We start from the raw sequence: 57671 nt of genomic DNA, 5'->3' as shown, positions 1-57671 counted from the left end.
ATTTCTTGTTTTAATACTAATGGATTTAATTACAGCCAAAGTTTTAGATTTGTCATTAACTTTGAGGTAGATACTCAAGGTGATATTCAAAATATTTACATTGATACCAGCTTTGATAATGAAGATTTTGTGAAAATGATTGTAAAATGTGTAGTTCCTAGAAAAATAAAATTTAAACCCGCTACTTATCATGGTTCACCGATTACTTCTAGATTTAGACTACCAATTACGATAAATGTAGACTAATCTTCCTGCCATTCTGTCACAATTTTTCCTTATCTTTGCACTCAAAATATTTGAAAAGTGCAAGAAAAATATATAGACGAAACTAAACAAGGCGAAGCTTTTGCTATTGCTGAAAAACCAGAAAATTCTAAAAAATTGTTTTTAGAAAGTTACGGTTGCCAAATGAATTTCTCAGACTCAGAAATCGTAGCCTCTATTCTTAACGAACAAGGTTATAATACCACCATGAAAGTAGAAGAAGCAGATTTAATTTTGCTTAATACATGTTCTATCAGAGAAAGAGCAGAACAAACGGTGAGAATGCGACTTTCACAATTCAAAAATTTGAAGAAAGAAAGGCCTAACCTTACTGTTGGTGTTCTTGGTTGTATGGCTGAACGTCTTAAAACTAAATTTTTAGAAGAAGAACAATTGGTAGACTTAGTAGTTGGTCCAGATGCGTATAGAGATTTGCCAAATCTTTTGAAAGAAACAGAAGACGGAAGAGATGCCATCAATGTTATTTTGTCTAAAGAAGAAACGTACGCAGATATTAATCCTGTTCGTTTGGGTGGAAACGGTGTTACAGCATTCGTAACCATAACCAGAGGTTGCGATAATATGTGTACTTTCTGCGTAGTTCCTTTTACCAGAGGTAGAGAAAGAAGCCGTGATCCGCACTCAATTATTGAAGAATGCAAAGCTTTAGCTGAAAATAATTACAAAGAAATCACACTTCTTGGGCAAAACGTAGATTCTTATCTTTGGTATGGAGGTGGTCCTAAAAAAGATTTTGATAAAGCTTCGGAAATGCAAAAAGCTACGGCTGTAAATTTTGCTCAATTGTTAGAAATGGTAGCAAAAGCAGTTCCTGCAATGAGAATTCGTTTTTCTACTTCTAATCCGCACGAAATGACGGAAGAAGTTTTCCGTGTGATTGCAAAATACGATAACGTTTGTAAATACATTCACCTTCCTGTACAAAGTGGAAGTGACAGAATTTTGCAGAAAATGAATCGTCAACATACACGTCAGGAATATTTAGATTTGATTAAAAAAGCGAAGGAAATAGTTCCCGAAATTGCTTTTTCTCAAGATATGATTGCTGGTTTCTGTGGCGAAACCGAAGAAGATCATCAATTAACTCTTGATTTAATGAGACAAGTAGAATACGATTACGGTTATATGTTTGCGTATTCTGAAAGACCAGGAACTCCAGCTCATAAGAAAATGGAAGATGATGTTCCTGCAGATGTGAAGCAAAGAAGATTAGCAGAAATCATTGCTTTGCAAGGAGAATTATCCAGAAAAAGAATGAAATCTTACGTTGGCAAAAACTACGAAGTTCTAATCGAAGGAGAGTCTAAAAAAGATAAAAATCAATGGAAAGGAAGAACTTCTCAGAATGCAGTAGTGGTTTTTGACAAAGTAGAAGGACAGAATATTGGTGACTTTGTGACTGTTTTTGTTCACGACAGCACTCAAGGCACACTTTTGGGGAAAGCGATTTAAGGAAATCGTAAAGTTTTCTGAAATTTTAAAAACACTAAACCTCAAATCTCAAATCATGACAGAACTACAATCCATAAAAAATCGTTTCGGAATTATAGGGAATTTTCCCGCACTTAACCGTGCCATAGAAAAAGCAATTCAGGTGGCGCCTACAGATATTTCCGTTTTGGTTATCGGAGAATCTGGAGTTGGTAAAGAACATATCCCGAAAATTATTCATAGCGAATCTCGCAGAAAACACCAACCCTATATTGTGGTAAACTGTGGTGCAATCCCGGAAGGAACTATAGATTCAGAGCTTTTTGGGCACGAAAAAGGAGCTTTTACAGGCGCTACTTCTACCAGAAAAGGGTATTTCGAAGTAGCAGATGGTGGAACGATTTTCTTAGATGAAGTTGGGGAATTGCCTTTGCAAACTCAAGTAAGACTTCTTAGAGTTTTAGAAAGTGGAGAATTTATGAAAGTGGGTTCTTCTCAGGTTCAAAAAACCAATGTGAGAATCGTAGCTGCGACTAATGTGAACATGATGAAAGCGATTGAAGACGGCAGATTCAGAGAAGATTTGTATTATCGTCTCAATACGGTTCAGATTGATATGCCGCCTTTGCGAGAAAGAAAAGGAGATATTCATTTGCTTTTTAGAAAATTCGCCATTGATTTTGCCGAAAAATACAGAATGCCAGAATTGCAATTGACAGATGACGGCGTTAAATATTTAGAAAATTATACTTTCCCAGGAAATATTCGTCAGCTGAGAAATTTAGTGGAGCAAATGACGGTGGTAGAACAAAACAGAAGCGTAAATTCTACTAAATTATCAGAATATATTCCGATGAATGCTCAGCTTCCTGCTGTGGTTTCCAGAGGTGGAAATTCAGGGAATTCAGGAGCGGATTTCGGTTCAGAAAGAGAAATCATGTACAAAATTCTTTTTGACATGAGAAATGATTTAAATGATTTAAAATCCTTAACTTCGGAACTGATTAAGAATAGAGGAAATCAAAGTTTTTCGCATCATGAGCAAGATTTAATTGGTAGAGTTTTTAAAACTGAAACCCAACCGGTTAATACAAGTTCTATTTTGTATTACGAAGATCAACCAACTGCGCCAACTCCTAATTTTTACAATGATACCGAGGAGTACGAAAATGGGGTAGAAGACATAGATTTAGAAGAAGAACCAAAAGAAGAGTCTCTTTCTTTAATCAATAATGAGAGAGATTTAATTGTAAAAGCGCTCGAAAAACACAAAGGCAGAAGAAATAAAGCTGCTGATGAATTGGGGATTTCTCAGAGAACACTTTACAGAAAAATAAAACAATATAATTTAGAAGATTAATGAAAAGATTTCAGATTTTAAATTTCAGATTTCAAGCCAAAAATTTTAAAATTTTTGGAGTTTTATTCTTGGGTTTCTTTTCCTTGGCTTTTTTGTCTTCTTGCTATAGTTTTACAGGAAATTCTCTGAATCACGACGAAAAAACCATTCAGATTAAAAATTTTCCTAATAATGCAGCTTTGGTGAATGCCAATTTAAGTCAAGAATTTTCTATTGCCCTTCAAAATAGATTTTTACAAAGGTCTGGTTTAAAGGGAACTACGGAAAACCCTGATGTTCTTATAGAAGGTGAAATTACAGATTACAGCATTTCGCCTACTACTATTTCTACGCCAGTTACTACTGATGGTGGAAATATTCAAGCGGCACAGAATAAACTCACCATTACGGTAAAAGTTCATTACGAAAACAGTAAGTTTCCAGAAGCGAGTTTTGATAGAACGTATTCAGATGAAGCGGTTTTCAGTAGTGATTTAGATATTAATGCCATAGAAACTTCTCAAGTGAAATTGGTAAACGAAAGGATTATCAATAAAATTTTTAACGATATTGTAGCCAATTGGTAAAAGATGAATGCACGAGTTTTAGAATTGCTTCAGCGCCCAGAAAATATTTCTAAAGAAGACATTTCGCTTCTTCAGAATGAAATTTCTAAATTCCCTTATATGCAGAGTATCAGAACTTTGCATCTTTCGGCGATTTTTAATTTCGATGCTGAAAATTACCAAAAAGAACTAACCAAAACCGCAGCGTATACTACGGATAAAAAAATTCTCTACACTTTCATCAATAAAAAGAAGGAAGAAGAGAAAAAAGAATTGACGAAATTCAAGAAAATTGTCCTTGCTAAAACTGAACATGAAGTTGAAAAAACCATTGAAGAACCTGTAAATATCGTTGAGGTTCCAGAGCAAAATATCACTGAGAATTCTTCTAAAAATTTAACCGAAACGGTAGAAAAAATAGAGGCGGAAAACCCTGTAGTTACACATCCGAAAAGTGTAGTAGGTGATACCGAATTAGAAGCACCGATTCTTGACAAAAAAGAAAATGAGTTCGATGTTCTGAAAGAATTGGAGATTTTAGAAATTGAAAATCAATTGCTTGAGCAAGAAATAACGGAAGAAGAAAATGCAGAAATTGCGTTCAAAACGAGAGAAGAAGACCTTAATTTCAGTAAAGAAAAGGTTTTAGAGCATATTGATCAATCAGATGATAAGGAAATTACGTCTGTAAAACCTTCGGATATTAGTTTTAATGGTTTCGAAAGTTTCTTGCCAAACATAAAATTCACCGTTCCTTCTACTCCAAAAGAAGAACCGAAATCTGAACCAAAAGCAGAAATTTCTGCAACAATTATTGAAGAAAAACCAACTGAAGAAGAAATAAAATCTGCAGAAGTTCCATCTGAAAAAACTCCAGAATTGAACATTTCAGTACCAGAAAAAACAGAGATTATAGAGGAAAATACGGAAATGACGATTGAAAAAGAAGCGCCTCAAGAAATTAATACTCCTATTTTGAAGGAAGAAAAAGAAGAAATTGCAGAAGAAACTCATGCCGATTGGAAACCGATGAATTTTGTGATGAATCCACTTGATTCTATGATTCAAAAACCAGCAGTTTCTCAACCGAAAGCTACCGAAAAACCAGTTGAGGTAAAACCAGAAATTGCAATCACAGAAGAGAAGAAAATGGTAGAAGAAGTTGCACCAATCGAATTGAAAAAAGAGGTTTTAGAAGAAGTTATAATTGAAGAAAAACCTATTGAAAAATCTATTCTAAATACTTCTTTCTTAAAAGCTAATGTTCAAGAAAATCCCGTTCAAATTATTGAAAATCAAGTAGAAAAAGTTTCGGCGGAAGAAAATAATAGCAATGTTCCAGGTTTTGTAAATACTTGGCAAAGTTGGCTTAAAATTGATCGTTCCGGAATTAAAACTCCTGAAAATATTCCGGTAAAAGTCATCGAGAAAAAAGCAGAAATCATCGATAAATTCATTGAAGAAAATCCTAAAATTTCTCAGTTAAAAGAAGAAGTGAATTTTGTGGTGAAAGAAAAAAATGACGACATCTCACACTTGATGACCGAAACTTTGGCAAAACTTTATACCGAACAAAGATTGTACACGAAGGCAATTAAAGCTTACGAAATTCTACAAAATAAGCATCCAGAAAGAGCCGAAGATTTCAAGGCTAAAATTCAAGAAATCAAAGATTTAAAACAAGGTAAATAAAACAAAAACTCCAAGAATTTCTTGGAGTTTTTTTATTGAATTAGACTAATGATTAGATCATAAAGTTTCTTCAGATTTCAGATTTCCTCTTAATTTATTCCAGATTTTTCTTCCTAAAATAAAGACTACAATAACAAGGGCAATCGCTACCAAAAACGCAATTACGGGAGCTGCTAAAGCTAAAAAACTCATAATTCCTGCTCCTGCTGTTTCGGTGGTGGCAACTACAGAATTTCCAAGACCACCAGTTGTAGCAGTAGAAGCGGCACGTGTTCCTGCAAATCCTGAACTAATTGCGGCAGCAGTTCCGCCACCTGCAATTAATGCAAGTGCCCAAGTTGGAAACGTTCCTAAATCTGTAAATTGCGCAGCAAACATGATAGAACCTGCAATTGTAGCTAATGGAACAGAAGCGGTGTCTAATAAATGGTCAACGTACGGAATATAATAGGCTAAAATTTCTACCACAGTGGCAATTCCTGTAGTGATGAGCGTAGGTAAACCAGCCAACCAATGAAAATTTTCGTTCATGGGAATCCAACCCATGTAAGAAGCGAGACTTACAGCAAACATAGGCAAGAAAACTCTAAAACCAGAAGCTGCAGCTAAACCAATGCCGATAAATGCACTGATGAAGTAAGGAAGATAAGGAATGTTGTCTAACATTTTGTGTAATAGTTTATTATTTGTGCAAACTAAATTACAAAAAACGTGCTATTGATTTTTATTTTTTGAGAAGTTTTAAAAATTCTTCTTCTATTTCTTGATAATTTTTCGGAAGAGTAGGCGAAACGTAGAACAACATGGTTAAGGAATTTTCGCCAAATTTTTCTAAAAACTGAGCTTTATTGAGTCTGTAAACTTCGCGTAAAAGTCTTTTGATTCTATTTCTGTGAACTGCTTTTTTAAAATATCTCTTAGAAACAGAAACGCCAACTTTATGTTGAGTTGTCATGCTGAGCGAAGTCGAAGCATCTATTTGGTAAGAAATCACTCTCAAATTTCCACAAGTTTTCCATTTTCCTTTCTCAAAAAGTAAGGAAATGTCATTTTTTTGCTTGAGTTTTTCTTCTCTGGGATATTTGTAGTTCAAAATATTAAGTATAAAATTAATTTTACTCTTGATTCTTTTTACTTGGCTCTTTCAATAAATAATTAATCACTTCTGCGGCAGCATTTAAGCCAAAAAGTGCAGGCATAAAACTGATGGTTCCGTAAAAAGATTTTTTAAAATTGCTTCCATCGGTGAGTTTTAGACTTTCTTCTTTTTGAATTTCAGTAGAAAAGACACATCTGAAACCTTTGGTAATCCCTTCTTTTTTCAATCTTTTTCTGATTTGCTTGGCAAGGTAACAATTATTGGTTTTGCTTAAATCTCTTACCAAAACTTTACTTGGATCGGTTTTTCCACCAGCTCCCATTGATGAAACCAATTTTATTTTTCTTCTTCTACAAGCTTTAATCAAGGCTAATTTCGGCGAAACACTGTCTATGCAATCTAATACGTAATCAAATTGATGTTCTTCTAGAATTTCGTCCATTCTTTCTGGCGAAAGAAATTCATTAATTTTAACCAAATTAATTTCAGGATTGATGTCTAAAATTCTTTCGGCAACGATTTCTACTTTATCTTTTCCTACAGTGGAATGTAAAGCGGGTAACTGTCTGTTAATGTTGGTGATATCTACAATGTCTCCGTCTACAATCGTCATGTTTCCTACTCCTGCTCTTGTCAAAAATTCTGCTGCAAAAGAACCCACTCCACCTAAACCTACCACTAAAACTTTAGCATTTTTCAAAGTTTCTAAGCCTTCTTTTTTTACGAGCAGTTCCGAACGTTGTAACCAATCTTTCATTTTCTAATTTTATTTTTTCACGCAAAAAGCGCAAAGATTTTCTTAATCACTTAATTAAAACTGAATGTTTAAAATTTCTAAATTTTTAGAAATCTGTTCTTGTAATTTTTCTACAGAAATTTCCTTGATTTCAGCTACTTTTTGATACAATTCCGTAAGGTTAAAATCTGCATCATCTTTTTCTAAAAATATTTTTTCTAAAGGAATTTCTTTCAAAGAAGTTTGCAAAGATAAGTTGTGAAGTACAGATTTTCCAAAACTTAGATAAAAACCATGTTTCAACATTTCATCAGCAATTGCTTTTTTCTTATTAAAACCATGAATAATCATTGGAACTTTTGCAATTTTTTGAAAAGGAATTAATTCTTGAAATCTCTTTACACAATGAATGATAACCGGTTTTTGAATTTGATTTGCCCAAATAATTTGCGCTTCGAAAACTTTTTTCTGAAGATTTTCATCGATGTTTACTAATGCATCCAAACCACATTCGCCAATGGCTAAACATTTTGGATTTTGAGAAATGATTTTTAGGTTTTCTAAATCATTTTCCCATTGTTCATGGATGTTTTGCGGATGGATTCCTACCGAAAAATAATGCTCAGGAATTTTTTCTTCTGGTGTAGAATTATAAATTCCGTAAGCGATTTGTGGGTTATGATGATGGAAGTTGAAAAAATTCATATTCAAAGATATGAAATCGGTTAAAAATTTAAACAAAGTATTAAACATTTGTTTGTTTGAGAAAAAGTTTTTTATATCTTTACTTTTCAACAAATTAGAGAATGAAGAAAAAATTTACCGAAAAGCAAATTCATATTCTAGACATCGCGGAAGAGCTTATTGCGCAGAAAGGTTTTGAAGGGACTTCCGTTCGTGATATCTCTGCTAAAGCGAATATTAACGTGGCGATGATTTCTTATTACTTCGGCTCTAAAGAGAAAATGATGGTAAATCTTTACCAATATAGAGTACAGAAAACCAGAGAAACATTTGCTGAATTTACCCAAACCATAAAAGACGGAAAACCAGAGATGCAACTCAAAGAAATTATTAATTTCGTAACTAAACAGTTATTTAAATTCAATTATTTTCATGGTTTTGTAACTCAAGAACTCAGACATCAAGATAGAGTGAAAGATACGTTGCTAGAATTCTACCAAACGTTTACCAAAGTTCTGGAAGATGTAGTGCAAAAAGGTATTGTAAGTGGCGTTTTTAAAAGAGCTGCAAAATCAGAAGATATTGTTTCTACCATCATTGGAACCATCGTATTTACCATTAGAAATAAAAATTATTACGAAATTTATCTAAAAGGTAACGACGAAGATTACCTAGCTAATGCCGAAAAAAAACTGAAAAACCATCTCAATCTTTGTGTTTTCTCGCTTTTAGGATATCAAATTTAACCTTATTTGCGTTAAAGTATCTTAAAATAAATCTTTTGACAAAAAAAGTTTTATTTTTGCAAACTGATAAAGGGAACATTATAGAAAGATTTCCTTACTTTTATTTATGAAAAAAATATTCTCATTATTCGCAATCGCTTTTTTGCTTTTGTCTTGTAACAAACAATATGATTTGGCAATGAAATCTGCTGATAAAGATTTTATCATGAAAGTTGCCAATGAAAAATACGAAAAAAAGAAATGGACAGACGCTCTTGCGCTTTACGAAAGATTAACCAATCTCGTTGCAGGAACGGATGATGCTCCAGAAGTAGTTTATAAATCTGCGTATGCTAATTACTACGACAAAAACTATAAACTAGCAGCGCATCAATTCAAGAATTTTTCGGTTACATTTACCAATGATCCTAGAAAAGAAGAAGCAGCTTATATGTCTGCATTGTGTTACTACGAAGGTTCTATGGATTATAACTTAGACCAGAGTAATACAACTTCGGCGATTAATGAATTACAAGAATTTTTAAATAATTATCCAAATTCAGAAAAAGCAAAAAACATCAATGATTTAATTGATGAACTGAACTATAAATTAGAGTTCAAAGCTTATGAAAATGCAAGACAATATTTTAAAATGGCAGATTACAAAGCAGCTACCATTGCTTTTGAAAACGTTTTAAATGATTTTCCTGCAACTAAACTGAAATCAAAAATCTACGCTTATATTTTAAAATCTAAATCAGAATTGGGTATCAATTCTATTTATGACCTTAAAAAAGAAAGATTAGAAAGCGCTATCGCATTTACCAGACAAGTAGAAAGAGAATATCCAAACTCAGATTTAAGCAAAGAAGCTCTTGATATCAGAGCAAAATTGGAAAAAGAAGTTGTAGAATTTGCGAAATTTCAAAAAGAAGTAGAAGCTAGAAAAGCTGAATTTACAGAAAAACAAAAAGCAGCTGAAGCTAAAGAAGACGCTAAAAAACAGGTTAAAGACCAGCAAGAAGCGAATAAAATTAAAATTGATAGTGCGAAAATTAGCACACCAGAACCAGGTGCTACTTTCAAGATTAGAAGAAATTAATTATCTTTGCAAACTAAAATAAAAATAAATCACTCAAAATGAGCGTAAAAGATACAAAAGCAGAAGTAAATACCATTACTTACGATAGAGATAAAATCGAAGAAAAAGTAGGTTCTATCTACGAAGCTATCGTAATTATGGGAAAAAGAGCAGAACAAATTAATGCTGAAATTAGAACAGAACTTCACCAAAAATTAGACGAATTTGCGGTGCACAATTCTACTCTGGAAGAAGTTTTCGAAAACAGAGAGCAAATTGAAATTTCTAAAAACTACGAAAGATTACCGAAGCCTACATCTATTGCCATTAGAGAATGGTTAGATGACGAAATTTATTTCCGTAGAACCGAAGAAAAATAAACGATATTCGTTAGGATAAAAACAAAGTCACAGAATTTCTGTGGCTTTTTTTGATGAGTTTATGTTTGAAAATCTTTAGATTTTCAACTTTGCAAGCTTTGTTAATTAAAATGCCTTTAATAATGGTAAATGATACAGATTCTTTGTGTTTAAAATAACCAATAAAAATTCAAAAAAAAACCATAAATTCGTTCAGTTAAAATTCTAATCATATGGCTCTAAAAGGTAAAAAAATTCTATTGGCAATTTCTGGCGGAATTGCAGCCTACAAAATGAATTACCTTGTAAGAGATTTTGTAAAAAAAGGCGCAGAAGTAAAAGTTATTTTAACACCTTCTGCTGAAAATTTCGTTACAAAAGTCACCCTTTCTACGCTTTCTAAAAATGCAGTGTATTCTGATTTTTATGACCAAAACGGAACATGGAATTCTCATGTAGAACTCGCACTTTGGGCCGATGTATTATTGGTAGCACCTTGTACTGCAAATACTTTGGCTAAAATGGTTCATGGGATTTGTGATAATTTGGTAATTGCTACTTATATGTCTGCAAAATGCCCCGTTTTCATAGCTCCAGCAATGGATTTGGATATGTATGCACATCCTTCCACCAAAGAAAATTTAGAAAAAGCAGAAAGATTTGGTCATCATATTATTCCAGCAGAATTTGGCGAATTGGCTTCTGGTTTAGAAGGTCAAGGAAGATTAGCAGAGCCAGAAACTATTTTACAAAAAATAGAAGATTTTTTTACTCAACCTTTGCCTCAGTCTCATTCTTTAAATGGAAAAACCGTTCTCATCACAGCAGGACCTACGTATGAAGCAATTGACCCTGTTCGTTTTATTGGCAATCATTCTTCGGGGAAAATGGGATTTTCGCTTGCTGAAGAAGCGGTAAAACGTGGCGCAAAAGTGATTTTAATTTCAGGGCCTACTTCACAGAAAACAGACTATAAAAATATTGAAATTCATAGAGTAACCTCGGCGAAAGAAATGTACGATGAGGTCTTTAAATACTATGAAAAGGTAGATGTTGCAATCGCAAGTGCTGCTGTTGCAGATTATGCGCCAAAAATCGTAGCTAAAGAAAAAATAAAAAAATCTGAAGAAGAATTTACCATAGAATTGGTTAAAAATCCAGATATTTTGAAAACGATGGGCGAGAAAAAAACGCATCAGTTTTTGGTAGGTTTTGCCCTTGAAACTCAGAATGAAGAAGAAAATGCCAAAATCAAATTGCAGAAAAAAAATCTGGATATGATTGTGCTTAATTCACTTCGTGATGAAGGTGCTGGTTTCCAAAAAGACACCAATAAGGTTAAAATTTTAACGCATTCAGAACAAAAAGAATTTTCTCTGAAATCTAAAGACGAAGTGGCAAAAGACATTTTAGATTTTGTAGAAACTCAACTTAAGAAATAAATTTTTTAAAAATTCGTTTAGAATTCAATGAAAAAACTACTTTACATATTTGCACTTTTACTGCTTTCTCAATTTAGTTTTGCGCAAGAGCTGAATGCTCAAGTTCAGATTAATTACCAACAAATTGGCGGAAGTAACGTGCAACTATTCAGAACAATGGAGAAAAGTCTGAAAGACTTCATTAATAAAACCAGTTGGACTGGCAAAAAATTTCAGAACTACGAAAAAATAAAATGTAATTTTTCAATCATTCTTGCCGAAAAAAGTGGGAATAATTATAAAGGAACTTTGGTGGTTCAGTCGGTGCGTCCTGTTTATGGAACGCAATATGAAACGCCGATTCTTAATGTTAATGACACCAATTTTTCTTTTGAATATTTAGAAAATCAGAATATGGTTTTTAACGAAAGACAATTTTCGGGGAAAAATTTGATTGACGTGATGAGTTTTTATGTCTACCTTATTTTAGGTTACGATGCAGATACGTATCAAATGAAAGGCGGAACTCCATGGTTTGATAAAGCGATGCAGATTACTCAAAATTCTCAAAATCAGAACTATATGGGTTGGTCTCAATTAGAAAGTCCAAGAAATAGAGGAGCGCTGATTTCTACGATTTTGTCTGAACAAAATTCTACGCTTAGAAATTTCTACTATAATTATCACAGAATGGGCTTAGATAATTTAGGAAAACAAGACCAATTTTCTACGAAACAAACCATTGCAAATGAGATTTTGAGACTTAAATTCTACGAAAGCAATTTCCAGATGAATTATCCTTTTAATCTCTTTGTAGAAAGCAAAAAAGACGAAATTTATAACATTTTCGATTCCAATAATAATGGAGGTGTAGACATGAATCAGCTAAAAAATTTGATGAGTTTATTCTCTCCAAAAGATATCGACACGAAGTGGAATAAATGGAAGTAAAATGAATCTTAGAGCTACGCTTTTGTGGTTTGAATTTTCTGAAATTTACACTATTTTTACAGGCTGGAAAACGCAACTCAAAATAAGTATTCTTTAAATAATGTTATCAAGAATTTATATCCAAAATTTTGCATTGATAGACCAACTTGAAATCAATTTTAAGAAAGGTTTACAAGTGATTACCGGCGAAACTGGCGCTGGTAAATCTATTATTTTGGGTGCTTTGAGACTTATTTTAGGAGAGAGAGCAGATTCTAAAAGCATTTCTGACTTCTCAACGAAAAGTGTAGTTGAAGCGGAATTTAAAATTTCTGAATCTTTGAAAATTTTCTTTGAGGAAAATGATTTAGATTTCGAAGAAGATACCATTATCAGAAGAGAAATTTTACCTTCTGGGAAATCTAGAGCTTTTGTGAATGATGTTCCAGTAACTTTAGATGTTTTGAAAGAACTTTCTGAGAGATTGATTGATATTCATTCTCAGTTTGAAACTTCTCAATTGTTCAGCGAAGAATATCAGTTTAAAATTATCGATGGGCTTTCTGAAAATAAAAATTTGATTGAATCTTATCAAAGTGATTATTTTGAATTTCAAAGAAAGCAAAGAGAACTAGAGAAACTGAAAAATACACTTTCCGAAGGAAATAAAGAGAGCGATTACAAGTTGTTTTTGTTGGAAGAATTAGAAGCAGCGCAATTAGAAACGGTGAATTATGAATTGCTACAGAGCCAGATTTCTTTAGCCGAAAATAAAGGTGCGATTTCTGAATTGCTCGCTCAAATTTTTGCCAGAACAGACCAAGAAGAAGTAGGTTTGTTCGATGGTTTCTATGATGTAAAAAACAAATTGAGCAGAGTTGCAGACTTGTCTTTGCAGTTTTCTGAGCTCAATGCAAGATTAGAAGAAAACTATGTAGAGTTCAAAGATATTCTCTTTCAGTTGCAAAATGAAGCCGAAAAACTAGATGCAAATCCTGAAGATTTATTGGTTTTACAAGAGCAAAATGATAAAATCAATGCACTTTTTCTAAAGCACAAGGTTTCAGATATAGATGATTTGTTGAAAATCAAAGAAGAACTTTCTTTAGAAAAGAATTCTTTTGAAGATATAGAACATAAAATTGCTCAGTTAGAAAAAGAAATTGCTGAAGCTTCTCAGTCTTTGCTTAAAAAAGCTGAAATTTTATCTAAAAATAGAAAACAAACGGCTCCAGTTTTTGTAGAAAAAGTAGAATTACTTTTACATCAATTAGGATTAGAGAAAGCTAAAGTAGAAGTGGAACTCTCTTCAACGAAAGAATTCGGTAAATTCGGAACGGAGAAAATTCAATTGCTATTCCAAGCGAATGCCGGATTTGCCTTGAAACCGATTCAAAATGCTATTTCTGGTGGTGAAAGAAGCAGAGTGATGCTTTCGATTAAAAAACTCATGGCAGAAAATGCAGAACTTCCTACGCTTATTTTAGACGAAATAGACACAGGTGTTTCTGGTAGAATTGCCGATGAAATGGGCAATGTAATGCAAGAAATGGCAGAAAATATGCAGTTGATAGTCATTACTCACCTTGCACAAGTTGCAGCGAAAGGAAATGACAATTATAAAGTGCAAAAATCTGATATTGAAGGAAAAACCCAAACCAGAATTTTCCCACTTAATCAAGAAGAAAAACTTACAGAAATTGCGCAATTGCTTTCTGGAAGCAAGATTACAGATGCCGCTATTCTTCAGGCAAAAGAACTCATGCAATAAATTTTGTAACGAAAATATAGTTTTAGAAACTAATGATTGAAAAACGATTATGTTTCTAAAATTTCTACAACTTGAACTCAAAAGTTTTGTGAGAAGTCCGCAATTTGCTGCGGGAATCTTAATGAAAATAGGAATGCTGTTTATGTACGCATATTTGGCGCTTATTTTTGTAGGCGGAGCTATTGGTGTGTATTTCGGAGCGAAAAAAGTAGCTTATGAACCGATTCAACTTTTCAGCAGAATTTTCTTAGTGTACATTGCCATCGATTTGCTGTTGAAGTATTTTATGCAGCAACTGCCTGCGGAAAACATCAAGCCATTCCTTACTTTGAAAATTTCTAAAAATCAAGTGGCAGGTTACACTTTGGTGAAAATTTTAGTTTCGTTTTTCAGTTGGGCGTTTTTACTTTTTGTGATACCATTTGCAGCGCTTTTAATTTTTAAAGGAAATCTAAATGCAGTAACCGTTTTGCTTTATTTCGCAGCGTGTATTTCCATGGTTTTTATCAATACGTTTGTCAACACCATTATCAATAAAAGTGATAAGTTGATGTACAGCCTTTTCGGATTAATGGCAATTATTGGTGGATTGCACTACTTTGAAATCATAGATGTTTTGGCGATTTCTGAGCGTATTTTCTACGGATTGTATCAAAATATTGGCTTCTTTATTATTCCGATTGTTGTATTGCTGGTTTTGGCGATTTATACTTTCTCTTTCATCAAAAAGAATTTGTATCTAGACAGAGGTTTAGAAATGAAAAAAGCGGCAGGAAAAACCGAAAACATTGCTTTCCTCAATAAATACGGGACATTAGGAACTTTTATTAACAATGATATTCGATTGATTAAAAGAAGTAAAGCTGCGAGAAGTGCTTTAATTGGAGGAGTTTTATTCCTTTTTTACGGGTTACTTTTCTTTAGTAAAGGTTACAATACCAGTTTCATGCAAGTTTTTCTAGGAATTTTTGTAACAGGCGGTTTTAATTTTATGTTCGGACAAAGAGTTCCAGCCTGGGACAGTTCTTATTATCCACTGATGATGACGCAAAATGTTCCTTACAAAGATTTTCTCAAAGCAAAATGGGCGCTTTTTGTAATTGCCATTTCGGTTTCTATGATTTTAGCAGTCGGTTATGCATTCATCAGTTGGGAGTTTTATTTTACCATTTTTGCGGCAGGTTTATATAATTTAGGAGTAAACTCTTACCTCACTTTATTGGCGGGAGCTTACAATAAAAAACCGATTGATTTAAACTCTGCTTCGAAAGGTTTCACCAGCGGACAAAACAATTTCAACATTAAAATTCTTGTTCTTTTGTTGCCACAAATGGTTTTGCCAATGGCTGTTTTCGGAGCGATGAAATATTTCTTCGGAATGACTCCAGCGGTTATGAGTTTAGGAATTCTAGGATTGATAGGGTTTTTACTTCGAGATAAAATTTTCAACCTTATTGTAAAAATCTACAGAACCGAAAAATATTCTACCATCGCGGCTTTTAAAAAATAATGATTAGAATTTGGGCGTGCCTTTTTTCCAAGCTTTCTTACAGAGCCAATGCGAAAAAGTCGGTCTACACTTCCAATCTTTTTTTACAAAAAAGGATTTCCAGTTTCGCCCTCACGCAAAATCACAACCAAAATAAATATACCAATTACCAACTACCAATTACTAAATACCAATTACTATCATGATAAACATTCAAAATATTTCTAAAATTTACGGAACCGCAAAAGTGCTTAACATACAAGAACTTACTATTCCCAAAGGCGAAACTTTCGGTTTGGTAGGAAATAACGGAGCAGGAAAAACCACGCTCTTTAGCTTGCTTTTAGATTTAATTGAACCTAGTTCAGGAAGCATTCAAATTGATGGAATTCAAGTAAATAAGTCAGAAAATTGGAAAAATAAAGTTTCTGCATTTATAGATGACAGTTTCTTAATTGGTTATCTTACTCCAGAAGAATATTTTTACTTTTTAGGTGAGTTGCGCGGACAAAACAAAGCTTCTGTAGATGAATTTCTAAAACAATTCGAAGATTTATTCAATGGCGAAATTCTCAACGCTAGAAAATACATCAGAGATTTATCGAAAGGAAATCAGAAAAAAGTAGGAATTGTAGGCGCTTTAATTGGCAATCCAGAAATCATTGTTTTAGATGAACCTTTCGCTAATTTGGATCCTTCTACACAGATTAAACTAAAAAATTTGATTAAAGTGCTTTCTCAAAATGCAGAAGTTACCTTCTTGATTTCTAGCCATGATTTGGCGCACACTACAGAAGTTTGCAATCGAATTGTAGCCATCAATAAAGGAGTCGTGGTAAAAGATATTTCTACCAATTCTGAGACCTTGAAAGAATTAGAAGAATATTTTGCCAGTCAAGTAAGTTTATAGACTAGCTTTTTTTTAAGAACCAACCCTTTCTGCGTTTTTTGCTTTTGCATAGAACGCAGAAAGGGTTTTTTGTTTTAATACTCGCAATATTATCTTTCCTTTATTTGATTTATTTCGTAAATTTACACTTCAATTTTGAAGATGAAAGAGAAGGTTTTTAGCTTCAAAAATCGTAAATCAAAAATCGTAAATCAAATATAAAATGGACTTTATTTACCAAGATCCGTATCCAATTCTAAAGGATGACACTGTTTATAAAAAACTCACTTCAGATTACGTAAAAGTAGAACAATTAGGTGATAGAGAAATCTTAACCGTTGACCCAAAAGGTTTAGAACTTTTGGCAGAAAAAGCAATGGAAGATGTTTCTTTTATGCTTCGTTCTGAGCATTTGGCAAGTTTACGCAGAATTATAGATGATCCAGAAGCTACTGATAATGATAGATTTGTGGCGTATAATTTATTACAAAATGCAGCGGTTGCCGTGGAAGGAGCATTGCCTTCTTGCCAAGATACAGGAACTGCAATTGTGGTAGCAAAAAAAGGAGAAAATGTTTACACTGGAGTTGATGACGGAGAATTTTTAAGCCGAGGAATTTTTAATACCTATAAAAATAGAAACTTAAGATATTCTCAGATTGTTCCTTTAAGCATGTTCGAAGAGAAAAATTCAGGTTCTAATCTTCCTGCACAAATTGATATTTATGCGAAAAAAGGAAATTATTACGAATTTTTATTCTTAACAAAAGGAGGAGGTTCTGCGAATAAAACTTTCTTGTATCAAAAAACAAAATCTCTTTTGAACGATAAATCTTTAGAAGAATTTATCCGCGAAAAAATTATGGATTTAGGAACAGCAGCTTGTCCACCTTATCACTTAGCTTTGGTTATTGGTGGAACTTCTGCCGAAGCCAATTTAGCAGCGGTGAAAAAAGCTTCTGCGAAATATTATGACAACCTTCCTACAGAAGGAAATATGGCTGGTCAAGCGTTCAGAGATTTAGAATGGGAAAAAAGAGTGCAAGAAATTTGTCAGGAATCTGCAATTGGAGCGCAATTTGGAGGAAAATACTTAACCCACGATGTTAGAGTAATCAGATTACCAAGACACGCCGCTTCTTGCCCAGTTGGAATGGGTGTTTCTTGTTCTGCAGACAGAAATATCAAAGGTAAAATTACCAAAGACGGAATTTTCTTAGAACAATTAGAAACCAATCCAGCGCAATATTTACCAGAAACAGCTCCTCATTTAGAACCAGCTGTGGAAATAGATTTGAACAAGCCAATGCCAGAAATTTTGGCGGAATTGTCTAAATATCCAATCAAAACTCGTTTAAAACTGAACGGAACTCTGATTGTTGCAAGAGATATTGCTCACGCAAAAATCAAAGAATTATTAGATGCTGGAAAACCAATGCCAGAATATTTTAAAAATCACCCAATTTATTACGCAGGTCCTGCTAAAACTCCAGAAGGAATGCCAAGTGGAAGTTTCGGGCCTACAACTGCGGGAAGAATGGATGTTTATGTAGACGAATTCCAGAAAAATGGTGGAAGCATGATTATGCTCGCTAAAGGCAACAGAAGCAAAGATGTAACCAATGCTTGTGCTAAATACGGCGGTTTCTATTTAGGTTCTATTGGTGGTCCTGCTGCAATTTTAGCGAAAGAAAATATTCTTTCTGTGGAAGTAGTAGATTTCCCAGAATTAGGAATGGAAGCGGTAAGAAAAATTGAAGTGAAAGATTTCCCTGCGTTTATCATTACAGATGATAAGGGTAATGATTTCTTTGCAGCTTTGGCTCATTAATGAAGAAAATGTAAATATTCGGTGGAGATTTAACAGTATGCGACAAAATTCAATAAAAAAACTTTTGTCGATTAAAAAAATGTTATATTTTTGCCTAAAATAATAGAAATTATGTTTTTAGCAGGATTTTGGCCAGTTTATCAGTTCCTTTGGACCGTTTATTTTATCGTAATGTTCCTCATAGGATTTTGGTGTATTTTCATGTTCTTTGGAGTAGTGATTCCAATGTGGTTAACTGAAGGTTTAGCTGAATATTTCGGAAAAACTAAGAAATTTAACCCAGAAGACATCAGAAGAAAAACGCTTCTAGAGCAAGAAGGTGTAGAAGTTATCTACAACCAACCAAAAGGAGACGGGCCTTATTTACACGCTGGTCATCATTAATTGAGGTGACATTGCTTTTCTCCCTGAATTTGAGAAAAGTAATATCAAAGCAAAACAAAATATATTTAAAATCTGTTCAGTTTTCTGAGCAGATTTTTTTTATTCCCTTCTTTTAGAGGGGCGTCAAATCTTTGATTTGACGGGGTGTTTCTTTAAGAGCAGGAAAATTTGAATTTTTTTGAAACTTCAGTCCCGATTTCCGCTGCAATCTTTTTTGTTCACATTTCGACTCCGCTCAATGTGACAAAAAAGGATTTTAGCTGCAAACCAAACGAAGTGGTTCGAAGAAATCAATCGGTTCTAATTTTCACTTTCAGTTATTCTTTAGAACAATTAAAATCGAAGAATTATCAGACTTTCAGCTTCCATTTTCTTAATATGTTTTTCATTTTATTACAGGTTCTTCCACTTGATTCTTTTTACTTTTGTCTTGGCTCTTTAAATTCCTTATCTTTGCACCCAAATAATTTTAGACTATGTCAAAAAGTTTAATTCCAAAACTTCAAGCAATTAAGCAACGTTATAACGAGGTTGCTGATTTAATTATACAACCAGATGTGATTACTGACCAAAAAAGATATGGTCAACTCAACAAAGAATACAGCGATTTAGGAAAAATCGTGAAAGTTTTTGATGAGTATATGCAAGCGCTTAACACGATTGAAGAATCAGACGAAATCATTGCAGATGGTTCTGATAAAGATTTTGTAGAATTAGCAAAAATCGAAAAAAACGAAGCCTTAGAAAAAATTCCAGGTTTGGAAGAAGAATTAAAAGTTCTTTTAATTCCGAAAGATCCTGCAGATGATAAAAACATTATCCTAGAAATGCGTGCTGGAACTGGTGGTGACGAAGCTGCGATTTTCGTGGAAGATATGTACAGAATGTACACCATGTATTTCAAAACCAAAGGTTGGAGACACGAAGTTACCGATTCTTCTGAAGCATCTAAAGGTTACAAAGAACTGGTGATGAAAGTAGAAGGAGAAGGCGTTTACGGAATTATGAAATTTGAATCTGGAGTTCACCGTGTTCAGAGAGTTCCAGAGACAGAATCTCAAGGTAGAGTACACACTTCGGCGATTACGATTGCAGTTTTACCAGAAGCGGAAGAAGTAGATGCGGAAATAAATCCTGCAGATATCGAGATGCAAACCTCACGTTCTGGTGGAGCTGGTGGACAAAACGTAAACAAAGTAGAAACAAAAGTGCAGTTAACACACAAACCTTCAGGAATTGTAGTGGTTTGTCAGCAAGCGCGTTCTCAGTTGGCTAACAGAGAGTTAGCGATGGAAATGCTTCGTGCAAAATTGTATGATATTAAATTACAGGAAGTTGTTGGCGATATTGCGGCACAACGTAAGACAATGGTTTCTACGGGTGACCGTTCTGCAAAAATTAAAACCTACAATTATCCTCAAGGTAGAGTTACTGACCACAGAATTAATAAATCTATCTACAATCTAGATGCTTATATGAATGGCGATATCCAAGAAATGATGGATGCTGTGATTATGGCTGAAAATGCAGAGAAAATGAAAGGTCAAGAGGAAATTTAACCTTTATAAACCTAATTTATAGAATAAATAACAAAAAAGTCGAGAGATTCTCTCGACTTTTATTTTTGATTATCTGGTAAAGGCAAATCATATTTCCTAAAAATCTCCACTGCTTTTTTTACGTCTTCCATATCAGCTGGTCTGCAATTTTCTAGAGGATAGGCTCTGCCAATTTCTTTCCATTTGTGTGCGCCCATTTGGTGAAATGGTAAAATATCTACCCGTTCTACATTTTTGAACTGAGAAACATATTTCGCCCAATTTTCTAAATCTTCGGCATCGTCTGTATAATCAGGAACCAAAACGTATCTTAGCCAAGTTGGTTTATTGATTTCAGACAAATATTGCATAAACTGAAGCGTAGGTTCTAGTTCTACTTCCGTTAATTTTAGATATTTTTCTGGGTCTATGTGTTTAATGTCCAGAAGCACCAAATCTGTAATTTCTAGTACGTTTTTAATGTCGTCGTTAAACAAATAACCATTGGTATCTACACAAGTGTGAATTCCGTTTTCTTTACATTTTTTGAATAATTCCAGAACAAAGTTGGCTTGCATCAAAGGTTCGCCACCAGAAACGGTAACGCCACCAGATTTTATAAAACCTTTTACTTTTTCGATTTCATGGAAGGCTTCATCTACGGACATTTTGGTTTTTTCGCCTTTGTTCCAAGTATCAGCGTTATGACAATAGATGCAACGCAAATGACAACCTTGCAGAAAATAAACAAATCTAATTCCTGGGCCGTCTTTGGTGCCGAAAGTTTCGTATGAATGGATAAATCCGTGATTTGACATGTTCAAAGATAAATATTCTTAAAGGGTGTTTAAAGCTTTTTTAATAATAAATTTTTATAATTTTTCTTTTACCCAACCCTAAAAGGGAGTTAAAATTCTAAAAATTTTCATCAAAATTACACCTTTTAGGGACGGCGAAATTAATTTTGATGAAATTCATATTCTTAAAAAAAGAGTTAAGAAATTTCTTAACTCTTCTTCAAGATAATTGATGTTATATATAAATTAGAAACATTCTGTGATGGTTCTGTTGATGACATCTAATTGCTGTTCTTTAGTCAACTTGATGAAATTCACTGCGTAACCAGAAACTCTAATGGTTAATTGAGGATATTTTTCTGGGTGCTGCATTGCATCTTCTAACAATGAACGGTTGAAAACATTTACATTTAAGTGGTGACCTTTTTGGTTGAAATATCCGTCTAAAAGTCCAACTAAATTTCCTTGTTTTTCGTCTAAAGTTTTTCCTAAAGTTTCAGGCGTAATCGCAAAAGTGTAAGAAATACCATCTTGAGCGTGTTCGAAAGGTAATTTAGCAACAGAAGCGAGTGAAGCTACTGCACCTTTTGTGTCTCTTCCGTGCATAGGATTTGCTCCAGGTCCGTAAGGTTCACCTTCTCTTCTTCCGTCTGGTGTATTTCCTGTTTTTTTACCGTAAACTACGTTTGAAGTGATGGTAAGAACAGATTGAGTAGGAATTGCATTTCTGTAAGTTTTTTGTTTTCTTACTTTGTTCATGAAAATTTCTACAATTTCTGCTGCGATTTTATCAGTATTATCATCGTTATTTCCGTAAGGAACGTAAGGTTTTTCTACTACATAGTCTACTGCGATTCCGTTTTCGTCTCTTATTACTCTTACTTTTCCGTATTTCATCGCTGCAAATGAATCGGCAACGATAGAGATTCCTGCAATTCCACAAGCTTGAGTTCTGATAACATTTACATCGTGAAGTGCCATTTCATAAGCTTCGTAAGAATATTTATCGTGCATGTAGTGAATAATGTTCAATGCTTGGATGTAAGTTTCTGCTAACCAATCCATCATTTTATCAAACTTATTCCAAACATCATCGAAATCAAGATATTCGCCTTCTACTTTTGGCATTTCTGGAGTTACTTGAACTTTAGTTAATTCATCAATACCACCATTAATGGCATATAATAAAGCTTTAGGTAAATTAGCTCTTGCTCCGAAATATTGCATTTGTTTTCCTAAAGTCATCGGAGAAACGCAACAAGCAATTCCGTAATCATCATTAAAGCAATCTCTCATTAAATCATCATTTTCGTATTGAAGAGATGAAGTGTCGATAGAAACTTTAGCGCAATATTTTTTCCAGTTTTCTGGTAATTTTTCGCTCCAAAGAACAGTTAAGTTTGGTTCTGGAGATGCACCTAAATTGTATAAAGTGTGTAATAATCTGAAAGAGTTTTTGGTTACATAAGAACCGCCGTCTTTATTTAAACCACCAATTGATTCTGTCACCCAAACTGGATCGCCAGAGAAAAGTGAATCGTATTCTGGAGTTCTCAAGAATCTGATGATTCTTAATTTCATTACGAAATGGTCAATCAATTCCTGAGCTTCAATTTCTGTAAGAACGCCTCTTTTAATATCTCTTTCAATATAAATATCTAAGAAAGTAGAAACTCTACCAATAGACATTGCAGCACCGTTTTGGTCTTTAGTAGCTGCTAAATATGCGAAATATAACCATTGAATAGCTTCTTTAGCATTGGTTGCAGGTTTAGAAATGTCAAAACCATAAGATTCTGCCATTTTTTTAAGTGCTTTTAACGCATTAATTTGCATAGTGATTTCTTCACGAAGTCTTACGATTTCTTCGTTCATACCATCACAATCCATATTTTCGAAATAGTCTTGACGGTCTTTAATTAAGAAGTCCACACCATATAAAGGAACTCTTCTGTAGTCACCAATAATTCTACCTCTTCCGTATGCATCTGGTAAACCAGTTACGATTCCAGAATTTCTAGCTTTTCTAATAGGTGAATTGTAAGCAGAGAAAACACCTTCGTTATGAGTAACTCTATATTTTGTATAAATTTCTTTAGTTGCTTCGTCTAATTCATAACCGTAAGCTTTTAAGCCATCTTCCACCATTCTAATTCCGCCATTTGGGAAAATAGCTCTTTTTAGAGGCTTATCTGTTTGAATTCCTACGATTTTTTCTAAATTTTTATTGATATAACCAGCTCCATAAGCATCAATCTGAGATGGTTTCTTAGTTTCAGCATCATAAATTCCTTTTTCTCTCTCTGCTTTGAACATTTCAGATAGTTCTGCCCAAAGTTGATTGGTTGCTTCAGTAGCAGGAGTTAAGAAGCTTTCGTCTCCAGTATATTCTGTGTAATTGTTTCTAATAAAATCACTTACGTTAATTTCCTTTTGCCAAACTCCGGGTTTAAAACCAATAGTTGCTTCCATAATGTTAATTTTTTGTTTGTTTCTAATTGTAATTTTGGGCTTATTTTCCTTGAAATTTTAGTCATCAATAGGTTAAAAAAGCGAAGCAAAGTTAGGAAGATATTTTGCCCTAGAACAACGATTAATTATGATATAAATTAGGGTTTCATTTGATTTTTTGAATAGAAAAATAGCACTTTGATAGACCAAATAAGTAATGTTAGCGAATTATTTTGATTAGAAGTTAATAAATTTAATTAAAATGAAAATAATTGTCAGTTTTAAATAAAATTAATAAAAATTCAATAAAAATACATTGATATGTTTATCAAAAATTAAATTTTACATTTTTTGCTATCAAGGAGCCCAAATCGCCTAAAATTTCACTTTTTTTTAAAATTAAAAATATCGTAAATTTACTCATCGAAATTTCATGAAATGAGAACGAAAATTCAAAACGTAAATCCCGATTTTAAAAATTTTGGATTTACTTCTAATACAGAAAACTATTCTTTTGAAAAAGATGGACTTCAATTAAAATCTTCTTACACATCTGAAGATTCAGAAGTTTTAAAATCAAAAGGTTACAGCGCAGGAATTGCTCCTTATTTGAGAGGACCTTATTCTACAATGTACGTTCAGAAACCTTGGACGATTCGTCAGTACGCAGGTTTTTCTACCGCAGAAGAATCCAATGCTTTTTACAGAAGAAACCTTGCTGCAGGACAAAAAGGACTTTCTGTAGCCTTCGATTTGGCAACGCACAGAGGTTATGATTCTGACCATCCTAGAGTAGTAGGAGATGTAGGAAAAGCAGGAGTTGCCATCGATTCTGTGGAAGATATGAAGATTTTGTTCAATGAAATTCCATTGGATCAAATTTCGGTTTCCATGACCATGAATGGTGCAGTTTTACCGATTTTGGCATTTTATATTGTTGCTGCAGAAGAACAAGGTGTTTCTCAGGAACAACTTTCGGGAACTATCCAAAATGATATTTTGAAGGAATTTATGGTGAGAAATACTTACATCTATCCACCAGAACCTTCTATGAAAATTATTGCTGATATTTTTGAATATACTTCTCAAAATATCCCGAAATTTAATTCTATTTCTATCTCAGGTTATCACATGCAAGAAGCAGGAGCAACCCCAGTTTTGGAAATGGCTTATACACTTGCCGATGGCTTAGAATATGTGAGAACGGGGATAAAAGCAGGAATGAATGTGGATGATTTCGCGCCAAGATTATCTTTTTTCTGGGCAATCGGAATGAATCATTTTATGGAAATTGCCAAAATGAGAGCTGCTCGTTATATTTGGGCAAATCTTTTGACACAATTTAATCCTCAAAATCAAAAATCTTTAGCACTAAGAACACACTCGCAAACTTCTGGATGGAGTTTAACCGAACAAGAACCGTTCAATAATATCACCAGAACAGCTATTGAAGCGCTTTCTTCCGCTTTAGGAGGAACACAATCTCTTCACACGAATGCTTTAGATGAAGCGATAGCTTTGCCAACAGATTATTCTGCTAAAATTGCAAGAAATACTCAAATTATTCTTCAGCAAGAATCTGGGATTTGTGATGTTGTCGATCCGATGGGTGGAAGTCATTTGGTAGAAGCATTGACTCAACAAATGATTGAAGAAGCTCAGAAATATATAGACGAAGTAGAACAAGAAGGCGGAATGACGAAGGCGATAGAAGCAGGAATTCCGAAGATGAGAATAGAAGAAGCGGCTGCAAGAAAACAAGCGAAAATTGATAGTGGTGAAGAATTTATCATTGGTGTAAATTCTTTTAAAACCAATCAAAAGCAGCCAGAATTTGAAATTCTAGACATTGACAATACGGAAGTTCGAAGAAAACAAATCGAAAGATTAGAAAAAATAAAAGCAGAACGAAACGCAGAAAAAGTAGAAGAAATTTTAACAGAAATTCGTGAAGCTGCTAAAAATAGAGACAAAAATCTTTTGGCGTTAAGTATAGAAGCTGCGAGAAGAAGAGTAACTCTTGGTGAAATTTCAGATGCTTTAGAAAGTAATTTCGGAAGATATAAAGCCAATATCAAAACCATTTCAGGTGTATATGCTATGAATGCTAATAAAAATGAATATTTTGAAAAAGCGGTGGCGCTTACTCAAAAATTTGAGGACCAAGAAGGTCGTAGACCGAGAATTATGGTTGCTAAAATGGGACAAGACGGTCATGATCGTGGTGCAAAAGTAGTAGCAACTGCCTTTGCTGATATGGGATTTGATGTAGATGTGGCTCCGCTTTTCCAAACGCCAGAAGAAGTGGCGAAACAAGCCGTAGAAAATGATATTCATATTTTGGGCGTTTCTTCTTTAGCGGCAGGCCATAAAACATTGGTTCCGCAAGTGGTAGACGAACTAAAAAAACTAGGTGCAGATGATATTACGATTGTAGTAGGTGGCGTAATTCCACAACAAGATTACGATTTCTTGTATGCAAATGGGGCTGATTTTATCTTCGGACCTGGAACGAACTTGCCGAAATCTGCGGTGGAGATTTTGGAGAAGTTTTTGGGATAAAAATTTTGTTGGATGCGTGATGTAGGAAGCAGGAAGTTTTTCTGAAATCTAAAAATTTAAAATAATTTATATAAGGAAATCATTTTTTGGTTTCCTTTTTTTATTTAAAAACCTAACAAAAATCACTGAAATCATTCATATCACTTTATGAGGTGTGTTAAGCGGATTGGCGTACCTTTATACCACCAGAAAAAGCCTAAAAACCCAATTGAAATGGAATTAACCACATTACAAAAAATTAATAATCTGATAAAAGATTTACCAGATTATTTAGCAGAGGAATTATTGGAGTATATAGAATACTTGGTATATAAATTTCACAAAGACGAAGATTTAAGTGACGATCAAAAAAGAGTAATACTTAGAGGTTTAGAAGACATAAAGTATGGCAGAAGTCATTTAGAAATCCCAACAGAGACAGAGTAAAAGTTCTTCATATCAAATCAAATTTTTTCATAAAAGCTTCAGGTTTCTGAAGCCTTTTTCGTTATGACATTTTTCTAAAATTCTATCAGAAAAAGATTGTAGAAATTCTATTTTGATTTTCTTTTAAAGCAATTTTAAATTTTTAGAAAATAGTTTGAAATACTTTCTTAATTTTGTTAAGATGAAATTTTCTACAGAAGAACTTTTACAAGGAATATTAGCCCAAGACAAAAGAATTCTTGGGAAAGCCATTACTTTAATCGAAAGTAAAAAGCCAGTGCATAGAGTTTTGGCTGAAGAACTGCTGAAAAAAATCCTGCCTTATGCCGGAAAATCTGTAAGAATAGGAATTACAGGAGTTCCTGGTGCTGGGAAATCTACATTTATTGAAAGTTTCGGAAAATTTGCAATTTCTCAAGGCAAAAAAGTGGCGGTTTTAGCCATTGACCCAAGTTCTTCGGTGAATAAAGGTTCTATTCTAGGAGATAAAACCAGAATGGAAGAATTGGCAAAAGACGAAAACGCATTTATTCGCCCTAGTCCGAGTTCTGGATTTCTAGGCGGAGTTGCCAATACTACTTTTGAAACTATGCTTATTTGCGAAGCTGCTGGTTACGATTATATTTTGATAGAAACGGTAGGAGTTGGTCAATCAGAAGTTTTGGTTGCGGATATTTCGGATGTGATTTTGTTGCTAAAAGTATTAGGAACTGGTGATGAATTGCAAGGCATCAAAAGAGGTTTGATGGAAATGGTAGATGTTATTTTTATCAATAAAGTACATGAAGAAAATCTAAAAGAGGCCAGAATGCACCGTTCAGAATTGATTCATGCATTGCAGTTTCAGCACCCAAAAGAAAAAGATTGGAAAGTGCCTGTTTTGTTAGGTTCCGCTCTTCATAACGAAGGTTTAGATGAGGTTTACGAGAAAATAAGTGATTTCATTTCTTTAAAAATAAAAATAGGAAGGCTAGAAGAAGTAAGAAAAATTCAAGCCGAAAAACGTTTTGAATATTGGGTTCATCAATATATTTTAAGTGCAACTAAATCTACCCATGAACTTGAAAATCAGTTCGAAAGTCATAAAAAAAATGCTTCAGAATTGAAATCTAATCCAAGTTCTGAAGCCAAAATTTTTGTAGAAAGTTTATTGAATAAAAAACTTTAAATTATTTCTTAGAAATTTCATTTTTCATCAAGTAGCCATTATAAGAAATAGGTTGTCTGTCGTTAGAATCTATAGACACATAGGCATTTCCGTTTTTATAAACTTCTATATAAATTACTCTTACATGATCTACATCTTTAGGCGAAATAGTATAAACTAAGTTGCCTTTCTTATTTAGAATTTTACTCAGAGTAAAATCTTTAGAAGTAAATCTGTAGCTATTTTTAGAATTGTCGTAACTAGGATTATACATTCTTCCAAAGTACGGCAAGGTAACATCTAATTCTTTATCTTTAACTACAATAGTATAGCCGTAGTCTAAATTTAACATTCGAGTAGAAATGCTATTAGGCATAGAATTCATAACATTGATGACATCATAATTGCTTGGATTAGCTCTTTCTGCCATAAAAGTAAACTGATTAGAAGTTGTAATTTCCTCTAAAGTTTTGGGGTCTATATTGATTTGTGAAGAACACGAATATAAAAAAGAGAGTAGTCCAAAGAAACTCAAATAAATTAATTTTTTCATAATAGGATTGGTGTTGAGTTAAACTATTAATTATCAATACAAATTTAATGCAAAATTTATCAGGATTTAATTTCTTTTTTATATAATTTCTATAAAATCATTAATGGAATAAATTTTGTTTTAATTTTGCTTCAAATATTAAATCACATAAAAATGAAAATAAAAACTATTGTCGCAACTGGGGCATTTTCGCTGGCTTTAATTGCTTGTGTTACGAATCCAATAACTGGAAGAAAATCGGTACAAATTGTGGGTAATGATCAACTCTCTGCAATGGGAGTGCAAGAATATCAAACTGCGCTTTCTAAAGCTAAAGTTATCACCAATACTACAGATGCAACTCGAGTAAAAAATGTAGGAATTAGAATAAAAAATGCTGCGACTAATTATTATAAGAGTATTGGTAGAGAAGCAGATTTACAAGGTTATAACTGGGAGTTTAATTTATTGGAAGACAAACAATTAAACGCTTGGTGTATGCCTGGTGGAAAAGTAGCCTTTTACACAGGAATTATGCCTGTTTGTAAAGATGAAACAGGTATAGCTGTAGTAATGGGACACGAAGTTTCTCACGCTCTTGCTGGTCATGGAAATGAAAGAATTTCTCAAGCGATGATTGCACAATATGGTGGTGCGATTGCTGGTGGTGTAATTTCTAATGATAAATTACAACAAGTTTTTAAAGTTGCTTATCCAATTGGAGCACAAGTAGCTCTTCTTAAATATGGAAGAAGTCAAGAGTTAGAAGCAGATCAAATGGGATTATATATCATGGCAATGGCTGGATATGACCCAAGACAATCACTACCTTTCTGGGAAAGAATGGAAGCTCAAGCTGCCAATTCACAAAGACCACCAGAATTTTTGTCAACTCACCCAAGTCCAGATACTAGAAGATCAGACTTAAATAAGCATATGACCAAAGCGCTTGAATATTATAAACAAGCCGGTGGAAAAATGTAAATAATTTAAAATAATAACAAAAACCTTCTTAAATTTTTTTAAATTTGAGAAGGTTTTATTTTAAAATCACATTAAAATGAAAAATTTAACAATTATAGGAATTCTTCTTTTAGGCATTTCTGGATTGCTGTTTTATTTGACCACCAATTTAGAAGTAGAAGAATTTACACTTTCTCATTTTATGGGAATAATGGGAGGCGTAGGAATTGGTTTAATTATAGGGGGAATTGTAGGATATGTAAGTAAAGGCTCTTCTATAAAAGCTGAACAAAAAAGAAAAGAATTACAAAGATTGCAGCAAGAAAAAATAGAAATAGAACAGCAAGCTGCTGAGTTAGCTCAACAAAGTCAAAATCCTAATAATTCTGATAATAGTAATCTATAAAATAAAAAATCTCCGCAGCGAAGCTGCGGAGATTTTTTTACGTTATAAAGAATTTCCTGAATTTTTAGAAATTTAAACCAACTCCGAACATTAATAAACTCGGTCTGTTATCATATCTAATTACTTCGTTAGAAGATACATTCGTGTTAATGTATTCTCTTTGATCATTGCTAAATGCACCTTCATATCTTGCCGAAACTACCAATTTAGAAATGGTAACTTGTGCCCCGAACTGATAACCTAAAGTGAATTCTTTCGTAGCATTTTCCTTAAAATCATTAAACTGATTATCCGTAGAAAGGTTGTAAGAAGCTACGGGTCCTGCATAAACACCCAATGTTTTTCCTAATAAGTTATACCCTACTAAAACAGGTAAATCTGCTCTGTTGTTTTTAACAGTAATTTTAGTAGTAGTCCCATCTACAGTGAATTCTTTACTAAAAGTAGTATAATACAATTCTGGTTGAATAAAAATACCAAGAGGTGTATCAATTTTTAGTGAAATACCTGCGTTATAACCTACGTTATTTTTTCCTTTGTCTTCGTATGCATCTACAGTTCCATTTTTTATATTTTCCCAAGTAGGATCACCGGTTTGGTAGATGATATTTGCTTTCGCTCCGAAAGTTACCTGCGAGAAAGAAAGCAATGATGCTGTTACAAATAATGTACTAAGTATTTTCTTGATCTGTTTCATTTTCTACTGTTGTTATAATGTTTTCTATACTTGTTTTATTGATTTTAATAAGATATTCTCTTAATTCTTTAAATAACTCTGAAGAATAAACGAAATCTATCAGGTAATTATTGTCTGAAGTGATTAAAATATCTTTTGTTCCCTCCCATTCTTTAATTCCTTTTCTCAAGTATACAATTTTCTCACCAATTGTCATTACAGAGTTCATATCGTGAGAATTTATTATCGTAGTCGTATTATATTCATCAGTAATTTCTGCAATTAAATCATCTATAACATTTGCTGTAAAAGGGTCTAGTCCAGAATTGGGCTCGTCACAAAACAAATATCTTGGGTTATTAACAATCGCTCTCGCAATCGCTACTCTTTTTTGCATTCCTCCTGAAATTTCTGAGGGAAATTTTTTCTCTGCATTTTCTAAGTGTACTCTTCCCATTACTTCATTTACTCTTTTTTTCTTTTCGGTGAAAGTAAGATTAGTAAACATATCTAGTGGAAACATAATATTGTCTTGAACCGTCATGGAATCAAACAATGCGCTTCCTTGGAAAACGGTTCCGATTTCTGCTCTTAATGCTTCTTTTTCTTGACGAGACATGCCTACAATATCTCTGCCGTCAAACAAAATATGTCCGCTGGTTGGTTCAAAAACATTCAGTAAACTTTTCAGAAAGACTGTTTTTCCTGAACCCGATTGTCCTATTACTAAGTTTACTTTTCCGGTTTCGAAGGTGGTGGTAATTCCTTTCAGAACTTCTACACCATCAAAACTTTTTCTTAAATCTTTTACTTCTATCATTAGCTTAAGAACATTTGTGTTAATACTAAGTTAGCAATGATGATGGCTACTATTGTCCAAACTACAGCTTGTGTACTTGCTCTACCTACTTCTAAAGAGCCTCCACTTACTTTATAGCCAAAAAAAGCTGGTATAGTTGCAATAAGAAATGCAAATACAGCTGTTTTTAAAAATGCATACCAAATATAAAATGGTGGCATGTACATTTGAACTCCTGCAATATAATCAGCTCTAGACCAATTTCCTGTCGCAATACCTGCAAGATGACCTCCCCATATTCCGAAAACCATACTTATAGCAATTAACAATGGATTGAAAATTACACTTGCTAAAATTTTAGGTAAAATCAAGAAATTTGCAGAATTTACTCCCATAATATCTAAAGCGTCTATTTGCTCTGTAACTCTCATCGTTCCAATACTCGAGGTGATATAAGAACCTACTTTACCGGCTAAAATTACAGAAATAATTGTAGGGGCAAATTCTAGAATTAAGACAACTTTGGTAGCATAACCAATAAAAGGAGCGGGAATGGGTATGGAAGAATTTCTAAAATTATTATACATCTGTATTGCGATTACAGCTCCTACAAATATTGAGGTAAATAAAGTGAGTCCAAAAGAATTTACTCCCAAGTCATTGATTTCTCTCATGAGAAGTTTAAAAAAAACTTGCCTTTTTTGAGGTTTTTGAATTACTTTTCCTAGTAGTAAAAAGTATTGTCCTATTGCGCTTAAAAGTTTTAACATAACCGTGCGAAGTTACATTTTTTAGGATTAATAATTTTATAGAATTTTAATTTATTGTTCTAAATGGCTTTTTGGTCGCCTTTTATCACTAATAAGATGGTTTTAAGAATTATAACTGCATCTAAAATGATGCTCCAATTTTTCACGTAGAATGAATCCGCAATAATTCTTTTTTTCATTTCTACTTCCATTTCGCCAGTGTCACCACGCAAACCGCTTACTTGTGCAAGTCCTGTAATGCCAGGTTTTACCAAGCTTCTCACCGAATATCTTCCAATTTTTGCCTTGTAGAAATCATCAATCAATAGCATGTGAGGTCTAGGTCCTACTACAGACATATCTCCTCTTAAAACATTGATGAATTGTGGCATTTCGTCTAAACTGGTTTTTCTAAGAAATTTGCCAATTTTAGTAATTCTTTTATCGTTTTTGGAAGTAGTTTTAGTTGTCGAGTCATCATTATTTACCATGGTTCTAAATTTTAAGCACTCAAAAATTTCGTCATGGAAACCATACCTTTTTTGTTTAAAAAACACACTTCCATTACTATCTAACTTTATCAATAAAGCAAGGATAGGAAAAAGCCAAGTTGCTATAAAGATTAATACTAATAAAGAAAATAATATATCAAAGCCTCTTTTTATAATAAAATTTGTATAATAATCTAATGGAAATTTAGATGGCGTTAAAATTGGTTGAGTTTCTATGTAGCCCAAATCATATTGGAAAAAATCGTTTTGAATTGCACTTGGAATTAATGAAATTTTTATCTTATCATTTTCTGCTTCTCTATTGATCTCTTCAAGTAGTTTTTTACTTAAATGATTTTGAGTAGGAATAAAAACGGTGTGGATTTCTTTTTCTCTCCAAAAATTTTGAAGCTCCCAAATGTTAATTTCTTCATTGGGGAATTCATAAACTCTGTAACCATAATCTTTACGTTGGGTAACAATATCTTTTAAAATTTCAGAGGATGAATTTTCTGCGATAAACATTACATTTCTGTAGTTTCCACCTTGTGCTCTAATATACTTTAAGGTAAAGAAAATGAATGACTTAACCAAAAATAAAATAATGAAAAGCGTAAACGTAATCCAGAATCTTTCATACTTCAAAAATTCATTATTGCTGACTCTGGCTAAAAGTACAATTCCCAATAGAAAGATGAAAATATGAGTAACAATACGCTCTACATAAAGTGTGTACGTAAGGTTTCTGGGAATAGAATATAATTTTGTTCTTCCACTTAAAAGAATCCAAAAAAGACTTAATAGCAGAAGTGACAAAACGTTTTCTTCAGTTCTAGCTTTTTCTAAAACATATTCGTGTTTCATCAGAAAAAAGAACACAAAAACAGCAGCCACGATTAAAATATCGAGGATGATAATAGCGCTTTTAAAATATCTAGAGTATCTTAATTTCTGCATGTTTTAGAAAATAAAGTCCTTACAAAGTTGCTAAATTTTATGGAATATTAAGATATTTATGTGTTTGTACAGAAGCTTGCCATTTAGGATTTGCCAAAATAAAATCTGTAATCTTTGGATACATTTCGTTTCTTTTGCTCCATTCACTTTGTAGATACAATTTGCAATTTTCTGAAACTTTAGCAGCTTGTTCTTCAGCGAAGAAGAGGTCATGGTTGTTAAATACTATGATTTTCAGTTCATTAGCTACTTTGTAAATTTCTTCTTTTGGTAAGCCTGTTTTCTTAGGAGAAAGCGTAATCCAATCAAGTGTTCCGCTCATTTCATAAGCTCCAGAAGTTTCGATGTGAATTTGGCAACCCAATTCTTTTAATCTTTTGGTTAAAATTTCTAAATTCCACATCAGTGGTTCTCCACCTGTTAGAACAATGGTTTTACAATAACTTGCTGCAATTTCTGCAATTTCTACGGTATCCATCAAAGGATGTAATTCTGGATCCCAACTTTCCTTCACATCACACCAATGACAACCTACATCACAACCGCCTAATCTTATAAAATAAGCGGCTTTTCCGGTGTGGTGACCTTCTCCTTGTAAAGTATAAAAATGCTCCATCACTGGGAGCATTTTTCCTTCTTTTAATAATATTTCTTTTGTTAAATCCAATTCTTAATCTTTATAAATCGTGTGTTTGTATGCTAAAATAGTATTTTTTAATAACATCGCTCTAGTCATTGGTCCCACTCCTCCTGGAACTGGAGTAATCCAACTTGCTTTTTTCTCACAACTTTCGAAATCTACATCTCCTACAATTCTATAACCTTTTGGTGCATTAGCATCTTCTACTCGGGTAATTCCTACGTCTACAATCACTACACCATCTTTAATCATATCTTCTTTTAAAAATTCTGGATCTCCTAATGCAGTAATCACAATGTCTGCATTTTTGGTAAATTCATCAATGTGTGGAGTGTAAGAGTGCGTTACCGTAACTGTAGCATTTCCTGGGAAATCTTTTCTTCCCATTAAGATAGACATGGGTCTTCCTACGATTTTACTTCTACCGATAATGACACAGTTTTTACCTTTGGTTTCGATGTTATAACGTTCTAGTAATGTAAGGATTCCAAAAGGTGTAGCTGGTAAAAACGTACTCATTTCGAGTGCCATTCTTCCAAAATTTTCGGGGTGAAAACCATCTACATCTTTATGAGAATTAATCGCCATGATTACTTTTTCTTGGTCCATTTGTTTTGGTAAAGGCAACTGAACGATGAATCCGTCAACTTCTGGGTCTACATTGAGTTCTGCAATTTTTTCTAAAACTTCTGCTTCAGAAGCGGTGCTCGAAAATCTGTAAAGCGATGAAGTAAATCCTACTTCTTTACAATCTTTTATTTTGCTGGCAACGTAAGTTTCGCTCGCGCCGTTGTTTCCTACTAAAATTGCTGCGAGATGAGGTGCTCTTTTGCCGCTTGCAATAATTTTTTCTACGTCTGCTTTAATTTCAACCTTTATTTCTTTTGAAACTTTTAGACCGTCGAGAATTTGTGCCATGTTTTTTCTTTTTATTTACTTTTTAGATTTATTCCAAATTTACTTATTTTCTTTGAAATAGTTTATTAAACCATTTGTAGAAGAATCATGTGAGTTTACTTTCTCATTATCAGTAAGTTCTGGTAGGATTTTTCCTGCTAACACTTTTCCTAATTCTACACCAAATTGGTCAAAACTAAACACATTCCAAATCACACCTTGTACGAAGATTTTGTGTTCATAAAGTGCGATGAGTTGTCCTAGTGAAAATGGAGTTAGTTCATTGATAAAGAATGAATTAGTAGGTGTATTCCCCATGAAGGTTTTGAATTTTACTAATTTTTCAATTTCTTCTTCAGATTTTCCTTCTTTTACTAATTCTGCTCTTGCTTCGTCTTCGCTTTTTCCGAATGCAAGTGCCTCAGTTTGAGCGAAAAAGTTCGCTAATAATTTTTCTTGATGGTCAGAAACTTCGTTGCAAGATTTTACATAAGCGATAAAATCTGCAGGAATGAGTTCTGTTCCTTGGTGAATCAATTGATAGAACGCATGTTGACCATTCGTTCCTGGTTCTCCCCAAATAATCGGGCCAGTTTGATAGGTTACATATTCACCATTTCTGTCTACTGATTTTCCGTTAGATTCCATATCTCCTTGTTGAAGATACGCTGCAAATCTATCTAAATATTGAGAGTACGGTAAAATAGCATAAGAACTTGCATCAAAGAAATTTCTGTACCAAATTCCCAAAAGCGCCATTAAAACAGGAACGTTTTCTTTGAAATCTGCCGTTTGGAAATGTACATCAGTTTCGTAAGCTCCTTTCAATAAATTTTCAAAATTTTCATAACCTACCGCTAAAACGATGCTTAAACCAATGGCGCTCCAAAGTGAATATCTTCCGCCAACCCAATCCCAGAACTCAAAAATATTTTCTTCTGCAATTCCGAATGCTTTAACCGCTTGAATATTAGTAGATAAAGCTACAAAGTGTTTCGCTACATCTTCTTCTTTTCCAGCTTTTAAGAACCAAGATTTTGCAGAATTTGCATTGGTCATGGTTTCTTGAGTGGTAAACGTTTTAGAAGCTACGATGAAAAGTGTAGTTTCTGGATTTAAGTTTTTCACTACTTCTGCCATGTGATTTCCGTCTACATTCGAAACGAAATGTACATTTAATCTTGTTTTGAAGTGTTTAAGTGCCGAAACTACCATTACAGGTCCTAAATCTGAACCTCCAATTCCGATGTTTACCACATCAGTAATTTCTTTTCCGCTGAAACCTTTGTGAGCTCCAGAAATTACTTTTTCGGAGAAAGCTTTCATGTGGTCAAGAACTTTTTTGATTCCTGGTTTTATGTTTTCGCCGTCTACAAGAATTTCTTTGTCAGAAAAATCTCTCAAAGCAGTGTGAAGAACTGATCTTTTTTCGGTTTCATTTATTTTTTCACCAGAAAACATAGCATTAATGGCAGTTTTCAATTGTGTTTCTTCTGCTAATTGAAGCAATAAACCAAATGCTTTTTGGTCAATTAAATTTTTAGAAAAATCAAAAAGATAATTTTCTTTTTTTACTGAAAACTGTTGGAAACGTTCAGCGTTTTCTTGAAAAAGTGTTCTTAGGTCAAAATCATTTTGTGCAAAATGTTCGTTGAGTGATTTCCAAGCTTGTGTGTTTTCTGGATTTATTTTTGGTAACATAATTCTTTTGGTTTAAGGTTTAACAACTAAAATTTACAGTTTTATTCATCTTCATAAAACGGACAAAGTCCGTGCAAATTTACGCAAAAATAAAAGCCCCAAAAAATTTAAAGGCTTTAAGATTTTATGAATTTTGTTATCTTTGAGAAAAATAATAACGTGATTTTTCAAATACTTTTATCTTTTACAGTAATCTCTTTAGGTTTTAGCTCTTTTTCCTATTTTACAAGGTTAGTTGACTTCAAAAAAAAATATTTCTATCTTTCTCTAGGCTTGCTTTTTTTGACTGTTTTGTGTTTTTTATTTTTTGAAAAATTTAAGCAAGAATTTCCAGCCTTCAAGTTTGCATTGATTTTAATGTTTTCTTTTGCAATTCCCATTTTATTTTTCATGAGAAAAATTATGGAGTTTAGAATGAAAAATTTCACGAAGCGTAATAATCAAAATCAAGGATTACAACACTTCTATACTCATTTTAAAAAACTAAAAGAATATGCTTTCGCCTTCTTTTTAGTGATGATTGTCTTTTATCAAATCTTAATAATTTGGGTTCCTAAAATTACAGAAAACATTTATTAGTATCACTTTTCGACATTCTCAGATTTTGAAATTTTTTTCGGGAAGATAATAGTCGTAAGGTTATACTTTGCAAAATAAATTACGATTAAAATTCCCAAAAATAAAGGCCAGAAATTCAGCAAGAAAACAAAAAATTTTTGCACGAAATAAAATCCGTTAAGTAGAGAAGATTTTGCCTCGTAGAAGAAATTGACTTGGTATTTATTGTCGTAAAATTGGGTGTTGGTAATGGCAATTTCGGCGATTCTTACTTTTGGTTCTTTAATGTAAATGTCTACAGTGCTGTATTTGATGTTGTCTGCAAGGTTCAGATTTTCAATTTGTTGGGTGTTGTTTTCCTCTTCGTTTTCTTCGGTGAGGTTTGCTTTCTTTTCATTGTTTTTCATTTGAGAAATCACTTCGCCCGTTTTATTGATTTTTTTCAATTCAAGTTCCGCAATTTTAGCATTGTTGGTCACATCTTCAGCCGAAATAATTCTGGTGTTCAAGAAAAGTTTTCGGTCATTTACAGAAGTGAGAAACGCACCTAATTTTTCCGAAGGAACTCTTACTTGCATCTTATTGTAAGAATTGAATTTTCTGAGTAAAACCGCATTTTGGTCAGAAGTATTGTAGGTTTCTTCTTCGATAACTTGACTTTGTAATTCACTTTTGGTAACAAATCCGCCGAGATTTTTCAGTGTATTTTCTATGTGAACTGTGGCTTCGTAAACGTCTTTTACTTCCATGCTGACTTCTGCGGTTTTTACAAATTTTTTGTCTGGAATTTGTTGAGAAGCGGCGTAAGAAACTTCATCTTTTTGAATAGTAGTAGAATCTGCGGTCATGGCAGCGCTTTCGTATTCGGCATCTACCCTTTCAGATTTTTGACAAGAAAATAATCCCGCTAAAATAAAGGTTGCGAAAACTAGTTTTTGAAATTTTGTGTTCATTGTTTAAGGTTTTTGTGGTTAGACTTCCTCAAAGTTGAGCACAAGATTCTTGTAAAGTTTGTAAAAGTGGTTTTTTGTTTTTGTAAACTTGGTTTGCAATATAAGTTCTAGAATTTCAGAGTTTTGTAAAAAAGGACAAGACGCAAATTTGCGTCTTGTCCTAAATTTAATATGGATTTGTAAAATTATTTCTCAATCGCTAATTCCACTACTTCTTTCATGGTTTTCACATAATGAACTTTTAGATTTTTAAGATAGTTTTGGTTGATTTCCGAAACATCTTTTCTGTTTTCTTCGCACAGAATCACTTCTTTAATTTCTGCTCTTACTGCAGCCAACAATTTTTCTTTAATTCCGCCAACTGGAAGCACTTTTCCTCTTAAAGTAATTTCCCCAGTCATTGCCAAATGTGGTTTTACTTTTTTATTTAAATAGCTGGAAACCATGCTCGTTAGCATTGCAATTCCTGCACTTGGTCCATCTTTTGGAGTGGCGCCTTCTGGAACGTGAACGTGGATGTTTTTATTTTCAATATCTTCTAAAGAAATACCTAAACTTTCGTGTTTTGCTTTGATGTATTCTAGCGAAATGGTTGCAGATTCTTTCATTACATTTCCTAGATTTCCTGTCATCGTAAGATTACCTTTTCCTTTGCTTAAAATACTCTCTATGAATAAGATATCACCACCAACCGAAGTCCAAGCTAATCCTGTAACTACACCTGGAACATCCATCATTTCTGAGAAATTTTTAGACATCGGAACGCCTAGGATTTCATCAATTTTCTGAATGGAAATTTTCGGGTCGTATTCTTTATTCATCGTAATTTGTAGGGCAACCCAACGAGAAATTTTGGCGATTTGTTTTTCTAAATTTCTTACACCGCTTTCTCTGGTGAAAGCTTCTATTACGTGTGCAATTTCTTTATTTCCTAGTTTATAAGCGTCTTTTTGTAGGCCAGTTTCTTCCATTTGTTTTTTTATCAAATGGCGTTTTGCGATTTCTACCTTTTCTTCAATGGTATAACCCGAAAGTTGAATGATTTCCATTCTATCCAAAAGTGGCGTTTGAATCGTAGAAAGCGAATTGGCTGTAGCAATGAACATCACTTTTGACAAATCATACCCAATTTCTAAGAAATTATCATAAAAACTGTGGTTTTGTTCTGGGTCTAGAACTTCCAAAAGTGCAGAACTAGGGTCGCCGTGAATTCCTTGTCCAAGTTTGTCTATTTCATCTAAAACGATAACTGGATTAGAAGTTCCCGCTTTTTTGATGGCTTGCAATAATCTTCCCGCCATTGCACCGATGTAAGTTTTTCTGTGTCCACGGATTTCTGATTCGTCATGCAGACCTCCTAAACTCATTCTTACATATTTTCTTCCGAGAGCGTCTGCAATAGATTTTCCGAGGGAAGTTTTACCGACTCCAGGAGGACCAACTAAACACAAAATCGGAGATTTCATGTCATTTTTCAATTTCAGAACTGCCATGTGTTCTAAAATTCTTTTTTTGATGTCTTCTAAACCGAAATGGTCTTTATTCAAGATTTTTTCAGCTTTTGGAATATCAAAAATGTCTTTAGAATAAGAATTCCAAGGCAAATCTGTGAAGAAATCTAGATAATTTCTCTGTACATTATAATCTGGCGAATTGGGATTATGGCGCTGAAGTCTTTTCAGTTCTTTCTCGAAATGTTCCTGAATTTCTGGTTTCCAAGAAATTTTTTCTGCTTTTTTCTTCAGTTCATCTACATCGGTTTCCGTTCCGCCGCCTAATTCTTCTTGAATCGTTCTGATTTGTTGGCTCAGGAAATATTCTCTCTGTTGTTTGTCTAAATCGCGAGAAGTTTTTTGATGAATTTGATTTTTCAATTCTAATCTTCTGAAATCATCATGCATCAGTTCATAGCATAATTCTGCACGTTTCATCAATGATTTTTCTTCCAGAAGTTTTTGTTTGTTTTCCGAAGAGAAATTTGCATTTACGCAGATGAAATTCAGTAAATCTTCTTGTCCTTCAATATTTCTGATGGCAAAATTAGCTGCACCAGGAATATTAGGGTCTATTTCTATGATTTTAATTGCTAAATCCTTGATGTTATCAATCAAAGCTTCATATTCTTCTTTCTTTTTGGTAGAAGAATCTTTTAATTTTTCTATTTCTGCGGTGAAATAAGGTTCGGTTTCAATGAAATTTTTCACTTTGAAACGCTGAACTCCTCTCGTGATTGCAGAAATATTTCCATCAGGAAGTTTGATGATTTTAATGATTTTAGCAATAGTTCCTATTTGGTAAAGGTCTTTTTCGGTAGGATTTTCTTGTTGAGAGAGTTTTTGGCTCAAAATTCCGATTAGTTGACCATTTTTTTGTGCTTCTTCTAATAATTTAATAGACTTTTCTCTTCCCGCAGTGATTGGGATAACCACTTTCGGAAACATCACCATATTTCTAACAGGTAGAATCGGAAAAATCTCTTGCGCTTTTTCTTCTTTGGTTTGTTTTTCTTCGTTTGCCACGATACTAAAATTTTCGTCTAAAAAATTTTCAAAAGCGATATCTTCTATTTCAATCATAATCTAAAAATTAGAATGACAAATTGTCATTTTTAAGGTATATAAATCAATTACCAAGACAAGATTCGAAATTTTCTTGCCTAAAATAAAGAGTAATATAATATTCGCAATAGCTATGCCAAGAGTTTTTATGGACAAATTTTCCTTTTTTTATTCTAGAAAACTGAACTGATTTTCAAAGTGGTGGTCGATTGTGAAATATTTACCAAATAGACTTCTGTAAAATCCTTTAAAAAAATAAATATAAACGAATGAAAATGAGTGATAAAATTTCTCTATTATCTTAAAATTATGTATTTTCGCACACTGATTTTAAATACTTATATATAAAATGTCAATTACAGCTTCAATAAGAAAGAGACCTTGGCTATTATTAGGAATGGTTGCGATAGGCTTACTTGCCTTTCTAGTAAATCCTGATAGTTTTGAAAAAATGTTTGGTAAAAATCCAAATATTCTCGGAAAGGTAAATGGTGTAGAAATCACTCGTGATGAATTTAATGACCAATTAAGTTTGTTACAACAACAATCTCAAGGGCAACCACAGCAAGGCTTAGAAGAACAGGCTTGGCAAATTTTGGTACAGTCTAAATTAATCGAACAACAGTTTGATAAAATGGGGTTAAAAATTACAGATGAAATTTTCTGGAATCAATTACAATTTGACCCAATGTTTTCTAAAGAGCAGAATCCACAGAATTTTGACGAAAAAGGAAACTTCAAAGTTGCTGAAATTAAAAAGCAAATCGAAGAACTTAAAAATAGTGGAGACGTAAACCAATATAACGAATGGTTAAAAGCTAAAAAGGCTATCGAATACAGAATGATGGCAAGACAGCTTTTTGCAAACGTTACTACAGGAATTACAGCCAACAAAAAAGAAGCTGCTGAATTAATGAAGCAAAGAGACGAAGTTGCTGATATAGATTTCGTGAAAGTAGATTATGCTGCTTTTGCTGCTAAAAATCCTGTAAAAGTAGCTACTGAAGATTTAGCAAATTATATCAAAAAACATCCAGTGATGTTTAAATCTGAAGCTGCTAGAAACTTAGGAATCGTATATTTTCCTGCAAAACCAAGTGCAGCAGATGATGCTTTAGCTCTTAAAGAAATTAACAAACTTTACAACGAAGGTGTAGATAATGGTAATGGCTTAGAAAGTTTCAAAAACACTCCGAACGATTCTATGTTCGTAGAATTAAACTCTGAAGCACAAATTAAATATTCATTTGTTTCTGACCAAGAAATTCCTCAAGAAGCGCAAGCTTTTGTAAAAGGTGCTTCTGTAGGACAATTTTTTGGACCTTATAAATCTGGTGACAAATATTATGTGACCAAATTAGTAGGAAAGAGCAGCGCTACAATGCCTAAACACATTTTGTTTGCATACAAAGGTGCAATGAGAGCAGATGAAAAGCAAACAAGAACCAAAGAAGAAGCTAAAAAATTAGCAGACAGCATTGGTGCATTAGTAAAAGCTGATCCATTGAAATTCAACGAATATGTACAAATGTCTGATGAGCCAGGTGCTGCGCAAAGAGGAGGTATGCTAAGTTGGATTTTAGATAATGACAATAACTACGCTAAACCTTTCGGAGATTGGGTTAAAGGAAACGCAAAAGGAGCTGTAGGTGTAGTAGAAACTGATTTCGGTTATCATATCATTGTTAACGAAAATAAAATGCCAGTTTACAAAATTGCAAACTTAGCAAAAGACATCAGAGCTTCTAAAGAAACAGAAAACAAAGTGTATACAGAAGCAAATACTTTCATTCAATCAGTTCAAGGGAAATCTTTCAATGATTTTGCAAACGGAGCGAATAAGAAAAATTTCAATTTCCAAAATCCAAAATCTGTAAAAAGATTCCAAGGTCAAATCCAAGGATTAGGTACAGATAAAGACGAAGAAATTTTAGCTTGGGCTTTCAATAAAGAAAGAGAAAAAGGAGAAACCAATATCTTTACTACTGGTAATGGTGACTACATCGTAGTATACTTAAACGGTAAGCAAGAAGCGGGAATTGCAGATCCAGAATCTGTAAGAGAACAAGTAGAACCAATTGTAAGAAATCAATTATTAGCGAAAAAAATTAGCGAAAAAATCACTGCTAGTAAAGCAACAAATTTAGATGCTATCGCTAAATTATTTGGAACCACTAAACAATCTTCGCAAGTAAGTTTATTCTCTCCATTTGTAGGGGGTGCTATGGAAGCTAAAGTTGCTGGAGCTGCATTTGGTGTTAAAAAAGGTAAAATCTCTAAACCAGTAGAAGGTGCAACTGGAGTATTTGTAGTAACACAAAAAGCGGTTAAGCTAAACAAACAACCAGGAGACGCTAAACAAATTATGCAAGCAATGCAACAACAAGGTGCTCAAATGTTTAGCCAATCATTAATGAAGAGTTTACAAGACAATGCTAAGATAGAAGATTACAGAATTGAAGTATGGGATAAAACTTCTCAAGCTCAATAATTCTTCTCAAAAATATTTAAAAGCGACTTTTTCTAGAAAAAGTCGCTTTTTTTATAACAATATGCAGAAATATTGAAACTACCATTACTTCAAAAAGTAGTATATTTGCGCATAAAAATTCATAAAATTGTGAAATACACTAAAGAAATAAAAGCAGGTTTAATAGCACTTTTAGCTATTGTAGGATTCGTTATTCTTTTCCAGTTTATGAAGGGGAAAAGTTTCTTTACATCTGATAATATTTACTACGCAAAATTTGACAATGTAGACGGTTTAGAACAGTCTAATCCAGTTTCTATTAACGGTTTGAAAGTAGGACAGGTAGATAAAATCCTTCCTCAAACAGCTAAAGACGGAACCATTTATTTTGTGGTTAAAGTTTTAGTAGATAAAGGTTTTAATTTTTCAAAAAATTCTACTGTAGAAATCTTTGAACCGGGAATTATGTCTGGTAAACAAGCACGAATTCATTTGGTTTATGATAAAGCACCTTTTGCTAAAGATGGAGACACTTTAAGAGGAACTTTTCAATCTTCTTTGATGGCAAGTTTATCTTCGCAAGTAGGCCCTGTAAAAGATCAAGTGCAAAGTGTTTTAACTAAACTAGATTCTACAATGGCAGCGACTAATAAAATTGTAGACGAACAAAACAGAAGAGAAATTAAAATACTTTTGGCAAGTCTTAACCAGACAGTTGCTTCTTTCAAAAATACTTCTGACCAAACCAATAGATTATTGGTTTCTAGTCAAGGTAGAGTAGAGAATGTACTTGATAATGCTAATAAAACTATGATTTCTGCCAATGCTGCTGTAGAGAAATATGGAAAAGTTGCAGAAAGTATTGATACGAAACAGCTTAATCAAACAGTAGAAAGACTTTCGGAAGTTTCTAATAAACTCAATCAGGTAATTTCTGGGATTAATAATGGAGAAGGAAGTCTTGGTAAACTAGCTAAAGATGAAGAATTATACAATAACCTCAATAAAACTTCTCAGAACCTTAATAGTCTAATTTTAGACCTTAAAGAAAATCCTAAGCGATACATAAATATTTCTGTTTTTGGTAAGAAATAATTAACGTATTTTTGAAAAAGAGAAAAAAATAACTATGCAATATTTAGACAATATTTTATTCCTTGTTTTACTGATTGCTGGTTTCGGTCTGTTTTTTAAAAGTTTAAAAGAAATTTACCGAAATATAAAACTAGGAAGAGAAATCAATCGTTCTGATAACCCATCAGAAAGATGGAAAACAATGGCGACTGTTGCTCTTGGGCAAAGCAAAATGAAAAAACGCCCAGTTGCAGCATTCTTGCACATGATTGTTTATGTAGGCTTCGTGATTATCAACATTGAATTGATTGAAATCATTGTAGATGGAATTTTCGGAACACACCGTTTCTTAGCTTCAATTTTTGGAGATACACTTTACGGAATTTTCACTGCTACATTAGAAATTTTAGCTGCGCTAGTAGTGATTGCTGTAGTAGCATTCTTCATCAGAAGAAATGGTCTTAAAATTCCTAGATTATCTTCTATCGACCTAAAAGGTTGGCCAAAAAATGATGCCAATTGGATTTTGGTAATAGAATTCTGCTTAATGATGGCGTTTTTCAAAATGAATGCAGCGGATTGGTTGCTTCAGCAAAATGGCGTTTTAGCAGCACACGGAAGTTTCCCTGTTTCATCAAATCTCATTGCACCGATTTTTCAATCTTTCGGTTTAAATGATGGGTTTTTACATTTCATAGAAAGAGGAGCTTGGTGGTTCCACTTTGTAGGAATTTTGTTCTTCATGAACTATTTATATTATTCTAAACACCTTCACATCATTTTTGCATTCCCGAATACTTGGTATGCTAATTTGGAGAAAAAAGGTAAATTCAATAATTTAGAATCTGTAACTCAAGAAATCAAATTAATGATGGATCCAAATGCAGATCCTTATGCAGCGCAACCAGAAGGAGCAGAACCTCCAGCTAAATTTGGCGCTGAAGATATTTTTGATTTGAATCAAGTTCAGTTATTAAATGCCTATTCTTGTACAGAATGTGGAAGATGTACTGCGGTTTGTCCGGCAAATATTACAGGCAAAAAACTTTCGCCACGTAAAATTATGATGTCTACCAGAGACAGAGTAGAAGAGGTGGGCAAAAATATCAACAAAAACGGAAAATTCGTAGATGATGGTAAAAAGCTCTTAAACGATTATATTACCAAAGAAGAATTATGGGCTTGTACAAGTTGTAATGCTTGTGTAGAAGCTTGTCCGGTATTGATTGATCCGCTTTCAATTATTGTAGAAATGCGTAGATTCCTGGTTATGGAACAATCTGCTGCTCCACAAGAATTGAATATGATGATGACTAATATCGAAAACAATGCTGCACCTTGGCAATACAACCAAGCAGACAGATTAAATTGGGCAAACGAAAATTAATGTGACAATGAGATGATGTGTTGATGCGAAAATTAGCACGTCAGCAAATTAACAAATTAGCATATTTACAATATGGATTTCACTATAAAAACAATGGCAGAATATGCTGCCGAAGGAAAATCTCCAGAAGTTCTTTTTTGGGTAGGTTGTGCAGGAAGTTTTGACGATAGAGCCAAAAAAATTACCAAAGCATTTGCTAAAATTTTAAATAAAGTAGGAGTAGAATTTGCAGTTCTTGGGCAAGAAGAATCTTGTACTGGAGACCCTGCAAAACGTGCCGGAAATGAATTCATTTTCCAGATGATGGCATTAACGAACATAGAAGTTTTAAACGCTTACGAAGTAAAGAAAATCGTAACGGCTTGTCCACATTGCTTCAATACTTTAAAAAACGAATATCCTAGTTTAGGTGGAAATTACGAAGTAATACACCATACACAATTGCTTCAGCAATTGATGGAACAAGGAAGACTAAAAATAGAAGGTGGCACTTTCAAAGGTAAAAAAATCACTTTCCACGATCCTTGTTATTTAGGAAGAGCGAATGATGAATACGAAGCTCCAAGAGTTCTTTTAGAAAAATTAGATGCAGAATTGGTAGAAATGAAGCGTTGTAAAACCAACGGATTATGTTGTGGAGCTGGAGGTGCACAAATGTTTAAAGAACCAGAAAAAGGCAATAAAGACATCAATATTGAAAGAACAGAAGAAGCTCTTGCGCTTAATCCAAAAGTAGTAGCAACAGGTTGCCCATTCTGTAATACAATGATGACCGATGGTGTAAAACACTTCAACAAAAATGAAGAAGTAGAAGTAAAAGACATCGTAGAATTAATTGCTGAAGCAGATGATCTTTAAAACTAAAAAGTGGTTTTTAATAGACATTTTATATATATTAATTGCTTTAAGCTTTAGTATATATAATTTTCAAAATAGAGAGTATGATTGGGATTTACCTGGATATGTTGGAGCTTTATTGGTAAGCGAAAATGATGGATATACTAAACAAACTCATAATCTAGTTTATAGTGAAATAAGGAAGGAATCTACTCAAAAAGAATTTAATAAAATTATTGGATTAGGAAAAGATAACGCAACGAATTACTTCTATAGAAGTAAACTTGCTTTTCAAGAACAATTACCTTATTATCAAATAAAAATTGGGTATAATTTGTTAGTAAGAGCTTTTTATTTGATGGGTTTTTCTGCTCCTTATTCTGTCTTGTATCTTAATTCACTCTTGTTTTTTATTTCTATATTATTTTTTTATTTTTCATTAAAAGCTATCTATTTAGAATATCCGTTTTTCGTTTTTTTTGCTTCTGTTTTGTTTTCATCATTGCCTGTTCTAAATTATTTATCTAGAATTGCTTCGCCAGACATTTTATTAGTTTTACTACTACTAGTTTTTGCTAATTTTGTTATAAATAATAAAAAACCTATTTATGTATTTTTTATTATTTTTTTAATAGTTTTTTCAAGACCTGATTACATTATATTTGGGTTTAGCTTTTATTTTTTTAAAATATTATATGAATATTTTTTATTAAAAAAAATTAATGTTAATAATTTAATATTTATAATTTTAATTGGAACAGTCTATTTTTTAATAGTTAAGTATTATAATTATCCTGGTTGGAAACATGTTTTTTATGACTCTTTTATTTATAGAAGGAATTATATAAGTGAACAAAATCCAGAATTTAGTTTAAAAACTTATATTGATATAATATTAAAAGGAATTGTTAACATGAAGAAAGTAATCCTTAGCTCATTACTTTTAACTTTTAGTATTCTATATTTAAGTAAAAATATTTGGATTAAATTTGTAGCGGTAAATTTATTTTTAAATATTTATTTAAAGTTTTTATTTTTTCCTGCTGCAGGTGAGTATAGATTTTATATTCCCTTTATTTTTGCCTTATTTTTAATATTTTTGTTTGAGTTGAGAAAAATTGATTTTATTAAACTTAAAAAAATATAATTTATTTAAATTATGAAAATAGAAGAATCAACCATAGTAGAGACTAATGACTTCAAAGTCATTATTTATCCTGCTTCTAGAGCGTTAACTGCTAAAGAAGTAAAGGAAATTACGGAGAAATTGTATGATTTTCTTCCTACTTGGAATGCACATGGAAAAGGATTAACGTCTTCTTTTAAAATTGATCATAAACAATTCATTATCATTACAGTAGACGAAGAAAAAGTACAGGCTTCTGGCTGTTCTATGGATTCTCTAAATGGTGTAATGAGAGAAATCGAGGCAGAATATCAATTAGGAATTTTTGACAGAATGAAAGCTTGCTACAAGGAAAATGGTGAAGTAAAAACCATGAAACTGACCGATTTTAGAACTGCGGTTAGAAATGACGAAATTTCAGAAGAAGTAGAAGTTTTTGATTTTTCTAAAGACACTTACGTAAATTATTTATCAGACTTTTTACTTCCTTTCAAGCGAAGTTGGGCTGGTTTTATCAAATAAAATTCAATAGAGTCGGACTTTAGTCCGACTTTTTTATTTCAAACTTCAATTTGACTTTGTCAAAATCTATTTCCTAGAAAGTTTTCTTTAAATTTGTATAAAACTATCTGTTTGAGCATTCATACACGACATAAAATTCTCTTCATTTCGTCTTGGTTTCCTAATAAACTTGAACCTACGAATGGAAACTTTGTGCAACGTCATGCAGAAGCCGTTTCTTTACTTCATGATGTGGAAGTTCTTCATGCAATTGGTGATTTTAACCAAAAAGAGAAATTTGTTTTTGATGATGAAATGATCAATGGAATCAGAACGCTGATTGTTTACTACAAAAATTCCAAGAACCCTTTGCAGAATTTTTTGAGAAGAATGAAAGCCTATCAATTGGGTTTCAAAAAAATGCAAAAGCCAGATTTAGTTCACGGAAATGTTCTTCATAACAATATGCTTTTTGCAGTTTCCTTGAAAAGAAAATACGGAATTCCGTTTGTGATTTCAGAGCATTGGTCGGTTTTTCAAGAGCAAAATCATCATAAAATTTCTAAATCGGCTCGTTTTTTAGTAAAAAAAATCGCAGAAAAAGCATCTTTCATTATTCCTGTTACCGAAAATTTAATTTCGGGTTTGCAAAAATTAGGAATTAATACTCCTATGAAAGTGGTAGGAAATGTGGTAGATACAGATTTGTTTTCGCCAAAATTTGAGAAGTCAGAAAAGTTCACTTTTCTACATATTTCGAATCTTATTTCGCTAAAAAATCCCGAAAAAATCATCAAAACAGCGATAGATTTACGCCAAATAAATCAGAATTTTGAATTACAAATTGGTGGTGATGGAGATTTGAAGCCTTTACAAAAAATGATTCACCTGAATAATGCAGAAAGTTATATTAAAACTTTCGGGATGCTTAATTTAGAACAAGTTTCAGAAAAAATGAAAGCTGCGAATTGTTTTGTACTTTTTAGTGATTATGAAAATCAACCTTGTGTGATTTTAGAAAGTTTAGCTTCTGGAATCCCTGTTATTGCCACAAAAGTGGGTGGAATACCTGAATTATTAAATGAAAAAAGAGGTGTTTTAATAGAGAAAAATGATAGTCATGCTTTATTAGAAGCCATGAAAAATGTGCTACAGAAAAATGTAGCATTAGAATCTTCTGAAAATTTAAGAAAATACGTAGTAGAAAATTTCTCTAAGTCCGTAATCGCCGAAAAATTTTCTGAAATTTATAATCAAGATTTATCATGAGAAAAGGATTTTCGGTAAGAATTTTCAATGGAGAAATAGAATCTTTTTGTAGATTTCAAGAGGGTTTGTTTGATAATGTGATGATAGAAAATGAAAGTTTTCTCATTGCAATGGAAGGAGTAATTCTCAATAAGAAATCACTTTGCCAAGAATTTGCTTCAACAAATTTTAAAGACCTAGTTTTTAATTTATTCAAACAAAAAAGACAACATTTTTTTGCGCTTTTGGAAGGGGAATTTTCAGGATTCATTATTGATAAAAGTGAAAAAACAGTATTTGCTTTTACCAATGTTACTTCTACACAAAAAGTTTTTTATTATCGTTCAACGGATTTAATCATCATTGATACTTCTATTAAAAATATTGTGGAGGATTTAAAATCCAATAAAATTCATTTTTCTATAGATGTAGAAAGTATTTACCAAATGTTGGCTTTTACCAATATCATTGAAAATAAAACACCGATAAATGATATTTTTAAAATTTATGACGCATCATATATAAAAGTAGATGCGGGAAATTTATCTATAAAAGAAGAACAATATTTTAATGTAGAAGCAGAGAGGTTTTTAGGAAGTAAAGAAGTAGCAATTAATACCATTGATGAAATTTTCTCAAAATCTGTCGCTCTAGAATATGAGAAAGATAATGAACTCGGCAAAGAATATTTTTCTCTTTTAAGCGGAGGTTTAGACAGTAGAGTTGCGGTTTTATATGCAGAAAAATTGCAGCTAAATCCCGATAAAATGTTTTGTTTTTCGCAGAGCAATTATTTAGACGAAACCATTTCTAGAAAAATTGCCGAGAAATTTAATTTTGATTACCATTTTGCTCCATTAGATGGAGGGATTTTCTTGAAAAATATTGATAAAATGATTTCCATCTCAGAAGGAATGATTTTATATACAGGTGCTATTCATGCAGATTTTGCAATACAACAATTTTATAACGAACAATTTGGGCTTATTCATTCTGGGCAAATTGGTGATGGCGTTTTAGGTGGATTTAACATGATTCCCGATGTACAAAAGCCTACCAACAAGAAAATAGTAGTCAATAGTCATTTTTTGCCAAAAGTTTCCGAAAATTTAGAAAAAATAAAATCTCAATATGAGAGAGAAGAGCTTTTTTATCTCAGGAATATCGCTTTTAATAGAGCGGTTTTTGGAGGTCAAGTGTTCCAACAGTTCTCGTATCAGACTTCTCCTTTTATGACCAAAGATTTTATGAGTTTTGCTATAAGTTTGCCGGAAAAATGGAAATTTAATCACCGTTTTTACTTAGAATGGATTAAAGAACATTGCAAAGAGGCAACTCTGTTTAAATGGGAACGAACCATGATGAAACCCAATGCTCATTGGAAAACGACTCTTGGAGATCATTTTAACAAAAGATTGGTGAATGTTTTTTACAATAAAATTTTCGGAAAGGAATATAAAATAAGCATGTATCCGTATCAATATTATTTTGATTCAAGTCTAGAAATTCAATCTTTTTATAACGACTATTTTCAATCAAATATTGATCTTTTAGATGATTATAGAGAACTTCAAAAAGACATTTTAGAGTTATATCATCATAAAGATTTCTTCTCCAAATCTTCTGCAGTCAATATTTTAGCTATTTTTAAATATTATTTGTCGTAAATGAAGAGTCTTCAAGAATTTTTGCAGAATTTTTTTAAAAATAAAGGTCAATATGTGTTTTTTTCACTATTGATTGCAAAAATCTGTGGATTTATTTCGTCTATTGCGGTGGTAAGATTGCTTCCGCAAAGTGATTTTGGAATCATGACGATTGTGGCTTCTGTTTTTGCGGTTTTTGCAACTTTTAGTGGATTTGGTTCTGCGCAAGGATTTCTAAGATTCGGTGCCATTGCAGAACAAGCAGAAGAAAAAGAAAAACTTCATCAGCATTTTTTTCTTCAAGGATTTTTGTATCAGTTAATTCTTTCTGTTCTGTTTATTCTTTCGAGCATTTTTTTCGTTCAGAAATACGGAGATGTTTTGCTGATTTTTATATTTTTTACCATTCGTCTGATTGGTTTTTATTTTTTCAATCATATACAATCTTATTTTAGAGTATATCATGATAACAAGAACTTTGCTCGAGTGAATAATGTGGTTAATGTTTTTGGACTGATTTTAATTATTATTTTAACTTACTTTTTCGGGTTAAAAGGTTATTTATTGGCTATTTCACTTGCTCCATTTTTATCTTTATTCTGGTTTTTTAAATATAAAATTCTAAACTTTCAGAGAATAAAACTTCAGAAAAAAGAACTTTGGAGTTATTCGTTTCATGCTGTTTTTACTGCTTTTTTATCAGATTTATTATTTTCTTTAGATATTTTACTTCTAGGATTTTTATTAAACGAAAATGCGGTAGCAGATTATAAAGTGGCGATTATTTTGCCATCCAATCTTACCTTTTTGGCAGTATCTATGTTACAAGCAGATTTTCCAAAAATTGCAAAAAACGCTCATAATCAATTATTTATAAAAGATTACATTTTGAATTACTATAAAATTTTCATTCCGATTTGTTTAGTCATTTTAGGAGTTTCATTTTTCTTTGCCAAAGAAATTTTAACGCTATTTTTCTCATCTCAATATGCTCATGAAACCCAAGTGTTTTTAATTTTGGTCATAACATTTTTAATGAATATGTTATTCAGAAATTTATTTGGGAATTTACTTTCTGCAGTGGGAGAAATGAAGAAAAACACTATCATTTCTATATTTTCGTTGATTGTTTTGGGTATTTCTGCTTTTATTTTAGTCCCAAAATTTCAAATTTTAGGGATGGGAATTAGTGTTTTTTTAGCGATGAGTTTTTCGGGATTTCTAGGGATGTTTTTTTTCTGGAAGTATTTTAAAAAATTAGGTTAGAAAAATTATCTTTGCAATATGAAGTTCAGCAGATTAATCATTTTAGGGATTTTAATTTTTCTTAGCTCTTGTAGAGGAGAAGATGAAAGTGACTTGCAGAAAATAGACCAAGTTCTTAATATTTACATCAAAAATTCTGCTGGGAAAGATTTGCTCAATACCAATATTCCTGGAGGTTTTACCGCTGTGAGAGCTCAGGATTTAAATGCAGATAGAGCTTTGCAAGAGATTACAGGAATTTCCGTCAAAAAAGACCAAGACACGATTGCTTATGTAGATTACGCAACTGGAGCGGTTAGAATTTTAAAGGATTCTATTTCGCCAAGTCAAAAAACGTATCAGTCTGATTTTTACATCAATCTTTCTAAAATTGTAAATAAAGAAACGGTAACAGATGTAGACACCTTAAAAGTAGAGTACAATTGGTCTCCTAACTTGTTTCAAGTCTCCAAAGTTTGGTATAACAATAAACTTTCGTTTTCTAATGTGGAAGGACAGCCAAACATCATTCATATCGTAAAATAATTCAGTAAATTTGCATAAATCATTAAAATTTGAGTTTTATTTCGGACTCAAATCTTAACTCTCAAACCAAATAAGATGTTACAAGTAAGTTTTTTGCGCGAAGAAAAAGAACGCGTTTTAGAAGGTCTTAAAAAAAGAAATTTTAAGCAATTAGAATTGGTAGATGAAGCTATCCAATTAGATGACGAACGTAAAAAAACACAACAAGAATTAGACTCGCAATTGGCTGAAATCAATAAAATTTCTAAAGAAATAGGAATTTTAATGAAAGAAGGTAAAAAAGAAGAAGCCGAAGCTGCAAAATCTAAAACTGCTCAATACAAAGAGTCTTCCAAAGAACTTACTACAAAACTTTCGGAAATTGAAACTTCTTTGCTTAATATTTTATACCAAATTCCTAATATTCCTTATCATTTGGTTAAAGCTGGTGTTTCTGCAGATGATAACGAAATCGTTTATCAATCTCACGAAGTTCATGGATTGGGAGAAGGTGCAATTCCGCATTGGGAATTGGCTAAAAAATATAATTTAATTGATTTTGAATTAGGTGTTAAAATCGCTGGAGCAGGTTTCCCAGTTTATTTAGGAAAAGGAGCGAGATTACAAAGAGCTTTGGTTCAATATTTCTTAGATAAAAATACAGATGCTGGTTATTTGGAAGTAAATCCGCCACATGTTGTAAATGAAGCTTCTGGTTATGGAACCGGACAATTGCCAGACAAAGAAGGACAAATGTATCACGTAGGAATTGATGACTTATACTTGATTCCAACTGCAGAAGTTCCCGTAACGAATATTTACAGAGATGTCATTTTAGACGAGAGAGATTTACCAATTAAGAATACTGCTTTCTCACAGTGTTATAGAAGAGAAGCGGGAAGTTATGGTGCTCATGTTCGTGGGTTGAACAGATTACACCAATTCGAAAAAGTAGAAATTGTAAGAATTGAAAAGCCAGAAAATTCATATGCAGCTCTTGAAGAAATGGTAGCGCATGTAAAATCTATTTTAGAAGATTTAGAATTGCCTTTCAGAATTTTAAGACTATGTGGTGGAGACCAAGGTTTCACCTCTGCGATGACTTATGATTTCGAAGTTTGGAGTGCAGCTCAAGAAAAATGGTTAGAAGTTTCTTCGGTTTCTAATTTTGAAACTTTCCAGGCGAATCGTTTAAAATGCAGATTCAAAGGAGACGGAAAAACGCAATTAGCCCATACATTAAACGGTTCTGCAATGGCTTTGCCTAGAATTATGGCAGCTTTGTTAGAAAACAATCAAGTAGAAGGCGGAATTAAGTTACCGAAAAAAGTAGCGGAATACGCTAGATTTGAAATGATAGATTAAAGGCTTTCTGCATTCAGCAATAAGCTTTCAGCATAAAAAACCACCGAAATTTCGGTGGTTTTTGTTTTATTCTGTAATGATGATTACTTTTTTGTCCTTTTCGTTGAGTCTTAAACTTTCGTCAAAAAGTTGTTCAAAAGAGAAAGACATATCAATGGTATAATCGTCTATTTTCTTTACCCAATCGTGTTTTCCTTGGATGGATTTTATTTTGGTTTCAAACTTAATTTTGTTGTTGAATTTAGTGTTAAACATCTTCATCATAGCAAGTGCAGATTCTGCTTCTGCTTTAGCTGAATCCGTTTTAGCTTCTAAAGTCATTTCTTTTTTTAAGGTTTCAGAAAAAGTTTGAGGATTAAAATATTCTGTATCTAATGTTAATGTTTTTCCGTCCCAAATGGTTTTGTCAGAACTTGTGGCACTAATAAAATTGCTTTTTTTAGATGTTCTAGAGAAATTTTTGATTTCTTCTGGAGTTAATCTATCCATTTTAAAAGCAATTCCCGTCATTTCATTATTTTCAAAATTAGATTTTACAAACATTTTTTTGATTAATTGAATGCTGTCTTTGTCTTTAGTCATCGTGATTCCCTTTTTTTCTGAATCTTCTTGCATGATTTCGTACATGTTTTTCCAATCTCTAGGGTACATTTCGAAATCTTTAAATTTATTATCAGAATTTGCAGAATCACCACCCATGTTTTTTGCCATCGCAAGTAAGTCTTTCATGTCAATGTTCATGAGAACACTAGTGGTTTTATCTTGATGATAAGTGGTAACAGAATCTACAGCACAAGCTTGGAGAATAATGGCCAATAGTGGAATTAGCCAAAAAGTAAATTTTTTAAGCATAGATTTGATTTTAAAATTCTGAGCTAAAAGTAAGAAAATTTAGTGACAGTTTTCGTCTGAAGTTTTCTCGGAGTTCATTTTCTTTTCTACCTTCAAAGCTTCCTTTTTAGGTGAGATGTAAGGAATACCTAATTCTAGACCTCTTAGAATGAATAAACCTCCTAAAATGAGCATAATAATCGGTACAATCTTAAGAATTTTGTTTCGAAGAGCCGTGTTAATTAGATTTCCGAAAAGAACAGTGGCAAACATGAACGGAAATGTTCCCAAACCGAAAATAGCCATAAAACTTGCGCTTTGCCAAATTCCGCCTGCTGCTAAACTTGCTGTAAGTGCCATGTAAACCATTCCGCAAGGAAGAAGTCCGTTTAATAATCCTGTTAAAAATCGAGAGGAATAATCAGATTTTTGTAAAAATTTTCCGAGATTGATTTTAACTTTAAGTAAAGCATTATTAATGGCTGGAATTTTTGAGGCAAAATCTCCTCCGAAAGAGAAAAGTGCCATAATCATCAATAAAACTCCAGCAAAAATGCTGATGTATTGCTGAATTCCTGCGAGCTGAAAACCTTCGCCAACAATTCCTACAATGGCTCCTAAAATAGAATAAGTGAGAATTCTGCCGAATTGATAAGTAAGATTTTGAAGGTGGAAATTAACTTGTTGTTTTTTAGACAATCCTAGCGAAAGCGCAATGGGACCGCACATTCCTATACAGTGGAATCCGCTTGCAAAACCTAAACCTAGTGCCGCTAAAATAAGGGTTATTTCCATTCTACGTCATAATCTACTTGGTAATCTTTTCCATCTTTGGTCCACAAAACTTTTAGTGTATATGAACCAGGAATCATAAAATTCTTAGGGATTAAAAAGCTATTATCAGCATCTAGTTGAACAGAACCTGTTTTGTCTTGGGTTTTGTCATTGGTTCTGTATAAATAGTATTCTATTTTAGCATTTTCATTGTTGATATCTTTAGGGAAAGCAATTCTAATTCCGTAAGGCAACTGCGCATATTGAGGTTTTGCAGTTAAGGTTGCAGCATTATTTTTAGCATCGATCACTTTTTGATAAGATAATTCGTCTTCATAATAATTTTCGGTAACCAACTCAGAATTCTGTTTACCAATTGGAAAAATGAAAATTAAATACAAAATAAAGGATATAAAAAGTCCTAAAGCGACTACTATACCATGTCCCCAAGTGAATTTCATTAAAAATATTTTTTAAAAAATTAGAATTGTAACTTAAATGGACCTTCAAAATTAGTTTCGAAAGTGTCTAAAAGTTTTCCTTTAGAATCATAAACGCCAAAAGTAACAATTAATTTTGGTTGGTTCACTTCTTTTTCTGGGAAACTTACATTTACAGTTCCTTTGGTGATTTTGTCACGTTTTAGAGCGATAGTACTGTTTCCACTAAAAATAACTTCACCATGTGTTGGTTTAATTACTTTAATGGTTACCATTTTATCGTCATTGGTTTTGTTTAGAAGGGTGTAATTGTAGGTATTATTAATTTTTCCATCTTTCACATAGAAAGAACTTCCTGCTGGTTTGATGAATTTAGCTTCTAAACCACCTCTGTTGTTTAATAAATAACCTAAAACACCAACTAATGCTAATAGAACAAGCGAGTACGCTTTCATTCTATTCGTAAATTTGAATTTTTCTTCTTTTTCGATTTCGTCTTCTGTAGCGTAACGAATAAGACCTGTAGGTAAACCTGTTTTGATCATTACTTCATCACAAGCATCAATACACATAGTACAGTTGATGCATTCTAACTGTTGACCATTTCTGATGTCTATACCAGTAGGACAAACAACTACACACTGATTACAGTCGATACAATCTCCTTTTCCTTCAGCTTTTCTGTCTTCGCCTTTTCTCCATTTTGCTCTGTTTTCTCCTCTTTTATAATCGTAGAAAACGTTTACGGTTTCTTTGTCAATCAATACACCTTGTAATCTACCATAAGGACAAACAAGTGTACACACTTGCTCTCTGAACCAAGCAAAAACGAAGTAAAATAATCCAGTGAAAATTACCATTACAATGAAATTAGTAGGGTATTCTACAGGACCACCTTTCATGATTTTTAGCGTGTCTTCTACACCTACGATGTACATGAACATCCAATGCGTAATGATAAGAGAGATTACTACATATACAGACCATTTCAATCCTTTTTTCCAGATTTTTTCTGCATTCCAAGGTTGACTGGCTAATCTAATTTGTTTGTTTCTATCTCCTTCAATCCAAAATTCTATTTTACGGAAAACCCCTTCCATAAAAATAGTTTGTGGACAAATCCATCCACAGAAAATTCTTCCGAAAATTACGGTAAAAAGAATAATGAAAACAAGAGAAGTAATTGCTCCTAATGCAAGAATAAAGAAGTCTTGCGGATAGAATGGTTGCCCGAAAATAAAAAATTCTCTATCGATAATATTTATTTTGAGCATTGCATTTCCATTTATTTTAAGAAATGGAGTAATAAAGAAAATGGCTAATAAAATGAACGTGACAATATCTCTGTAATTGGTAAATTTCCCTTTTGGTTTTTTAGGATATACCCATTTTCTAGAACCTGTTTGTTCTATAGTTGCTACAGAATCTCTGAAGGTTTCTGTATGAATTACTTGACCAGCGCCAATTTGTTCTTCTTTATTAGCCATTTTTGTATGTTATTTATTATAAAAACTAACTTTTCATATTTTCTTTTATAACAAATATAATTTTTTAAATTTATTTTTCCCAATTTGCCTTGGTTCCTTGTGGAGCAGCTCCACCAGCAGCATCTGGCATTTCTTGGTTAATGTGGTAGATGTATGCAGCTACTTTTTCGATGTCGTTACCGTTAAGAACTCCATTTTTACC

Annotated in this window: 53 protein-coding genes (2 of these 53 cut by a window edge); 32 read left to right on the top strand and 21 right to left on the bottom strand. The window is 32.8% G+C overall.

What is annotated here, in order from left to right:
• The 5 genes in view from C3729_RS03505 to C3729_RS03485 are tightly spaced (at most 57 nt apart) and all read left to right on the top strand, a layout consistent with a single transcriptional unit that may run on beyond the window.
• Positions 1-246 carry the final stretch of an energy transducer TonB gene (locus C3729_RS03505; protein WP_133159934.1) on the top strand. 474 nt of this gene lie to the left of the window's left edge, so the window shows 246 of its 720 coding nt (coding positions 475-720); its start codon lies beyond the left edge, outside the window; the stop codon is at positions 244-246.
• 57 nt (positions 247-303) lie between these two features.
• A complete protein-coding gene (gene miaB / locus C3729_RS03500; RefSeq protein WP_104792892.1) occupies positions 304-1737 on the top strand; it encodes a tRNA (N6-isopentenyl adenosine(37)-C2)-methylthiotransferase MiaB in 1434 nt (477 codons plus the stop codon).
• 55 nt (positions 1738-1792) lie between these two features.
• The gene (locus tag C3729_RS03495; protein ID WP_104792891.1) at positions 1793-3076 is read left to right on the top strand and encodes a sigma-54 interaction domain-containing protein; all 1284 of its coding nucleotides are present in this window, start codon (positions 1793-1795) and stop codon (positions 3074-3076) included.
• On the top strand, positions 3076-3642 hold the full coding sequence (locus C3729_RS03490; RefSeq protein WP_104792890.1) for an LptE family protein: 567 nt from the start codon (positions 3076-3078) through the stop codon (positions 3640-3642). Before C3729_RS03495 ends, C3729_RS03490 begins: the two co-directional genes overlap by 1 nt.
• Positions 3643-3645: 3 nt before the next feature.
• Positions 3646-5313 carry a hypothetical protein gene (locus C3729_RS03485; RefSeq protein WP_104792889.1) on the top strand — a complete coding sequence of 556 codons (1668 nt, stop codon included), beginning with the start codon at positions 3646-3648 and terminating at the stop codon, positions 5311-5313.
• 57 nt (positions 5314-5370) lie between these two features.
• On the opposite strand, the gene C3729_RS03480 is transcribed toward C3729_RS03485, so the two are convergent.
• The 4 genes from C3729_RS03480 to C3729_RS03465 are packed head-to-tail and all read right to left on the bottom strand — an operon-like array spanning position 5371 to position 7853.
• Entirely contained in the window at positions 5371-5979 is a 609-nt protein-coding gene (locus tag C3729_RS03480) for a DUF4126 domain-containing protein (protein WP_104792888.1), read from the bottom strand.
• Between the two features lie 58 nt (positions 5980-6037).
• Positions 6038-6406 (bottom strand): ribonuclease P protein component, encoded by a 369-nt coding sequence (rnpA, locus tag C3729_RS03475; protein WP_069800400.1) that lies wholly within the window; start codon positions 6404-6406, stop codon positions 6038-6040.
• A 22-nt stretch (positions 6407-6428) separates the two neighbouring features.
• Positions 6429-7169 (bottom strand): ThiF family adenylyltransferase, encoded by a 741-nt coding sequence (locus C3729_RS03470; RefSeq protein ID WP_104792887.1) that lies wholly within the window; start codon positions 7167-7169, stop codon positions 6429-6431.
• Between the two features lie 54 nt (positions 7170-7223).
• Positions 7224-7853 carry a TatD family hydrolase gene (locus tag C3729_RS03465; RefSeq protein ID WP_104793205.1) on the bottom strand — a complete coding sequence of 210 codons (630 nt, stop codon included), beginning with the start codon at positions 7851-7853 and terminating at the stop codon, positions 7224-7226.
• A 101-nt stretch (positions 7854-7954) separates the two neighbouring features.
• Between C3729_RS03465 and C3729_RS03460 the strand changes: the two genes are divergently transcribed.
• The 11 genes from C3729_RS03460 to prfA all read left to right on the top strand — a co-directional run bounded on the left by C3729_RS03460 (position 7955) and on the right by prfA (position 20271).
• Positions 7955-8578 carry a TetR/AcrR family transcriptional regulator gene (locus C3729_RS03460; RefSeq protein WP_104792886.1) on the top strand — a complete coding sequence of 208 codons (624 nt, stop codon included), beginning with the start codon at positions 7955-7957 and terminating at the stop codon, positions 8576-8578.
• 106 nt (positions 8579-8684) lie between these two features.
• On the top strand, positions 8685-9659 hold the full coding sequence (locus C3729_RS03455) for an outer membrane protein assembly factor BamD (protein ID WP_104792885.1): 975 nt from the start codon (positions 8685-8687) through the stop codon (positions 9657-9659).
• A 38-nt stretch (positions 9660-9697) separates the two neighbouring features.
• Complete coding sequence (locus C3729_RS03450; protein ID WP_069800390.1) at positions 9698-10018, top strand: DNA-directed RNA polymerase subunit omega; 321 nt, start codon at positions 9698-9700, stop codon at positions 10016-10018.
• Between the two features lie 212 nt (positions 10019-10230).
• On the top strand, positions 10231-11439 hold the full coding sequence (gene coaBC / locus C3729_RS03445; RefSeq protein WP_104792884.1) for a bifunctional phosphopantothenoylcysteine decarboxylase/phosphopantothenate--cysteine ligase CoaBC: 1209 nt from the start codon (positions 10231-10233) through the stop codon (positions 11437-11439).
• Between the two features lie 27 nt (positions 11440-11466).
• Positions 11467-12369 (top strand): DUF4835 family protein, encoded by a 903-nt coding sequence (locus C3729_RS03440; RefSeq protein WP_104792883.1) that lies wholly within the window; start codon positions 11467-11469, stop codon positions 12367-12369.
• Positions 12370-12469: 100 nt separating this feature from the next.
• On the top strand, positions 12470-14119 hold the full coding sequence (recN, locus tag C3729_RS03435; protein WP_104792882.1) for a DNA repair protein RecN: 1650 nt from the start codon (positions 12470-12472) through the stop codon (positions 14117-14119).
• 49 nt (positions 14120-14168) lie between these two features.
• Complete coding sequence (locus tag C3729_RS03430) at positions 14169-15629, top strand: DUF5687 family protein (protein WP_104792881.1); 1461 nt, start codon at positions 14169-14171, stop codon at positions 15627-15629.
• A gap of 181 nt (positions 15630-15810) precedes the next feature.
• Positions 15811-16518, top strand: a complete 708-nt coding sequence (locus tag C3729_RS03425) for an ABC transporter ATP-binding protein (RefSeq protein WP_069800381.1) — start codon at positions 15811-15813, stop codon at positions 16516-16518.
• A 202-nt stretch (positions 16519-16720) separates the two neighbouring features.
• Entirely contained in the window at positions 16721-18328 is a 1608-nt protein-coding gene (locus tag C3729_RS03420; protein WP_104792880.1) for a fumarate hydratase, read from the top strand.
• 111 nt (positions 18329-18439) lie between these two features.
• Positions 18440-18712 carry a hypothetical protein gene (locus tag C3729_RS03415; protein ID WP_165785720.1) on the top strand — a complete coding sequence of 91 codons (273 nt, stop codon included), beginning with the start codon at positions 18440-18442 and terminating at the stop codon, positions 18710-18712.
• Between the two features lie 476 nt (positions 18713-19188).
• A complete protein-coding gene (gene prfA / locus C3729_RS03410; RefSeq protein ID WP_104792879.1) occupies positions 19189-20271 on the top strand; it encodes a peptide chain release factor 1 in 1083 nt (360 codons plus the stop codon).
• A 59-nt stretch (positions 20272-20330) separates the two neighbouring features.
• Here the strand turns inward: prfA and pflA are convergent, their stop codons facing one another.
• Entirely contained in the window at positions 20331-21068 is a 738-nt protein-coding gene (gene pflA / locus C3729_RS03405; RefSeq protein WP_104792878.1) for a pyruvate formate-lyase-activating protein, read from the bottom strand.
• A 225-nt stretch (positions 21069-21293) separates the two neighbouring features.
• Positions 21294-23519 carry a formate C-acetyltransferase gene (gene pflB / locus C3729_RS03400; RefSeq protein ID WP_104792877.1) on the bottom strand — a complete coding sequence of 742 codons (2226 nt, stop codon included), beginning with the start codon at positions 23517-23519 and terminating at the stop codon, positions 21294-21296.
• 417 nt (positions 23520-23936) lie between these two features.
• Here pflB and scpA point away from each other — a divergent pair, with 417 nt between their 5' ends.
• From scpA to meaB, 3 genes are all read left to right on the top strand, one after another.
• Complete coding sequence (gene scpA, locus C3729_RS03395; RefSeq protein ID WP_104792876.1) at positions 23937-26060, top strand: methylmalonyl-CoA mutase; 2124 nt, start codon at positions 23937-23939, stop codon at positions 26058-26060.
• A gap of 213 nt (positions 26061-26273) precedes the next feature.
• Entirely contained in the window at positions 26274-26486 is a 213-nt protein-coding gene (locus C3729_RS03390) for a DUF2281 domain-containing protein (RefSeq protein WP_104792875.1), read from the top strand.
• Positions 26487-26667: 181 nt separating this feature from the next.
• Positions 26668-27654, top strand: coding sequence for a methylmalonyl Co-A mutase-associated GTPase MeaB (meaB, locus tag C3729_RS03385; protein WP_104792874.1), 987 nt, complete (start codon positions 26668-26670; stop codon positions 27652-27654).
• Position 27655: 1 nt separating this feature from the next.
• Here meaB and C3729_RS03380 read toward each other — a convergent pair whose 3' ends face one another.
• On the bottom strand, positions 27656-28186 hold the full coding sequence (locus tag C3729_RS03380; protein WP_104792873.1) for a DUF4251 domain-containing protein: 531 nt from the start codon (positions 28184-28186) through the stop codon (positions 27656-27658).
• Positions 28187-28339: 153 nt separating this feature from the next.
• Here C3729_RS03380 and C3729_RS03375 point away from each other — a divergent pair, with 153 nt between their 5' ends.
• Positions 28340-29149 (top strand): M48 family metallopeptidase, encoded by an 810-nt coding sequence (locus tag C3729_RS03375; protein ID WP_104792872.1) that lies wholly within the window; start codon positions 28340-28342, stop codon positions 29147-29149.
• 76 nt (positions 29150-29225) lie between these two features.
• Positions 29226-29534 (top strand): hypothetical protein, encoded by a 309-nt coding sequence (locus tag C3729_RS03370; RefSeq protein WP_104792871.1) that lies wholly within the window; start codon positions 29226-29228, stop codon positions 29532-29534.
• A gap of 64 nt (positions 29535-29598) precedes the next feature.
• On the opposite strand, the gene C3729_RS03365 is transcribed toward C3729_RS03370, so the two are convergent.
• The 9 genes from C3729_RS03365 to lon all read right to left on the bottom strand — a co-directional run bounded on the left by C3729_RS03365 (position 29599) and on the right by lon (position 40531).
• Entirely contained in the window at positions 29599-30231 is a 633-nt protein-coding gene (locus C3729_RS03365; RefSeq protein ID WP_260204401.1) for a PorT family protein, read from the bottom strand.
• The gene (locus tag C3729_RS03360) at positions 30206-31030 is read right to left on the bottom strand and encodes an ABC transporter ATP-binding protein (RefSeq protein WP_104792870.1); all 825 of its coding nucleotides are present in this window, start codon (positions 31028-31030) and stop codon (positions 30206-30208) included. The genes C3729_RS03365 and C3729_RS03360 overlap by 26 nt, the downstream gene beginning before the upstream one ends.
• Positions 31030-31779 carry an MlaE family ABC transporter permease gene (locus C3729_RS03355; RefSeq protein WP_104792869.1) on the bottom strand — a complete coding sequence of 250 codons (750 nt, stop codon included), beginning with the start codon at positions 31777-31779 and terminating at the stop codon, positions 31030-31032. Before C3729_RS03355 ends, C3729_RS03360 begins: the two co-directional genes overlap by 1 nt.
• Positions 31780-31838: 59 nt before the next feature.
• On the bottom strand, positions 31839-33206 hold the full coding sequence (locus tag C3729_RS03350) for an exopolysaccharide biosynthesis polyprenyl glycosylphosphotransferase (RefSeq protein WP_104792868.1): 1368 nt from the start codon (positions 33204-33206) through the stop codon (positions 31839-31841).
• Positions 33207-33243: 37 nt separating this feature from the next.
• Positions 33244-33834, bottom strand: coding sequence for a 7-carboxy-7-deazaguanine synthase QueE (locus tag C3729_RS03345; RefSeq protein WP_409620779.1), 591 nt, complete (start codon positions 33832-33834; stop codon positions 33244-33246).
• 42 nt (positions 33835-33876) lie between these two features.
• Positions 33877-34764: a bifunctional 5,10-methylenetetrahydrofolate dehydrogenase/5,10-methenyltetrahydrofolate cyclohydrolase gene (locus tag C3729_RS03340; protein ID WP_104792866.1), complete on the bottom strand. Its 888-nt coding sequence runs from the start codon at positions 34762-34764 to the stop codon at positions 33877-33879.
• A 39-nt stretch (positions 34765-34803) separates the two neighbouring features.
• Positions 34804-36444: a glucose-6-phosphate isomerase gene (pgi, locus tag C3729_RS03335; RefSeq protein WP_104792865.1), complete on the bottom strand. Its 1641-nt coding sequence runs from the start codon at positions 36442-36444 to the stop codon at positions 34804-34806.
• Positions 36445-37025: 581 nt separating this feature from the next.
• Complete coding sequence (locus C3729_RS03325; RefSeq protein WP_104792863.1) at positions 37026-37955, bottom strand: DUF4349 domain-containing protein; 930 nt, start codon at positions 37953-37955, stop codon at positions 37026-37028.
• Positions 37956-38140: 185 nt separating this feature from the next.
• Entirely contained in the window at positions 38141-40531 is a 2391-nt protein-coding gene (lon, locus tag C3729_RS03320) for an endopeptidase La (RefSeq protein ID WP_104792862.1), read from the bottom strand.
• A gap of 331 nt (positions 40532-40862) precedes the next feature.
• Here lon and C3729_RS03315 point away from each other — a divergent pair, with 331 nt between their 5' ends.
• The 11 genes from C3729_RS03315 to serS all read left to right on the top strand — a co-directional run bounded on the left by C3729_RS03315 (position 40863) and on the right by serS (position 53937).
• Positions 40863-43004: a peptidylprolyl isomerase gene (locus C3729_RS03315; RefSeq protein WP_104792861.1), complete on the top strand. Its 2142-nt coding sequence runs from the start codon at positions 40863-40865 to the stop codon at positions 43002-43004.
• A gap of 129 nt (positions 43005-43133) precedes the next feature.
• Complete coding sequence (locus C3729_RS03310) at positions 43134-44078, top strand: MlaD family protein (protein WP_104792860.1); 945 nt, start codon at positions 43134-43136, stop codon at positions 44076-44078.
• A gap of 34 nt (positions 44079-44112) precedes the next feature.
• Positions 44113-45444 carry a (Fe-S)-binding protein gene (locus C3729_RS03305; protein ID WP_104792859.1) on the top strand — a complete coding sequence of 444 codons (1332 nt, stop codon included), beginning with the start codon at positions 44113-44115 and terminating at the stop codon, positions 45442-45444.
• A 72-nt stretch (positions 45445-45516) separates the two neighbouring features.
• A complete protein-coding gene (locus C3729_RS03300; protein WP_104792858.1) occupies positions 45517-46302 on the top strand; it encodes a (Fe-S)-binding protein in 786 nt (261 codons plus the stop codon).
• Positions 46292-47428, top strand: a complete 1137-nt coding sequence (locus tag C3729_RS03295; RefSeq protein WP_104792857.1) for a hypothetical protein — start codon at positions 46292-46294, stop codon at positions 47426-47428. Before C3729_RS03300 ends, C3729_RS03295 begins: the two co-directional genes overlap by 11 nt.
• A gap of 12 nt (positions 47429-47440) precedes the next feature.
• A complete protein-coding gene (locus C3729_RS03290; RefSeq protein WP_104792856.1) occupies positions 47441-47929 on the top strand; it encodes a hypothetical protein in 489 nt (162 codons plus the stop codon).
• Between the two features lie 111 nt (positions 47930-48040).
• A complete protein-coding gene (locus C3729_RS03285; protein WP_165785707.1) occupies positions 48041-49177 on the top strand; it encodes a glycosyltransferase in 1137 nt (378 codons plus the stop codon).
• Complete coding sequence (locus C3729_RS03280; protein ID WP_104792854.1) at positions 49174-50823, top strand: asparagine synthase-related protein; 1650 nt, start codon at positions 49174-49176, stop codon at positions 50821-50823. Before C3729_RS03285 ends, C3729_RS03280 begins: the two co-directional genes overlap by 4 nt.
• Positions 50824-52068, top strand: coding sequence for an oligosaccharide flippase family protein (locus C3729_RS03275; protein WP_104792853.1), 1245 nt, complete (start codon positions 50824-50826; stop codon positions 52066-52068).
• An 18-nt stretch (positions 52069-52086) separates the two neighbouring features.
• A complete protein-coding gene (locus tag C3729_RS03270) occupies positions 52087-52593 on the top strand; it encodes a hypothetical protein (protein WP_104792852.1) in 507 nt (168 codons plus the stop codon).
• Positions 52594-52668: 75 nt separating this feature from the next.
• A complete protein-coding gene (gene serS, locus C3729_RS03265) occupies positions 52669-53937 on the top strand; it encodes a serine--tRNA ligase (RefSeq protein WP_104792851.1) in 1269 nt (422 codons plus the stop codon).
• 66 nt (positions 53938-54003) lie between these two features.
• On the opposite strand, the gene C3729_RS03260 is transcribed toward serS, so the two are convergent.
• The 5 genes from C3729_RS03260 to C3729_RS03240 form a co-directional block, all read right to left on the bottom strand.
• Complete coding sequence (locus tag C3729_RS03260) at positions 54004-54789, bottom strand: hypothetical protein (protein ID WP_104792850.1); 786 nt, start codon at positions 54787-54789, stop codon at positions 54004-54006.
• A gap of 39 nt (positions 54790-54828) precedes the next feature.
• Positions 54829-55563, bottom strand: a complete 735-nt coding sequence (locus C3729_RS03255; protein ID WP_104792849.1) for a sulfite exporter TauE/SafE family protein — start codon at positions 55561-55563, stop codon at positions 54829-54831.
• Positions 55554-56003, bottom strand: coding sequence for a FixH family protein (locus tag C3729_RS03250; protein ID WP_069800310.1), 450 nt, complete (start codon positions 56001-56003; stop codon positions 55554-55556). The genes C3729_RS03255 and C3729_RS03250 overlap by 10 nt, the downstream gene beginning before the upstream one ends.
• 20 nt (positions 56004-56023) lie before the next feature.
• The gene (gene ccoG / locus C3729_RS03245) at positions 56024-57469 is read right to left on the bottom strand and encodes a cytochrome c oxidase accessory protein CcoG (protein ID WP_104792848.1); all 1446 of its coding nucleotides are present in this window, start codon (positions 57467-57469) and stop codon (positions 56024-56026) included.
• Between the two features lie 70 nt (positions 57470-57539).
• Positions 57540-57671 carry the 3' portion of a cbb3-type cytochrome c oxidase N-terminal domain-containing protein gene (locus C3729_RS03240; protein ID WP_104792847.1) on the bottom strand. It continues 738 nt past the right edge of the window, so only the last 132 of its 870 coding nucleotides appear in the window; its start codon lies off the right edge, out of view; it ends in the stop codon at positions 57540-57542.

This window comes from Cloacibacterium normanense, from assembly GCF_002943105.1.
Lineage (GTDB): Bacteria > Bacteroidota > Bacteroidia > Flavobacteriales > Weeksellaceae > Cloacibacterium.
Note: the sequence above shows the minus strand (reverse complement) of the source record. Positions and strands in the feature narration are given on the sequence as shown.

What these genes read in the sequence shown, in the direction of transcription:
- C3729_RS03495 (WP_104792891.1), top strand. Translation starts at nt 1,793, where the DNA reads ATGACAGAACTACAATCCATAAAAAATCGTTTCGGAATTATAGGGAAT.
- C3729_RS03490 (WP_104792890.1), top strand. Translation starts at nt 3,076, where the DNA reads ATGAAAAGATTTCAGATTTTAAATTTCAGATTTCAAGCCAAAAATTTT.
- C3729_RS03485 (WP_104792889.1), top strand. Translation starts at nt 3,646, where the DNA reads ATGAATGCACGAGTTTTAGAATTGCTTCAGCGCCCAGAAAATATTTCT.
- C3729_RS03480 (WP_104792888.1), bottom strand. Translation starts at nt 5,979, where the DNA reads ATGTTAGACAACATTCCTTATCTTCCTTACTTCATCAGTGCATTTATC.
- C3729_RS03470 (WP_104792887.1), bottom strand. Translation starts at nt 7,169, where the DNA reads ATGAAAGATTGGTTACAACGTTCGGAACTGCTCGTAAAAAAAGAAGGC.
- C3729_RS03465 (WP_104793205.1), bottom strand. Translation starts at nt 7,853, where the DNA reads ATGAATTTTTTCAACTTCCATCATCATAACCCACAAATCGCTTACGGA.
- C3729_RS03460 (WP_104792886.1), top strand. Translation starts at nt 7,955, where the DNA reads ATGAAGAAAAAATTTACCGAAAAGCAAATTCATATTCTAGACATCGCG.
- C3729_RS03455 (WP_104792885.1), top strand. Translation starts at nt 8,685, where the DNA reads ATGAAAAAAATATTCTCATTATTCGCAATCGCTTTTTTGCTTTTGTCT.
- C3729_RS03450 (WP_069800390.1), top strand. Translation starts at nt 9,698, where the DNA reads ATGAGCGTAAAAGATACAAAAGCAGAAGTAAATACCATTACTTACGAT.
- coaBC (WP_104792884.1), top strand. Translation starts at nt 10,231, where the DNA reads ATGGCTCTAAAAGGTAAAAAAATTCTATTGGCAATTTCTGGCGGAATT.
- C3729_RS03440 (WP_104792883.1), top strand. Translation starts at nt 11,467, where the DNA reads ATGAAAAAACTACTTTACATATTTGCACTTTTACTGCTTTCTCAATTT.
- recN (WP_104792882.1), top strand. Translation starts at nt 12,470, where the DNA reads ATGTTATCAAGAATTTATATCCAAAATTTTGCATTGATAGACCAACTT.
- C3729_RS03430 (WP_104792881.1), top strand. Translation starts at nt 14,169, where the DNA reads ATGTTTCTAAAATTTCTACAACTTGAACTCAAAAGTTTTGTGAGAAGT.
- C3729_RS03425 (WP_069800381.1), top strand. Translation starts at nt 15,811, where the DNA reads ATGATAAACATTCAAAATATTTCTAAAATTTACGGAACCGCAAAAGTG.
- C3729_RS03420 (WP_104792880.1), top strand. Translation starts at nt 16,721, where the DNA reads ATGGACTTTATTTACCAAGATCCGTATCCAATTCTAAAGGATGACACT.
- C3729_RS03415 (WP_165785720.1), top strand. Translation starts at nt 18,440, where the DNA reads ATGTTTTTAGCAGGATTTTGGCCAGTTTATCAGTTCCTTTGGACCGTT.
- prfA (WP_104792879.1), top strand. Translation starts at nt 19,189, where the DNA reads ATGTCAAAAAGTTTAATTCCAAAACTTCAAGCAATTAAGCAACGTTAT.
- pflA (WP_104792878.1), bottom strand. Translation starts at nt 21,068, where the DNA reads ATGTCAAATCACGGATTTATCCATTCATACGAAACTTTCGGCACCAAA.
- pflB (WP_104792877.1), bottom strand. Translation starts at nt 23,519, where the DNA reads ATGGAAGCAACTATTGGTTTTAAACCCGGAGTTTGGCAAAAGGAAATT.
- scpA (WP_104792876.1), top strand. Translation starts at nt 23,937, where the DNA reads ATGAGAACGAAAATTCAAAACGTAAATCCCGATTTTAAAAATTTTGGA.
- C3729_RS03390 (WP_104792875.1), top strand. Translation starts at nt 26,274, where the DNA reads ATGGAATTAACCACATTACAAAAAATTAATAATCTGATAAAAGATTTA.
- meaB (WP_104792874.1), top strand. Translation starts at nt 26,668, where the DNA reads ATGAAATTTTCTACAGAAGAACTTTTACAAGGAATATTAGCCCAAGAC.
- C3729_RS03380 (WP_104792873.1), bottom strand. Translation starts at nt 28,186, where the DNA reads ATGAAAAAATTAATTTATTTGAGTTTCTTTGGACTACTCTCTTTTTTA.
- C3729_RS03375 (WP_104792872.1), top strand. Translation starts at nt 28,340, where the DNA reads ATGAAAATAAAAACTATTGTCGCAACTGGGGCATTTTCGCTGGCTTTA.
- C3729_RS03370 (WP_104792871.1), top strand. Translation starts at nt 29,226, where the DNA reads ATGAAAAATTTAACAATTATAGGAATTCTTCTTTTAGGCATTTCTGGA.
- C3729_RS03365 (WP_260204401.1), bottom strand. Translation starts at nt 30,231, where the DNA reads ATGAAACAGATCAAGAAAATACTTAGTACATTATTTGTAACAGCATCA.
- C3729_RS03360 (WP_104792870.1), bottom strand. Translation starts at nt 31,030, where the DNA reads ATGATAGAAGTAAAAGATTTAAGAAAAAGTTTTGATGGTGTAGAAGTT.
- C3729_RS03355 (WP_104792869.1), bottom strand. Translation starts at nt 31,779, where the DNA reads ATGTTAAAACTTTTAAGCGCAATAGGACAATACTTTTTACTACTAGGA.
- C3729_RS03350 (WP_104792868.1), bottom strand. Translation starts at nt 33,206, where the DNA reads ATGCAGAAATTAAGATACTCTAGATATTTTAAAAGCGCTATTATCATC.
- C3729_RS03345 (WP_409620779.1), bottom strand. Translation starts at nt 33,834, where the DNA reads ATGCTCCCAGTGATGGAGCATTTTTATACTTTACAAGGAGAAGGTCAC.
- C3729_RS03340 (WP_104792866.1), bottom strand. Translation starts at nt 34,764, where the DNA reads ATGGCACAAATTCTCGACGGTCTAAAAGTTTCAAAAGAAATAAAGGTT.
- pgi (WP_104792865.1), bottom strand. Translation starts at nt 36,444, where the DNA reads ATGTTACCAAAAATAAATCCAGAAAACACACAAGCTTGGAAATCACTC.
- C3729_RS03325 (WP_104792863.1), bottom strand. Translation starts at nt 37,955, where the DNA reads ATGAACACAAAATTTCAAAAACTAGTTTTCGCAACCTTTATTTTAGCG.
- lon (WP_104792862.1), bottom strand. Translation starts at nt 40,531, where the DNA reads ATGATTGAAATAGAAGATATCGCTTTTGAAAATTTTTTAGACGAAAAT.
- C3729_RS03315 (WP_104792861.1), top strand. Translation starts at nt 40,863, where the DNA reads ATGTCAATTACAGCTTCAATAAGAAAGAGACCTTGGCTATTATTAGGA.
- C3729_RS03305 (WP_104792859.1), top strand. Translation starts at nt 44,113, where the DNA reads ATGCAATATTTAGACAATATTTTATTCCTTGTTTTACTGATTGCTGGT.
- C3729_RS03300 (WP_104792858.1), top strand. Translation starts at nt 45,517, where the DNA reads ATGGATTTCACTATAAAAACAATGGCAGAATATGCTGCCGAAGGAAAA.
- C3729_RS03295 (WP_104792857.1), top strand. Translation starts at nt 46,292, where the DNA reads ATGATCTTTAAAACTAAAAAGTGGTTTTTAATAGACATTTTATATATA.
- C3729_RS03290 (WP_104792856.1), top strand. Translation starts at nt 47,441, where the DNA reads ATGAAAATAGAAGAATCAACCATAGTAGAGACTAATGACTTCAAAGTC.
- C3729_RS03280 (WP_104792854.1), top strand. Translation starts at nt 49,174, where the DNA reads ATGAGAAAAGGATTTTCGGTAAGAATTTTCAATGGAGAAATAGAATCT.
- C3729_RS03275 (WP_104792853.1), top strand. Translation starts at nt 50,824, where the DNA reads ATGAAGAGTCTTCAAGAATTTTTGCAGAATTTTTTTAAAAATAAAGGT.
- C3729_RS03270 (WP_104792852.1), top strand. Translation starts at nt 52,087, where the DNA reads ATGAAGTTCAGCAGATTAATCATTTTAGGGATTTTAATTTTTCTTAGC.
- serS (WP_104792851.1), top strand. Translation starts at nt 52,669, where the DNA reads ATGTTACAAGTAAGTTTTTTGCGCGAAGAAAAAGAACGCGTTTTAGAA.
- C3729_RS03260 (WP_104792850.1), bottom strand. Translation starts at nt 54,789, where the DNA reads ATGCTTAAAAAATTTACTTTTTGGCTAATTCCACTATTGGCCATTATT.
- C3729_RS03255 (WP_104792849.1), bottom strand. Translation starts at nt 55,563, where the DNA reads ATGGAAATAACCCTTATTTTAGCGGCACTAGGTTTAGGTTTTGCAAGC.
- C3729_RS03250 (WP_069800310.1), bottom strand. Translation starts at nt 56,003, where the DNA reads ATGAAATTCACTTGGGGACATGGTATAGTAGTCGCTTTAGGACTTTTT.
- ccoG (WP_104792848.1), bottom strand. Translation starts at nt 57,469, where the DNA reads ATGGCTAATAAAGAAGAACAAATTGGCGCTGGTCAAGTAATTCATACA.